Consider the following 56992-nt stretch of genomic DNA (forward strand, 5'->3'; position numbering starts at 1 on the left):
ACCACCACCGATGTTCACGTAGAACACCTGCATGCGCTCCAACTCGTCGATGATGCCCTTGCACTGCTGCGTGCTCAGCTCACGCGGATCGCGGCGACCCGACGACGACAGACAGTGCACACACGACAGGTTGCACGCATAGGTCAGCTCCCAGGTCAGGCAGATCGGGGCATCCAGACCCAGTTCGAACTGGTCAGTGAGGGTGACCGCTGGCGAAAACGTCGTCATGACTGCACCAGCATCTCGGAGTGCGCCAGCGCGGCAAGCGCTTTGGTATAGGGAGCGCAGTCCTGCACCCCGGCCGCGGCCAGGGCGGCCGCGGCACTGGGGTGCTCGGGCAGGGACTGCACCACCTCGACCACCGTGCGGCTCTTCAGGAACGACAGCTTGCGGGTACCGAAGTGGTACAGCAGCGCGCCGAACGGTTCGGGCCGGACGGCGACCTGCGGGTGCAGTCGCCAGGCGCCGTTCGGATCGAACGGCATGTCAGTACACCCCGCACATACCGTCGATGAAGACCTCCTCGACCAAGGTCTCCTCGACCAGCGGCGTTGCCGTCGTGGCGGTTTCGGTGGCGTCATGAGTGGGCATCGGTACCTCCGGGGCTGTGATGGACACCACTCACGCTAAGTCACGCCGATGTCACACAACACTGGCCGGACGGGCAGTTGGGCACCCACCCGATCAGGCGCCGATCGCGCCCAGTTGGTGCGGGCGGACCCGACGCCCTCGCCAATAGCGTTGTACACCATGACCGTTGCCCTTCTGGATCCCGCCGAGGTCGATCCCCTCGCGCCGTCTGCGGTTGGCGTGTGGCAGGCAGACGGGGTGCGGGTGTTGCGCCGCCCGCGGTCGAACGCCCGGCGCGGGGCCCGGTTCACGGCCTCTCGCGACGGCGCCGTGTTGACGGTGCGGCACGACCTCACCCCGCACGAGCTGAACGACGAACTGGCGGTGCTGCTGACCGAGCAGCTGGGCACTTGGTTGCGGGGTCGGCCGGAGTTCGAGCAGGTGTTCACCGGTGTGGTGCGCTCGACGGTGGACGGCGGTATGGCGGCGTGGCTGCGGTTCTACCGCAACTCCGTGGCGGCGCTGGAGGACGGCAGCGCGGCGTTCGCCCCGATCCATCGGCGGGCCGCCGAACTGGTTGTCGGCGCCCGGTTGATCGACCTGGGGTCCTGCTTCGGCTTCTTTCCGCTCCGCATGCGGCGCGTCGGTGTCGACGTCCTGGCCACCGACCTGAGCGGACCGACGATGGACCTGCTGGACGCGGTGAGCCATCGGCTACAGCGCCCGGTGCGCACCCTGCGGTGTGACGCCGGCCGGGTTCCCTTGCCCGACCACGCGGCCGACACCGTCACCGCGTTGCATCTGCTCGAGCATCTGGACGAGCCGACCGGAGACCGGGTGCTCGCCGAGGCGTTGCGGCTGGCCCGGCGCCGGGTGGTGGTGGCGGTGCCATTCGAGGAGCAGCCACAGGCCTGCTACGGGCATATCCGCCGATTCGATATCGCCACATTGCGAACACTCGGTGAACGGCTCTGTGCCGCAGACCCATCCAGGCACGTGACCGTCTTCGAACACCACGGCGGCTGGCTGGTGCTCGACCGGCGCTAGCGGCTAGCGCAGGACCGGATCGCCCCCGAGGCAGAACCGCTCCACGTCGGCCAGCGTCGGGCTGGATTCCCAGTCACCCGGGGTCATGCACAGTATCGCCCCGCACGCGTTGGCACGCCGCAGCCGCTGGGCCACCGACAGTCCGTGCAGCCACCCGCTGAGATAGCCGGCAACAAAGGCATCGCCGGCGCCGACGGTGTCAACCACGTCGACGGGGATCCCGGCGCCGTGGATCTGTTCACCGGGCAGGTGCACCGTGGCGCCGTCGGCGCCCTGTTTGCGCACCACCTCGCTACGACCGGAGCGGACCAGGCGTGCGGCCGCCTCGGCCGGGTCGGAGTCGGGGAACAGCACGTGCAGTTCCTCCGGGCCGCCGAACACGATGTCGGCCTGTTCGGCGAACTTGCGCAGCAACGGACCGGCCACGTCGGCGGGCGCCAGGGCGGACCGGTAGTTGATGTCGAAGCTGATCCGCACCCCCGCACCGCGGGCGCGGTCGAGCGCCGATTGCATGCAGTCGCGTGCGCTGTCGGACAACAGCGCCGTGATGCCCGAGACGTGCAGTACCGACACGTGTTCGATCCAGCCCGTGGGCACGTCGTCGGGTCGCAGCCGAGATCCCGCCGACCCGCCGCGGTAGTACAGCACGGCGGTGGAGCGAGTGGTCGGGCGCTCCTTGATCATCAACCCGGTGGGGGCGTCGGGGTCGATGACACCGTGGACATCCACGCCTTCGGCCCGGATCTCCCGGGTGACCCGCTCCCCCAGCGGGTCGTCGCCCACCCGGCCCAGCCAGCGGCTGTCGATTCCCAAGCGCTGCAGCCCGATTGCCACATTGCTCTCGGCGCCGCCGATGCCCAGGATCAGATCGGACACATGCCGCAGGGAACCGATATCCCTGGTGCGCATCAGGGCCATGGTCTCGCCGAGCGTGGCGACCCGCGCCGTCATGGCGCGTCCCGCCGGCACGCGGCGACGAAGGCCGCTGCCCGCTGCCGGAGTTCGCCGAGATCACCGCCGCGTACGGCGTCACCCAGCAGCGGGCCGCCCACGCTGACGGCCGCCGCCCCGGCGGCCAACCACGGCCCGACCTCGTCCAGGCCGATACCGCCGGAAGGGACGACAGAGATTCCGGGGAAGGGTCCGCGCAGATCCTTGACGTACCCGGCGCCCACCTGGTTGGCGGGGAAGATCTTCACCGCCGCCGCCCCGGCCCGCCACGCCGAGAACAGTTCCGTCGGCGTCAGTCCGCCGGGAACGATCGGCATACCGGCCCGGTGCGCGTCCTCCACGAGGCCGACATCGGTGATCGGGGTGACCACGTAGTGGGCGCCGGCATCGACGGCGGCCATCAGCTGCCCGGCATCGGTCACCGTGCCCACTCCGATGTCCGCGGCGGCACCGTAGACCGCCAGCAACCGCGGCAGGCGCTCCAGGGTGCCGGGTGTCGTCAGGGTCAGCTCGACGCTGGCCACGCCACCCTCGACGAGGGTCTCCAGGATGCGGTCGTAATCGGTGGCGTGCTGGGCGCGCACCACCACGATCAGCTTGGCCTCGGCGGTGCGGGCCGGAATCGCCAAGCGGCTCAGGGTGTCACCAGTCATGGACCGTTCCGTCCTGCAATCGATTCACCGGGAGGTAGGCGGCCGTATAGGTGAAGGCGGCCGCCGCATCCTCGTCCAGTTCGACGCCGAGGCCCGGCGTGTCACCGGGGTGCAGGAAGCCGCGCTCGAAGGTGAACGACGTCCGGAACACACCCAGCGTGGTGTCGCTGTGCGGCATGTACTCCTGGATACCGAAGTTGTGAATCGCCAGGTCCAGGTGCAGGGCCGCGGCCATCCCGACCGGGGAGATATCGGTCGGTCCGTGCATCCCCGACCGGATCCCGTAGATGCCGGCGAAGTCCAGCAGTTTGCGCATCGCCGTCACGCCGCCGGTGTGGGTGACCGCGGACCGCACGTAGTCGATGAGCCGTTCGGTGATCAGGGTTTGATAGTCGTACACCGAGTTGAACACCTCGCCGATGGCCAGCGGCGTGGTGGAATGGCTGCGCACCAACCGCAACGCGGCCTGGTCCTCGGCCGGCGTGCAGTCTTCCAACCAGAACAGGTCATAGGGTTCAACGTCTTTGGCGAATCTGGCCGCCTCGATCGGAGTCATCCGATGGTGCCCGTCGTGCAGGATCCGTAACTGGCTGCCGAAGTCCTCACGGATCTTGGCGAAGATGCCGGGCATGTGGGTGAGATAGGCCCGGGTGTCCCAGGTTTCCTCGATCGGCGCGGTCGCGCCGCTTCCGTCGGCCGCGCGGTGCGCCGGCTCGTAGTCATAGCGCGCGCCCGGCTTGTTGGTGGCCACACCGTAGATCTGCCCGAGGCCGGGCACACCGGTTTGCACCCGCACCGCGGTGTACCCGGCCTCCACGTACCCCGCGATGGCGTCCTTGAGGGCGGGATAGTCGGGGCCGGACGCGTGCCCGTAGACGCGGATGCGGTCCCGGCTGGCCCCACCGAGCAACTGGTACAGCGGCACGCCGGCCTTCTTGGCCTTGATATCCCACAGGGCCATGTCGACGGCGGCGATGGCGGCCATGGTGACCGGTCCGCGCCGCCAGTAGGCGCCGCGGTAGAGGTACTGCCAGGTGTCCTCGATGCGATCCTCGTCGCGGCCGATCAGCATGGAGGCCAGGTGTTCGGAAAGGTAGGCGGCGACCGCCAATTCGCGTCCGTTCAGCGTGGCGTCACCCCAGCCGACGATCCCGTCGTCGGTGACGATCTTGAGGGTGACGAAGTTGCGTCCCGGGCTGCAGACGTTGACGTCGATCTTGTCGATGCTCATTGCGTACTTTCGTGGCTTCGGTTCGTATTCGGTTCGGTCACATCGCGGCGCGCGGGTCGGTCAGGTCGCGACCGGTCCAATCCTTGGCCCACACGGCCACGATCAGTGCCGACAACGAGTACAGGCCCATCATCACCATGATCGGGATCGGACTGCCGGTGGCGGCGGCCACCCAGGCGGCCGCGACGACCGGGCCGATACCGGTCGCGATGACGGCGGCGATTTCGCGGACGACAGCGGTGAGCGTGTATCGGTTACGGGCGCCGAAGATCTCCGGGATGGACACGTTCTCCAGGGATGCCGGGCTGAGCACCGCCACGTTGTGCAGCACCACGTAGCCGACGAACACCCACAGCAGGTTCTTGGAGTCGATGGCCAGCATGGTCGGTACGATCACCACCAGGGCGGCCGACATCACGATGATGTACATGCGGCGGCGGCCGAATCGGTCGCCCAGCCAGCCGATCGTCGGAATGGTGAGAAAGCCGACGATGGACGACACGATGACGGCGTTGGCGCTGACGCTCTTCTGCAGGGCGAGAGTCAGTGTCATGAACGAGATGAGGTAGGTCTGGATGAGACCGGAGTTGCCCGCCTGCCCGAACCGCAGGAAGAAGGACACCAGCAGCGCCTTCACCGGCTTGCGCTCGATGGCCTCCAGCGTGCGGGTGTCGGCGCCGCGGGTGGCCCGGTCGACGATCTCGGCGCGCGAGAGGGCGCGACCGTCGATGACGTCCTCGCGCTCCTCGAATACCGGGCTCTCCTTGAGGTTCAGTCGAATCCACACCGCGAACACCATCACCACGGCGCTGGCGATGAACGGGATGCGCCAACCCCAGGCGATGACATCGCTTTCCACCAGCACGCCGAGCAGGATGGCCCAGATCGCCGAGGCGAACAACGTGCCGCAGTTGGTTCCCAGCCCGACCAGGGAGGCCACGAACCCGCGCCGCTGCGCGGGAGCGTATTCGGCGAGCATGACTCCGGCACCACTGATTTCGGCGCCGGCGCCGAAGCCCTGCAGCAGTCGCAGGGCCACCAGCAGGATGGGCGCGAGCATGCCGACCTGGTGGTAGGTCGGCAGCACACCGATGAGGGTGGTGGCCGCACCCATCAGGGCGATGGTGTAGAACAACACCTTCCGCCGGCCGATCCGGTCACCCAGCCGTCCGAAGAAGACCGCTCCGAGCGGCCGGGCGATATAGCCGACACCGTAGGTCGCCATCGACAGGACGACCGCCATTCCCGGGCTCTCGCCGGAGAAGAACAGCTGGCTGAATACCAGCGCGGCGGCCAGCGAGTAGAGCTGGAAATCCATGAATTCCAGTGCCGTGCCGAGCCATCCGGACACGGCGGCGCGCACCAGGTCCGCCATGCTGCGCTGGGAGGTGGCGGGCTCGGCGGGAGCCTGCGGTTCGTGGGCGGTCGTCATCGTCATTCCTCGTGGGGTCGGGTTCGGATTGCGATCAGAACTGCAGGAGCACCTTGGCCGAGGCCGAGGCGTCGCGGGCCAAGGTGAATGCGTCCACGGCTTGCGATGCCGGGACGGCATGGGAGATGACCGCGTCGAGGTGATCGTCGGCGGCGAGAATGGCCACCGCCTCATCGATTTCGTCGGCGAAGCGGAAGGCGCCGACCAGGGTGAGTTCCTTGCCCAGCATCGGTGCCAGGTTCACCGCGATCTCGGTGTTCGGCAGGGTGCCGACCTGCACGACGATGCCGGCCCGCCGGGCGGCGCGTACCGCCTGGGTGAGTGACACCCCCACCCCGGAGCATTCGAAGACGACATCGTAGGACTCGTCGGCGATGCCGTCCCGGCCGACCAGAACGGTGTCGACGGCGCCCAGCGCACGCGCCCTGGCCAGTGGCTCGGGCCGAAGGTCGCTGACCCCGATCTCGGTCGCGCCGGCGTGCCGGGCGGCGGCCACCGCGAGCAGGCCGATCGGACCGGCGCCGATCACCAGAACCCGACGGCCGGAGAGGTTTCCGGCCAGCGCGACGGCGTGCAGCGCCACCGCCAACGGTTCGGCCAGGGCCGCGCGGCGCAACGGCAGTCCGGCCGGCAACGTGCGGAGCATGTGGTCCTCGACGACCAGCAGTTCGGCAGCGCCGCCCTGCCGGTGGGGGAACGTGGCCGCGCTGCCGAGATAGTCGCCACCCGGGTGCAGATGTGGACGGTCGGCCAGACCGGGCACCGGCTGCCCGTACCGGGCGGGGTGCACCGTCACCGGTGTACCGGCCGGGTGGCGCCCGGACGGGTCGAGGTCGACCACGGCCGACAGCTCGTGACCGGGTGTGAACGGCTCGCGCACGACGTTCTCGCCATTGGCGCCGTGAAAGTAGTAGTGCAGATCGGAACCGCAGATGCCGACGTAGCTGACCCGCAGCCGAACCTGCCCCGCGGCCGGGACGGGTTCGCTGCGGTCTTCCCAGCGGATGTCTTCTTTGCCGTGGATGGCAAGGGCTTTCATCGCAGCGTCGTCCTGTCCTCGGTTGCGGAGGTGGCCTCTCGTGCGGCCGCCGTTATCCCGCCGCGGGCGATCGTCTCCACCAGCTGTGCCACCCGCTCGCCGAATGCCGGCTGCGCGGTCAGCTCATCGGGCAGAAAACCGTTGTCCAGCACCGCGAGTGCGTGCTCGCGGGGCCCGGTCGTGCCGCGGGTCGCCGCTGCGAGTCGGTGCCGCGCGGGTTCGCGGATCTCACCGGCGTACGGACCGGGATCGAAACCGGGCGGTGGCGCAACAGCGCAGATCCAGCCGGCGACCGTGAGTGCGAGCAGGTGCGGCACCCGCCCGGCCCGCAGTGCGAACAGAGCCGGCTCGGGAATGCGCTGCAGCAGTTTCACCGAACCGTCGGTGCCGACTTGCGAGGTGCGGTGCCCCAGCGCGGCATTGGCCCAGCGGTGTGACAGCGACTCCAGATAGCCGTCCGTGTCGAATCCGCGCGGCAAGGTGATGCTCGGTAGATAGTCAGCAGCGATGCAGGCGCGCACCGCATCCTTGACGAAGTCCTGCGCCCAGGCCTCGGCGATGGTGGCCCGACCGTCGAGCAGGCCGAGATACGCGATCAGCGAATGTGATCCGTTGAGCAGTCGCAACTTGACGAGCTCGTAGGCGTGGACCTCGTCGCTGAGCACCGCACCCGCCCGTTCCCAGGCCGGCCTGCCGGCTGCGAACGTGTCCTCCAATACCCACATGGTGAAGTCCTCGGCCGGCACCGGACAGCGATCGTCCACCCCGAGTACCTCGGCCACCGCCACCCTCGTCTGGTCCGTGGTCGCCGGCACGATGCGGTCCACCATGGAGTTCGGGAAGCTGACGTGTTCGGCCACGAACGCCAGCACGTCCTCGGATGCCGAACTGGCGTGCAGGAATTCGGTCACCACGGCACGGGTCGCCTGCCCGTTGGACTGCAGGTTGTCACAGGACAGGACGGTGATCGGCGCTCCGCTGGCGGCACGCATCGCCAGTCCCCGGGCGATCAGCCCGATGGTGCTGCGGGGATGGGCGGGGTCGGCGATATCGCGGCGAACGTCGTCGAGACCGACGTCCAGGGCGCCGGTCCGCGGCGACCGGCAGTAGCCCACCTCGCTGACGGTGAGGGTGAGGATCCGGTGGCGGGGGTCCGCGACGGCCGCCACGAACGACTCCGGTTCGGCGGCCAGCACCCCGAGACCGCGGTGCACGTCGACGACACCCGCGCGCCGGCCGTGGTCGGAGTGTTCGAGCACGGCGTATCGGCCGTCTTGGGCACGCATCGCCGCGACCACCTCCGATGAGCGGTTGGCGAATCCGTAGATGCCCCAGTCGCCGGTCTCGGCTGCCAGCGCCTGGGCGGTGTACACCGCGGCGTGTGCCCGGTGGAAGTTGCCCAATCCCAGGTGCACCATGCCCGTGCCGGGGTTCGCCGAAGCCCCGATCACGGCACCGTCCGGGGTGCTCGAGCGGGTCAGCCGACGCATCGTTGCGCTCTCCCAGATGTCTCACACCAAGCCGGTGCGTTCCGTATTATGAACCGTACGTATCGCATTGCGAAACTACGGTGACATGTGGGCCATGCTGTGTCAAGGGTCACCACGGCAACTGTGCCAAGCTCTGGGATACGGCGACTCAGAAGGGAGACGCAGCATGGACGGCAAGGGTGCGGCCCCGGTCGGCAGTGTCGACAAGGCACTCGCGCTCATCGAACTGCTCGCCGCCGCCGGGCCCGACGGGCTGGCGCTGCGGGAGGTCGTCGAGGCCAGTGGCCTGAACAAAGCCTCCGCCCACCGCACCCTGCAGGCGCTGCAGCACCGGGGCTTCGCGGAGCAGGACGCACACCAGCGCTACCGGCTCGGGTCCCGGCCGGCAATGTTGGTCGAGCAGTTTCTCCGTGAGGAGAACCTGCCCGCGCTCTTTCGCCCCACGCTGCTGGCCATCTGCCAACAGGCCCAGGAATTGGTGCACCTGGGCATCCTGGACGGACACAACGTGCTCTACCTGGACAAGGTGGAACCGGACCGCACCATCCGGGTGTGGTCACGGGTGGGACGGCAGGTCAGCGTCGTGACCACGGCGCTCGGGCGGGCCATGATCGCCGCCGAAGGCGGCGGTGACACCCTGCTGGCCGCCTACACCAGCGATGTCGATCCCGTTGTCGCCGAACGCTTCACCCACTCGGTCGCCGAAGCCAGGGTGGCCGGCTATGCCACCGAGCGCGAAGAGAACGAGGCCGGAATCTGCTGTGTGGGTGTGGCTTTGCGACGCCCCACGGGCCGGCCGGTGGCCGTCAGCGTCACCGGCCCCAGCCATCGCATGGGTGCCGACCGCCTCAAGGCGCTGGGCAACCAACTGCGCGACGTGTTGAGCGTTTCGGCACCGCCGGGATTCGCACTGGCCCCGCGCGATGCCGCCGCTAGCGTGCCGGGATCGTGAACGTGAACGTGCTGCCACGGCCGGCGCCGGCACTGGCAGCCACGATACGACCACCCTGTGCCTCGACGAACGCCCTGGCGATCGCCAGACCGATACCGGCACCGCCGTGCCCACGGTCCCGGGCGGTGTCGACGCGGTAGAAGCGCTCGAAGACCCGGTCCAGGTGTTCGGCCGGGATGCCATCGCCGGTATCGGAGACCGAGACCTCGACGGCAGCACCCGCCGACCGTGCGCCGATCCGGACACGATCACCACTGTGCGTGTGCCGCAAGGCATTGTTGAGCAGATTGGTCAGTACCTGCCCGATGCGTTCGGGATCGCCGACGACGGACGGAAGCCGGGGGTCGATATCGGAGTCCAGCCCGACACCCTTGGCGCGATACTGCGGTTCGAACGAGGCCACCGCGTTGGTGACCAACTCCGCGACCTCGACCGGGCGCGCCTCGACCGCATCCGGGCGCTGCTCCGCGCTGAACAAGGCGCCGACATCGGCGCTGAACCGGGTGAGCCGGCGTGTCTGGTCGCGCAGCACGCCGATCGTCTCCGCGTCCAGGGTCTGTACGCCGTCCTCCAGCGCCTCGAAATAGGCCTCCAGGACCGCCACCGGGGTGCGGATCTCGTGGGCCAGGTCCGCCAGCATCTGCCGCCGGGTCCGGTCGACGTCACCGAGCCGCTGCGCCATCGTGGTGAACGCCGCGGCGATCTCGTCGAACTCCTTGCCGAGCCCGGCGGGTGAGACCCGGACGTCGTAGTGACCGTCGGCGATTGCCGTTGCCGCGCTGGCCAGTTCGGAGGTTGATCGGTAAACCCGGCGACTCAGGTACCAGCTGAGCACCAGCGCCGTCACCGCCGACACCGCCAGTGCGGTCCCCACCGACATCGCCGTCGCGCGCGTGAAGGCCCGTTGGTAGGGACGATCGGTGGCACGGCCCGGCTGCACGGCCGCATCCATCAGCCGCTGGAACATCGGTGGACCCACCAGCATGGCGACCACGATCGTCGTGGCGATACTGGTGACGACGACAACGGAATTGGCCGCGATCAGCCGGGTACGGATTCCGAACCGGGCGGTGTCGCCGGCCATCACTATCCCCTGCCCATCCGGTAGCCGACCCCGCGCACGGTGGTGACGTAGCGGGGCTGCGTGGGATCGTCACCGAGCTTGCGGCGCAGATGCCCGATGTGCACGTCGACGATATTGTCGTTGCCCACCCAGTTGTCCCCCCAGACCGCCTCGATCAGCTGACGCCGTCCCAGTACCTGACCGGGGCGCGCCGACAGCGCGGCGAGGATATCGAATTCCGTTCTGGTCAAGCGGATTTCCTGCTCGTCGAGATGCACCTCGCGGGCGCCCATGTCGACCCGCAACGCGCCGATGGAGCGCGGCGGCTGTGGCGCACCGGGATCGTGGGCGCGGGTGTCGCGGCGCGGCCTGCGCAGCATCGCGTGGATCCGGGCCACCAGTTCGCGCGGGCTGAACGGCTTGGTGACATAGTCGTCGGCGCCGACCGACAATCCGACCACCGTGTCCACCTCGGTGTCCCGGGCGGTGAGCATCACCAGATAGGCGTCCGAGAACATCCGCAGCTGGCGGCACACCTCGAAGCCGTCCATGCCCGGAAGCCCGACGTCGAGCACCACCACGTCGGGGTCGACGGTGCGGGCCTGCGCCAGCCCGGCGGGACCGTCGTGGGCGGTGTGCACCTCGAAACCATTCTTGACCAGGTAACTGGCCACCACCGTCGTCAACGGCACCTCGTCGTCGACGATCAATGCGCGCAGCGTCGTCACGCCCGCAGTATCCGGCATTTCTCCATGATGCCCGGGCCGGTGCCACCGGCCAGGACCTACATCAAATCTTCAGAATCCGATCAATCAATCATCGCCAAGGCCCGGCAAGGTCAGGTCATCAACCCAACCAACCAGGAGATTCCCGTGCTCATCACCGCCATCACCCGCGCGGTGGCCTGTGCGCTGGCCGCCGGGGCCGGCATCGCGATCGCCCTGGCACCCGTCGCCGCCGCCGATCCCAACCCGGTGCTGCCGTACGGCACCAACCCCCAGGTGCCCAGCCTCGTCGGCCCGCACACCGCGAATCATGACGAGCTGGACACCACCAACGGCCGGCTCGATCTGCCTTTCTGAGTACATCGGAGGACGAGCACGCGAGGAGAAGGCAATCTGGACAGCATGAGCCATGACAACCAGCGGGGCTTCGGCCTCAATCGCCGCGACGCCCTGGTCGGGCTGGCCGCCGTCACCGGCGTGGTGGCGGTCGGCGCCGGCGGGCTCGCCGTCGCTTCGGACTGGCTGGGTCCGCCCCGGCTGACGGCCGCACGATTCACCGACCGGTTCGAACAGCTCTACGGCCGCCACGACGGTTTCCGCCGCAACCACGCCAAGGGTGTCGCCGCTTCCGGCACCTTCACCAGCACCGGTGCGGCGACGGAAGTCTCGAAGGCATCCGTGTTCCGCGGCGGCACCGTGCCGGTGATCGCCCGTTTCTCACTGTCGGGCACCCTGCCCGACCAGAAGGACCAGCCCGCGACGGTGCGGGGATTGGGGGTGCTCTTCCAGACCCCGGACGGTCAGCAGTGGCGCACCGCCATGGTCAACATCCCGGTGTTCCCGGACAGCACACCCCAAGGGTTCTACGACCGGATGCTGGCCTCCAAGCCGGATCCCAAGACAGGCAAGCCCGATCCGGCGGCGATGGCGGCGTTCCTGGCCGCCCATCCGGAGACCGCAGCGGCCATGAAGGTGATCAAGGCGGCACCGCCGAGCCCCGGCTTCGCCGACAGCACGTTCTGGGGACTGAACGCGTTCCTGGCCACCGCCGAGAACGGGCACACCACACCCATCCGGTGGTCGCTCGTCCCGGCACAGCAGGCCAGCACCACAGCACAGGGCGACGATTTCCTGTTCGACGCCCTCATCGAGCAGGTACAGCGCGGCCCGGTCTCCTAGCGGCTGGTTCTGACGTTGGGCCAGCCCGGCGATCCCACCCACGACGCCACCCTCGGGTGGCCCGCCGACCGCCGGACGGTGGAGGCCGGTGTGCTCACCATCGACCGGCTGGCCACCGAGGCACCCGGCAACGCCCGCGACATCAACTTCGATCCGCTGGTGCTACCGGACGGGCTGGCCGCATCCGACGACCCACTTCCGAGGGCACGCTCGGCGGTATACGCCCAGTCGTTCAACCGGCGGGCCCGAGAACCCAAGTCGCCCAGCGAAGTCGACGTCGAAAAGGTGATCCATGACGAGCACTGACTCCCCGCCCGCCACGATGCCCAAGTTCACCCTGCTGTCCCGGCTGCTGCACTGGGCAATGGCGGTCATGGTGATCGGCCAGTTCTTCCTCGGCGTCACCATGGTCGCCGCACTCACGTATTACCCCCTGCTGCTGGCGATTCACCGGCCGCTGGGGATCGCCATCCTGGTGTTCGCCGTCGTCCGCCTGATCAACCGGCTCACCCACCGGCCACCGCCGTTCCTGGCGACCATGGGTAAGGCCGAACGCAAGATCGCCACCTATTCGGAGTACCTGCTCTACGCGCTGCTGCTGGCACAGCCGCTGGTGGGCTGGGCCATGCTCTCGGCCGCGGATTCACCCGTCACGATGTTCGCCGGGCTGCACCTGCCCGGCATCGCACCGCACGGAATCGCCTTGTACGCGGCACTGCGGACCACCCACACCGTGCTCGCCTACTTGCTGTTCGCCGCGTTCACCGCCCACATCTGTGCCGTCACCTTCCACACCGTGGGGTTGCGGGACGGGTTACTGAAACGGATGTCCTTGTGGCCCAGCAAGTGGCCGAGCAAGTCTCGATGAGCGCTTTCGACGCCACCCTGGATCCGGAACGTGTTCAGCTGGAGGCGTTCATCGAGGACTACCGCACGGCGATCGAACGGACGCTGGACGGTCTGACCGAGGAACAGGCACGCCGGCGGCTCGTCCCGTCGGCGACAACGTTGCTCGGCCTGCTCAAGCACGTGACGTGGATGCAGCGGGTGTGGTTCGAGCAGTGCGTCGGCGGCACGCCGCGCAGCGCGTTCGGTGTGCAGAGCGTGGACGAGTCATTCCACCTCGGCGAGGATGACACCATTGCCACCGTTCTCGCGGCGCATCAGCAGGCTTGCGCGACAGCCCGATCCATCGTCGCCGACCTGCCCCTGGACACCGTGGCGACGGGCCACGCCGCGGGCCCGCGCACCCTGCGCTGGGTGTACCTGCAAGTGCTGCGTGAGCTGGCACATCATTGCGGGCACGCCGATATTCTGCGCGAGCAGATCCTCGCGGATTAGATCTCCAGGGCGTGGCGGATGGCCGCCAGTCGTCGAGCGTGCACCCAGATCGGCCGATTCCACGTATCCATGAGCTGCGTGCACACTCGGCGTCAGATCAGGCCGCGCTTGCTGGCCGCGTACACCGCCTCGGCCCGGCGGCTGACCTGCAGCTTGCGCATGATGTTGCTGACGTGGAATTTCGCGGTGGTCGCCGAGATGAACAGCTTCTCACCGATCTTGTTGTTGGACAGTCCCGTTGCCAGCAGGCGCAGCACTTCGATCTCCCGGTCGGTGAGCTGCTCCCGCGGTTCGGTGCGGCCGCTCAGCGAGCGCACCACCGCGGCGGCGCTGCGCGAGTCGAATGCGCTCTCACCGATCGAGATGGCCCGAATGGCGCGGACCAGTTCGGTGGTGTCGACGTCCTTGACGACGTAGCCTCGGGCACCAGCGTGCACGGCCCGCACCACCAGGTCCTCGTCCAGGAATGTGGTGAGCACCAGCAGGCCGACCTGCGGGTGCGCGGCGGACAGCTTGGCGCACAGGGATAATCCCTCGAAGTCGGAGCCGGCCGACAATTTCAGGTCGAGCAGCACGACGTCCGGACGTACCGCCGCAACCATGGCCGCCGCCTCGTTCTCGCTGGATGCCTCGCCGACCACCACGAGGTCGTCCTCGCGCTCGAGCACCGACCGCAGCCCCTGCCGCAGGATCGGGTGATCATCGACCAGGGCCAGCCGGATGGCCGTCCCCGGCTGGCCGGGCACGGCGTCGGCCGTGCTGCTGCGGACGTGCACCGTCATGATGGAATCCCCTTCCTGGGTATGGTCGCGACGACGCGGACCCCGCCGATGCGGGAGCGCTGGACCGCGAAGGTGCCGCCGTGTTCCCGGCAGCGGGCCAGCATGTTGGCCAGCCCACGGTGATGTCCGTCGACGTCGGTGGCCTGGGCCATCCGCAACATCAGGCGCAGCTTGTCCGGGTCGCCGGTGCCGTCGTCGGAAACCGACAGCGTCACCGCGGCCGGCCGGTACCGCAACCGCACGATCGCCCGGGTCGCGCGGCCGTGCATGGCGGTGTTGAACAGTGCCTCCCCCGCCACCCGCAGCAGTGCGTGCTCGACCTCACCGGGCAACTCCGCAACGACCCCTTCGACTTTCAGGCAGACACGCAGGTCTTCGGGCATGTGCACGGTGGCCAGCTGCTCCATCAGCTCGGGCAGCGTGGACCGGCCGGCGTCACCGGGCTGGTTGAGGGTGTAGATCGCCGAGCGCAGCTGTTCGGTGGCCGACCGGGTGAGTGTCTTGGCCGTGTGCAGCCGGTCGAGCAGGTCGGAGGATCCGGCCAGCTCCCCGGCCCGAGCTTGAATCTCGCTGCGGCACACCTCGATCTGCATGCCTGCCGACAGCACCGTCTGGGCGACGCTGTCGTGCAGTTCGCGGGCGATCCGGTGGCGCTCCGAATCGAGCACTTGATGTTGCTGAGCCGCACCGAGTTCGCGCTGGGTGGCCAGCAACTCGGCGTTACGCGCCTCCGACTGGGCCAGCAACGTCTGGGCACGCTGGAACAGCTCGCAGTTGTGCAGCGCGACGGCGGTCTGGCTGGACAGGATCCGCATGACGGTTTCGTCGGTGCCGTCCAGCATGCGATCGGTCGGCGTCCAGGCCGCGAACGCGCCGATCACCCCACCGTCGAGTTCGATCGGCACGTGCGCGTGGTGTGGTTCGATGACCGGCAACCGGAACTGGGCGAGCTGTCCACGCAGGATGTCGTTGAGCCGATTGAGCACGGCGTCGGGCAGGTGCGGCACGGGATGCTTTGCGCCGGAAAGGCCTTCGAACGAATAGGCGTGCCCCTCGGCATCCAGGATGAGGTGGCGCGGGCGGGCCTCCGGCAGGGCACCGTCGGCGAGAGCGATGAGCACCCACTGGGCGCCGAGATGGGTGCGGGCCGCCTCGGCCACGGCCCGAACCAGGTTCTCCGGCCCGTTGACCGTCTGCACCAGCGCCCGCGAGATGGCGTCCAGCGCAGCGATGACCCGTTCCGTGCGCAGCGCCGCCACCCGGAACTCCGGGTAGAACGTGCCCTTACCGGAGCGCACCCCGGTGAGCCGCTCCAGGTCCGGCTCCGGGCGCCGCAACGAACCGGAACTCACAACGCGGCCCGGAACAAGGCCCGCAACTGCGCCTCGTCGGCGGCCCGCGGATTGGTGGTGATACACGCGTCGGCCATGGCGTTGTGCGCCAGCACCGGCACGTCCTCTTCGCGCACCCCGAGTTCGGCCAGGCCGCGGGGCACCCCCACCTGCCGCGCCAGCTCCTGCAGCCGATCGGCCAGCGCCAGTGCCGATTCCAGCTGGGGTGCCCGCTGGTCGGCGATGCCGAGGCAGGCCGCGATGGTAGCGAACGGCGCCGGATCGGCCTCGGCGTTGAACCGCACCACATGCGGCAGCAGCACGCCGTTGATGACGCCGTGCGGAAGATCGAGCAGTCCGCCGACCTGATGGCTCATCGCGTGCGCGGCCCCCAGGATGGCGTTGGTGAACGCCAGGCCGGCCTCCAGCGCCGCCTGCGCCATCAGCACCCGGGCCGACATGTCCTGCGGCCGTTCGATGGTGGTGACCAGGTTCTCGGTCACCATCACCACCGAGCGCAGCGCGTGATGGTCGGTGAGCTGATTGTGCCCGAGCGAGACGAACGCCTCGATACCGTGCGTCAGGGCATCCAAACCCGTTGCCGCGTTGAGCCATTCGGGCATGGTGGTGAGCAGCCGCGGGTCGATGACGGTGATATCGGGCACCAGGGCCCGGCCCAGGATGGTGATCTTGGTGTTGCGGGTGGTGTCGGTGACGATGCAGAACTGCGACACGTCGGCCCCGGTGCCCGACGTCGACGGCAACACCACCAGCGGCGGGATCGGCATGGTCGCCTTGTCCACACCCGCATAGTCCAGGATGTCGCCGCCGTTGGCGGACAGGATGGCGATGCCCTTGGCGGCGTCGATCACCGAACCACCGCCGAGGGCGATCAGCACGTCGCACCCGTGGGTTCGATAGAACTCATGGCCCGCGGTGATCTCGTGGTCTTTCGGGTTGGGTGTCAGCGCACTCCACACCTTGACCGCGACGCCCTGGTCCCGCAGGTGCCTGACGAGTTCGTCGACCCAGCCGGCTTCGATCAGCCCCGGATCGGTGACCAGCAGCGGCCGCAGCCCGCCCAGGCGCAGCGCGGCGTGGGCGGCCTCGGCCATCGAGTCGAGCCCGAACACGATCTCCGGAGCGTGGAATTTCAGCAGTCGACTCGGCAGGCCGTCGCCCCGGGTCGTCGGCACCGAGAGGGGTGCCACCTCCGCTTGCGCTATCACCTCGCCCGCCCACTCCCTGCTGTGTGATCCACGTAACACACCCACCCTACGTCGGTGGATGGGTCTGACCAACGTGCAGGTGGACAGGGTGGGCACCTGCCCGATCGGGTAGGTCCTCGGGTGAGCGCTAAGAAAGAGCGTGGGCCAGTTCGGCGGCGCGGGCCAGCAGCGCGTCGGCGTCACCGGCCACCACGACCTTGTCGCACACCTGGGCGTAGTCGGGCATCGCGCAGGTGGCCTGGCGCCAGTAGCGGTGCGGCTCGGGAGTCACCCAGGCCAGCCGGTGCACGCGCCGGCGCAGCGCCCGCAGCCGCTCCACGCCGGGCGGCAGCCCGCCGCTGCGGCCGTCTCCGACGATCAGCACGGCGGTGCGGGAATCCAGCGCATCGGCCTGGCCGCGCAGCATCTCGCCGAACACCTGCCCGTAATCGCTGCTGGCCTGCAGGTCCAGCTGACCCTCGGCCAGCACGGCGGCCAGCGCGTCGTCACCGCCGGCACGCAACAGGATCTCGGTGACGTCGACGGGCCGGTCGACGAAGGCCATCACCCGGCAACGGTGGGCGCGGCGGTGCAGGGCCTGGGCCAGCCGCAGCGTGAACGCGGTCACCGGGCGCACCGACAGCGACACGTCGGCGATGACCAGCAACCGGATCCGGTCCGGCAGCGGCGTGCGCATGACCAGATGGAACGGCACCCCGTCGGTGCGCAGGCCGGCGCGGCTGGTGCGGCGCATGTCGAGGCGCCCCCTGCCGCGTTCGCGAGGGCGCGGTCGCGGTGCGCCCCGCATCCGGCGCAACACCTCATGGCAGGCCAGGTCGATATCGGCGGCCAGGCCGGTGTCGGCGGCGGTGTCCGGTGTGTCGGCCGCGGCGGTGAGCCCGGCGCGTTCGGCCAGCGCCGCGACGAATCCCTCGACCGCCTGTGTCAGCTGGCTCAACTGTTCGGCGGTCAACGGCTCACCGGCCTCGCCGCCGTAGGTGCGGCTCGGGTCGTAGGCGTCCAGCCAGGCCAGGATGGCGTCGGGATCGTCGAAGCTCAGCGACCCGGCCACCACCGGGGCGACCGAGTCGGCGAGATCCCCGGCGACCGCGGCGGCGGCCCGATCCACCTCCACGGTGTAGCGCACCCCGCGCCGGCCCTCATCGGCTTCGGCCGACACGGTCAGCTGGTCGTCGGCCGCCGTCACGCTGTAGTCGTCGTCGTCCTTGTGCGGGTTGAACCCCTTGTCGGCCTCCGGAGTGTCGAAGTGCTCGCCGACCTCGGCGGCCCGCTCGTTGTACTCGGCGTACCGGCCGACCTCGGCATCCTCGTCGATATCGAGGTGGTCGGGCAGGCCCGAGCCGGTGTGGGCACGGCTCGGGCCTGCCTCGTGCTCGTGGTGAGCCCGCGGCGTATCGCCGAACATGGCGTCGAACGCCCGGTCGAAACCTCGTTGTTCGCGACCGTATTTCGCGCAGGTGGCCCGTAATGCGGCGCGCAGCGCCCCGCGGTCGGCCGCACCGAGCAGGCCCAGCACCCGGCGCACCTCGATCACCTCGGCCGGTGAGGTGGCCACCCCGGCGCGGCGCAGCAACTGGCCGAACGCCGCGGCGACGGCGTCGAGCAGCTGCGACGGTGTCATCGCCGGCCACCCCGCGCGCGGAAGGCCGCGGTGGTGGTGTTCGCCGGCCGCGATGCCACGGTGACCCGTTCGTCCGGCTCGGCGGGTACGGGCTGCTCGGGTGTGGAGGCCAAGTGCCGCAACGCGATATCGCGGTCGCTGCTGAATTTCACCAGCGCGGAGAGCAGCACCCCGTCATCGGTGGCACCCAGGATGGCCGCCGCCCGAGCCGCGTCGATCACCTCGGAGATCGACGGGCTCTTGCGCAGCGGCAGCTCGCGCAGCGTGCGGGCCAGTTCCACCACGCCGGCCACCACCGCCGGTTCGACATGGGGGGCGCGAACCCCGACGATCGCCCGCTCCCGTTGCGGGGTGGGGAAATCCAGGTGGTAGTGCAGGCAACGGCGTTTCAGCGCCGCGGACAGTTCCCGGGTGTCGTTGGACGTCAGCACGACCCACGGGACCGACCGCGCGACGAAGGTTCCGATCTCGGGGATGGTGACCTGCCGCTCGGCGAGCACCTCGAGCAGCAGGGCCTCCATCGCCTCCTCGGTACGGTCGACCTCGTCGACGAGCAGCACCACCGGTTGTTCGGACAGCACCGATTCCAGCAGCGGCCGCACCGAGAGGAAGGCTTCCGAGTAGAGCCCGAAGTCGCGCTCGGCCAGATACCGCGAGGCCTCTTCGATATCGTCGATGCCCGCGGTGGCCGCGGTGATCCGGTCCCGCAGCAGCTGCACGTGCAGCAGTTGCTTGGCGTAGTCCCATTCGTAGAGCACGCGGTTGTCGTCCAGACCCTCGTAGCACTGCAGGCGGATCAATCGCCTGCCGCCGGCCGCGGCCAGCGCCTTGGCCAGTTCGGTCTTGCCCACCCCGGCCGGTCCCTCCAACAGCAGCGGGCGGTCCAGCGCGGTCGCCAGGTGCACGACGGTGGCCAAGTCGTCATCGGCGATGTAGTCCTGCTCGCGCAGCGCGGCGGAAAGATCGGCCGCGTTGTCGAAGGTGACGGGGTGGTCCAGCGTGCGGACCGTCTCAGCGGTCATCTCGATCTCCTGTTGTGTGGACAGGGCCCGTTCAGCGGCTCGTGCTGCCGCTGAACGGGTCCGCATCAGTGCCTAGTAGGACTCGTTGATGGCGTGCCCCACAACGGGAATCATCGACTCGACGGTGACCTCGCGGGGATTGCCGGGCGTGCACCAGTCGTCCTGGATGTGCTCGGAGATGGCCAGCACGGTCTTGTCGTCGCCGGTGATGACATCGCCCCGGCCGGCGTACTTCCCGGTGTTCATCCGGTTCTTCGCGTACGAGTCGGTGCGCACCTGGGAGAAGTTGTCCGGGATGCCGACGTCCTGGGACAACCGGATGGCGGCCTCGACCGCGGCGTCGGCGGCCTGCACGGTGGTCATGTTGCGGGTGTCCACCCCCATGGCGGTGGCCAACTGCGCGTAGCGCTCGTAACGCGACGGCAGGTTGTACTCCCACACCCGCGGCAGCGCGATGGCGTTGTTCAGTCCGTGGTGGCTGTCGAAGAACGCCGAGACGGCGTGGCTGATCGAGTGCACGATGCCCAGGCCACCGGAGTTGAACGCCTGCCCGGCGATGTACTGCGCGTTCATCATCCCTTCGCGGGCCTTGAGGTTGCGTGGCTCGAACACCGCCTCACGCAGGTGCTTGGCCACCAATTCCACCGAGTACAAAGCGTTTCCGAGCGACGGAGCGAAATCCAGGCGGGACACGTACGGCTCGCTGCCGTGGGCCAGCACATCGAATCCGCAGTAGGCGGTGAAATGCTGCGGGCAGGTGTAGTACAGCAGCGGGTCGTCGATCGCCAGGGTGACGATGGTGGCCTCGTCGAAACCCACCCACTTGTGCGGGTGCTCCATATCGGAGGTGTCGGTGATGACATAGGCCCAGGACGTCTCCGAACCCGTCCCGGCCGTGGTGGATACCGCGATGTGCGGCGGGTTCTGCTTGTTGGTCGACTTGGCGAAGCCCTCGAATTCGTTGATGTTGCGGCCGTCGTGGGCGATGACGACGCGGGCACCCTTGGCGGCGTCATGGCTGGAGCCGCCGCCGATGGAGATAATGCTGTCGCATTTCTCCTGCTGGTACAGCGCGGCCGCCTCCATGACGTTGTAGTCCTTGGGGTTGGACTCCACCTTGTCGTAGAGCACCACCTCGACGCCCTGGTATTCGATCTTGCCGGTGAGCTCCTCGATGATGCCCGAGCCGCGCAGGCCGGTGGTCATCAGCAAGGTGCGCTTGAAGCCGAGGTTCTTGGCCTCCACACCGATGATGTCGTGCGCGCCGACACCGAGCAGCGCGCGGGGAAACGGATGGAACTCCTTGATCGGGAAGTCCCAAATCTGGTTCAGCTCAATGGCCATCAGCGTGCTCTTCCGTGGTCGATGAATGCTTGCACCGACCACGGTGAGCCCCTGTGGCGCCAGTCACAATGGGTTCGGCGATCAACCGACCGACCGGGCGCCCGAAACCGTCCACTCGGGCAGGTGCCGGCGGCCCGGCGCCCTGACCGCTGAGACGGGGTAGCGCCTCAGTCGACGCCGGCGTCCATCGGATACGGATGGTCGGCGTCGGTCTCGTAGCAGATCGCGAACGGCTTGTTGGTGATGAACAAGAAGGTGACATCGTTGTCGGCGGTGGCACCGTGTTCCATCCACCCACCCTCGGGAAACCACACGAAGCTGCCGGGCCCGTACTGGCCTTTGTGGGTGTTGAGCACCCCGTCGAGCACGTACATGCCGTGGCCGTGCGGGTGGGTGTGCCACACATTCGTGAAGCCGGCCGCGTACCGGAGCAGGAACACCTGCATGCCCGTCTCCGGATCGGAGAACAGCTCCTTGGACGGTATCTCCGCACCGATCTGAGGCACCACGAAGGTGTCCCACGGCATCCGACTGGAGTCGGCGACGGTCAGTTCGATCTGGTTCGACGGCGTCTTCAACGGGAAATCCTCTCGTCAGGCCACGCGTGGCGCGTGGCTACCGAAAGGACGGTAGGAGGTCAGCGTTTCCCGTTGGTATCCAATGGATTACACCGCGATTCAGCAGGTAATGGCGATGTAAAACATCTCGGGTCAGAAGTTGACGGTGACCCGGAACAGTTTCGACGGCTCAGCGGCGCGCAGCCGGATGGGGCCGTCGTCGGCGGCCACCCATGCCGCGGTGCCGCGTGCCAAGGTCACCGTCTCCGATTTCGCGAACACCTCCACCGAGCCCTGCGTGCACAGCAGGATCTGCGGACCATCGTGCTCGGCGGGAGCATCGACCTCGTGACCGAGGTACTCGCCCTCGACCGACAGCACCGAGACCGCGAACTCCGGTGCCGGGGTGTCGTATACCCATTCGAGGCCGTCCCGGACGGCGCGCGGGACGATCTTGGCGTCCCCCGTCGGGGTGAAATCCAGTACCCGCAGCAACTCCGGCACATCGACGTGCTTGGGGGTCAGACCGCCGCGTAACACGTTGTCGGAGTTGGCCATCACCTCGAACCCGACACCGTGCAGGTAGGCGTGCAGGTTTCCGGCCGACAGGTAGACCGCCTCCCCCGCCTGCAGGGTGATCCGGTTGAGCAGCATCGCCGCCAGCACACCGGCATCCCCCGGGTAGCGCTCCCCGAGTTCCAGCAAGGTCTTGGCCTCGGCCTGGAAATCCGTCTCACCGGAGCGCAGGTAGCCGACCGCTCCGTCGAGCACGGCGGGCACCAGGATGTCGAGGTCCGGCTGCGGCGCGGTGATCCAGGTGGTGAACAACGCCCGCAGACCGTCGGCATCGGGCTGGTCCTTGAGCAGGGTGATGAACGGGTCGAGGTCGGCGGCGGGGTTGGCCTGCGCCAGCGCCCGCATGAACTCGACGGTGCGCGCCGCGGAGCGGAATCCGGTGAGCGCCTCGAACGGCCCGAGTGCGACGATCAGTTCCGGCTTGTGGCTGCGATCGCGATAGTTGCGGTTGGGCGCCGAAACCGGAATGCCAAGCCGCTCTTCCCGCTCGAAGCCCTGCTCGGCCTGGCGGGCGCTCGGGTGCGCCTGTAGCGACAGCGGCTCGTCGGCGGCCAGCACCTTGGCCAGGAACGGCAACGCGTTGCCGAACCTGGCCCTGATCGGTTCGCCGAGCTGGCCTTCGGGGTCGGCATTGATCATCTCCAGCAGCGAACGCCCGCCGTCGGCGGTCTCGCATTGCGCCGGATCCCCCGGATGCGCTCCCAGCCACAGTTCCGCCTCGGGATGCACTGTGGGACTGGGCCGTCCGGTGAACTCGGCGATCGCGGTCCGCGATCCCCAGGCATACTTGCGCACCGCGCCGTGCAGCAGATTCACGATCTCACCCTCGCGCCAGTCTCAGGTACACGGCCGTCATCTCCAGCCGTACGGCCAACATGGCCAATTGTTGTTCGGGTCGTCCGGCCGCTCGCGGTGTCGCCATGTCGGGCACGTCGTCGGCGCTGAGCACCATGACGTCGGCCAGGCTCTCGGTTCGCGTGACCACCGCCTGCCGTTGTTCGTCGGAGGCCAGTACCACCACGCGGACCCGCGCCGGCAGCGGCCCGTCGATCTCCTCGTCGTGGAACAGCGCCGTCTCGTAATCGGCCGGCCCCGAATTCATTTCGCCCGCCGCGACCAACGCGTCGGCGAGACCGGCGGCGGCGACCACCTGGTGGCCGATGCGCAGCAGCACCGCGGTTGCATGGTGGGCCAGCGCGACGGAGGCGCTGGTGTCACCGGCGAACACCACGTCCCGCCCCGTCAATTGTTCGGCGATCGTCTTGGCGGGATTGGTGAACAGTTCGCGGGAAGCGCTGTTGCGCAACGCCTCGGCATCCAACTCGTCGGCCAGCGCGCCGACATCGACGCGCATGCCCGCATCCAGGGCGGCCAGCACCGCCGCACCGGCGGCCAGGTAACGGCACAGCCCGAACTCCTCGGGCACCGGCAAGCGCGGCGGCAACAGCGCCGCGCGACCGGCCGTGACGTCACGCAGCGGGCCCTCGTGCGGCGCGACGACGATCACCCTCGCGCCCCGGCGCACCCCGGTGGCGGCGGCCGTCACCAGGGCCGGGTCGCCGGCGTCGGCCCCGGCCACCACCAACACGTCCAGCGCGCCGATCCACGGCGGCACCTCGGCGGCCGACACCATCGGCACCGATGTCGAGGCGCCCAGCGCCGTCGACAACATCGTTCCTGCCGTCACGGCCGGGCCGCCGGTGGCAACCCAGATCAGGGTGCGGGGCGGCAGGTCGGAGCGCACCGGGTCGAGGGCACCCTCGTCGACAGCGGCCGCGACGGCCCGCACCTGGGCTCCGGCCATCGCAGCGGCGCGCAACAGACCCTCCCGGTCGGCGGCGAGTAAACCCTCGACGTCGTCCAGATCGATCGTGGCGGCCCGCGACGTCACGGCACCGACTCGCTTGCCCCGGCAATGAGTTCGCCCACTTCGCGGACGATCTCGTCGACCTCTTCGCCGGTGCGTGCCTCCACGTTGAGCCGCAGCAGTGGCTCGGTGTTGGAGCTGCGCAGGTTGAACCACCGACCGTCACCGAGATCGACGGTCACGCCGTCGAGGTGGTCGATGGAATGGATCCGGGTGCCGAAAGCGGTGAGCACCGAGTCGACGACCGCAGGCGCGTCGCCGACCGTGAAGTTGATCTCGCCGGAGGCCTCGTAGCGTTGGTAGTCGGCCATCAGCTCGGACAGCGGGCGCTGCTGCTCCCCCAGGGCGGCCAGCACGTGCAGGGCCGCCAGCATGCCGGAGTCGGCACCCCAGAAATCGCGGAAGTAATAGTGCGCCGAATGCTCACCGCCGAAAATCGCGCCGCTGTCGGCCATCAGCGCCTTGATATAGGAGTGGCCCACCCGGGAGCGCACCGCGGTACCGCCCCGTTCGACGACCAGCTCCGGCACGGCGCGGGAGGTGATCAGGTTGTAGATGATCGTGGCCCCGATCTCGCGTCCCAACTCCCGGCCGGCCACCAGCGCGGTGACGGCGGAAGGCGAGACCGGAACGCCCTTCTCGTCGACGACGAAACACCGGTCGGCGTCGCCGTCGAAGGCCAGGCCGATATCGGCCCCGGTGGCGATGACGTGTGCCTGCAGATCGACCAGATTGGCCGGATCCAGCGGATTGGCCTCGTGGTTGGGGAAGGTGCCGTCGAGTTCGAAATACAACGGCAGGATGGTGAGTCCGGGAATCTCGCCCAACACGGCGGGCGTGGTGTGCCCGCCCATCCCGTTACCGGCGTCGACGGCCACCCGCAGCGGGCGCAGGCCGGCCAGGTCGACGAGTGAACGCAGGAAGGCGCCGTAGTCGGCGAGCACATCGCGGTCCTGCACGCCGCCGGGCGTGCCGTCATATGCGGGCACGCCGGCGATGACCTCTTCGGTGACCGTCGCCAAGCCTGTCTCGCGACCGACCGGCTTGGCGCCGGCCCGGCACAGTTTGATGCCGTTGTAGGCGGCCGGGTTGTGGCTGGCGGTGAACATCGCACCCGGGCAATCCAGCAATCCCGAGGCGAAGTACAGCTGGTCGGTCGAGGCCAGTCCGATCCGCACCACGTCCAGCCCCTGCGCGGTGACGCCCTCGGCGAACGCCTCGGACAGCGCGGGCGAACTGCTGCGCATGTCGTGGCCGATGACCACCTGGGTCGCCGCGCGGGAGGGCTCGTCGCGCACCAGCCGGGCGAAGGCGGCGCCGACATCGCGCACGAATGCCTCGTCGATCTGCTCTCCGACCAGACCGCGCACGTCGTAGGCCTTGATCACAGCATTCACTGCGGCGGCGGGCCGAGGCATGGCTGTCCTCGCTCTCTGGATCGACCGGGCTGGGGAATGGTGACTTGGCAGCCAGCCTAGTGGCTCCGGTATTCCGCCGCGGTAGGTCCCGCCGCTGCGCTACTCGCCGCCGGTCTCCGGCGGGTCCGGCAGCACCCGCAGGTGACCGCGGCGGCGTCCGTTGGTTTCCGGGCGGCGGATCGGCGGCGCGATCAACGCGCCCCCGGGAACGCCGGTCGACGGATCGGAGAAGCCCGCGGTCACGCCGTTCACCATCGAGGGCAGGCCGTCATTGCGTTCCCGCACGGCGTCGGCGAGCGCGACCAGATCATCCTCGTCGGGGTGCGCGGGCAACGGCCCGGCATGGCGCACCAACTCCCAGCCCCGCGGCGCGGTGATCCGTCCCGCATGGACGACGCAGAGATCCCACGAGTGCGGCTCGGACACGGTCGCCAAGGGTCCGACGACGGCTGTCGAGTCCGAATAGACGAAGGTCAGCGTCGCCACGGCGTAGTGCGGGCACCCGGGCCGGCAGCAGCGACGGGGAACATTCACGCTGCGAAGATTATCGTGCGGAAACGTCGCGGGCACACGGACACGCGCAGTGCGACAAGCGCCGATCTCCAACCGTTACCATCTCATCCGTGGCGCAGCGCAACCATCGCGGATCACGCCGCGGCCGCGACATGCGCGGGCCGCTACTGCCGCCGACCGTGCCGGGCTGGCGCAGCCGGGCCGAACGTTTCGACATGGCGGTGCTGGAAGCCTACGAGCCGATCGAGCGCCGCTGGCATGACCGGGTGGCCACCCTCGACGTCGCCGTCGACGAGATCCCGCGGATCGCCCCCAAGGATCCCGACAGCGTGCAATGGCCACCGGAGGTGGTCGCCGACGGTCCGATCGCCCTGGCACGGCTGATCCCGGCCGGCGTGGATGTCCGCGGGAATTCCACCCGCGCGCGAATTGTGTTGTTCCGCAAACCGATCGAACGCCGCGCCAAGGACACCGACGATCTTTCGGATCTACTGCACGAAGTACTGGTGGCACAGGTGGCCACGTATCTGGGCGTCGAGCCGTCTGTCATCGACCCGTCGATCGAAGACGATTAGCCACCTACGCAGAACGGCTCAGCCGGGAGGCCGAGCCGTTCGCTTCAGATGATGCCGCGCTTGAGTCGGCGTCTCTCCCTCTCGGACAACCCACCCCAGATACCGAACCGCTCATCGTTGGCCAGCGCGTACTCCAGGCAGCGATCACGAACCTCGCAGCCCTGGCAGATGCGCTTGGCCTCGCGAGTGGAGCCGCCCTTTTCGGGGAAGAAGGCCTCAGGGTCGGTCTGCGCGCACAGGGCACGCTCCTGCCACTGATCGTCTTCTTCGTCGGCCGCGACCGCGTCGAAGTCCATGCGTTCCGGTACCAAACTCAATTGCGGGCGTCCGGTCACCTCGAACGGCACCGAACCGGTAGTGGTGTGCGGTTCGTTGTCCACTGAACCGAGCTGCCGGTCGTCGAACCGGAGCACGCGGTCGAAATTGACCTGCTCAAAAGACATGTTCCGCCTCCTCACCTGATTAATAGTCCCCATTTTGGAGCTCTACGGAGCTCCACTCCCGCCATCACTATTGTGGTGTAAGGCCATCCCCGATACGCTCACTGTCGAAGACCTTCGAACAAGTGATCGAATCTCGGTCTGCGACACCGGAACCGGGGTGCAACCGCGAAATGACACTGATGTGATTAGACACTTGTTAGCTGCCAGGGTCAAGCGGTGGAAGTGATTTTCATACCATCTCGTGACATAGATCCGGCGTGTCCCTGTACCGGCGTGTTCGCCACACCCGCCGCGATGTCGGCCACACAGGGGTGCTGGCCTAGGGTCTGAAGGCGTGAAGGTCACCGTTTTGGTCGGCGGCGTGGGTGGCGCCCGGTTCCTGCTCGGCGTGCAGCATCTGCTGGGGTTGGGCCGGTTTGCCAGCCACGGCGGCCCGTCCTCGTCCGGCCTCGAGACGCCTGAGCATGAGCTGACCGCCGTGGTCAATGTCGGCGACGACGCATGGATGTTCGGCGTGCGCATCTGCCCGGACCTGGACACCTGCATGTACACCTTGGGTGGCGGCATCGACCCCGAACGCGGCTGGGGCCACCGCGACGAAACCTGGCACGCCAAGGAGGAACTCGCCGCCTACGGGGTACAGCCCGACTGGTTCGGCCTCGGCGACCGCGATCTGGCCACCCATCTGGTGCGCACCCAGATGCTGCGCGCCGGCTACCCGCTGTCCCAGGTGACCGAGGCGTTGTGCGACCGGTGGCAGCCCGGCGCCCGACTGCTGCCCGTCACCGACGACCGCAGCGAAACGCATGTCGTGGTCACCGATCCGGACGGCGAACGCCGGGCCATCCACTTCCAGGAGTGGTGGGTGCGTTATCGCGCGCAGATCCACACTCACAGCTTCGCCTTCGTCGGGTCCGACAAGGCAACCGCCGCACCGGGTGTGCTCGACGCGATAGCCGGGGCAGATGTCGTGCTGCTGGCCCCGTCCAACCCGGTGGTGAGCATCGGGACCATCCTGGCCGTCCCCGGAATCCGGGGCGCGCTGCGGTCCACGGCGGCCCCGGTGATCGGGTACTCCCCCATCGTGGCCGGAAAACCGTTGCGCGGGATGGCCGACGAATGCCTGCGGGTGATCGGGGTCGAATCGTCTTCACAGGGCGTCGGGGAACACTTCGGCGCCCGGACCGGCACCGGAATCCTGGACGGCTGGCTGATCGACCAGGGCGACACCGCCGACATCGACGGCGTACAGGTGCAGCAGGCGCCACTGTTGATGACCGACCCGGCCGCCACCGCGGAGATGGTGCGCGCCGGCATCCGTTTGGCAGGCGTGACGCTGTGACTTCGCACCCCGACCACGGCACTTCGGCGGCGATCGAGATCATTCCCGTCCACGGGCTCGGTGAATTCAGGCCAGGGGACGATGTCGCGGCGGCCATCGCCGCTGCCGCGGACTGGCTGCGCGACGACGACGTCGTCGTGGTCACCAGCAAGGTGCTGTCCAAGGCCGAGGGGCGCATCGTCGCCGCACCCTCGGACCCCGAGCAGCGGGACGCGTTGCGCCGCAAACTCATCGACGACGAGGCGGTCCGCGTCCTGGCCCGCAAGGGCCGCACCCTGATCACCGAGAACGCTTTCGGGCTCATCCAGGCCGCCGCCGGCGTGGACGGATCCAATGTCGACGCCGCCGAACTCGCGCTGCTGCCGGTGGATCCGGACCGCAGCGCGGCCGCGGTGCGTGACGGCCTGGCGCGCCGACTCGGGGTCCGGGTCGGTGTGGTGGTCACCGACACCATGGGCCGGGCCTGGCGCAACGGCCAGACCGATGTCGCGATCGGCGCGGCCGGCCTGACGGTGCTGCACGGCTACGGCGGCTCGCACGACGGTTTCGGCAACGAACTGATCGTCACCGAGATCGCGGTCGCCGACGAACTGGCCGCCGCCGCGGATCTGGTGAAGGGCAAGCTGACCGGCATCCCGGTGGCCGTGGTGCGCGGCCTGACCCTGCACGACGACGGCTCCGGTGGCCGCACCCTGGTGCGCAACGGCGAGGACGATCTGTTCTGGCTGGGCACCGCCGAGGCGATCGCGTTGGGCCGCAGCCAAGCCCAGCTGCTGCGCCGCTCCATCCGCAGCTTCGCCCCCGACCCCGTCGATCCGGCACTGATCGAGGCGGCGGTGGCCGAGGCGCTCACCGCGCCCGCACCCCACCACACGCGACCGGTGCGGTTCGTCTGGCTGCGTGAACCGGCAACCCGCACAAGACTTTTGGACGCGATGAAGCGCCGCTGGGAGACCGATCTCACCGGCGACGGACGCCCGCCCGACGACATCGCCCGGCGGGTGCGCCGGGGCCAGATCCTCTACGACGCCCCCGAAGTCGTCATCCCGTTCATGGTTCCCGACGGTGCGCACAGCTATCCGGACCCGGCCCGCACGGCGGCCGAACACACCATGTTCACCGTGGCCGCCGGCGCCGCGGTGCAAGGCCTGTTGGTGGCCCTGGCCACCCGGGAGGTGGGCAGCTGCTGGATCGGGTCGACCATCTTCGCCGCCGACACCGTCCGCCGGGAGCTGGAGTTGCCGGGCGACTGGGAACCCTTGGGCGCCATAGCGATCGGCCACCCACTCGAACCGCCGGCGCCCCGCGAGCCGGCGGACACCGACGGTCTGCTGGTGTTGCGATGACCCTGCACGACTCCGTCGTCGACGTGCTGACCCGTTGGGACGCACCCGATCCCGAGCAGGACGCCCTGCGGCAGGCGGTGCTGGCCTTCGTGCTGGCCCGCCCGGACGCCTGCCGGCGGGCGTGCGAACCCGGCCACATCACGGCATCGGCATTGGTACTCGACGACACCGGCACCCGGGCACTGCTGACCCTGCACCCGCGGATCGGGCGCTGGCTGCAGCTGGGCGGGCATTGCGAGGACGAGGACGTCGACATCACCGCGGCCGCGCTGCGCGAGGCAGCGGAGGAATCCGGGATCGCCGGGCTGCGCCTGGATCCCGCGCTGGCCCGAGTGCACGTGCACCCACTGACCTGCTCGCTGGGCCTGCCCACCCGGCATCTGGATCTGCAGTTCGTCGTCCGCGCACCGGCCGGCGCGGCCATCGTGCGCAGCGAGGAATCACTCGATCTGCGTTGGTGGCCGCTGGACGCGCTACCCGACGGCGACCCGGCCCTGGCCGCCCTCGGCGCCGCGGCGCGGCACCGTCAGACGTCGGTGGAGTAGCGGATCCCGCCGTCGGGGATGGTCACCCCGGGCCACACCCGGGCGCCGCGCAGCAGTTCGCAGCGCGCGCCGATATCCGCGCCGTCGCCGATCACGCCGTCCCGGATCAGCGCACGCGGCCCGATCCTGGCGCCGAACCCGATGATGGAGCGTTCGATCACCGCACCGGCGGCCACCCGGACCCCGTCGAAGATCACCGCACCGTCCAGCCGCGCGCCGGCACCGATCTCGGCGCCGCGGCCCACCACGGTCCCGCCGATCAGCAGCGCGCCGGGCGCGACCGCGGCCCCGTCGTGCACCAGCCGCTCACCGCCCTGGCCGTTGAGCGCCGGCGACGGTGCGATCCCGCGCACCAGGTCGGCCGAGCCGCGCACGAAATCGTCGGGCGTGCCCATATCCCGCCAATAGCTGTTGTCGACATATCCGCACACCTTGCGGCCCTGTGCCAGCAGCGCGGGAAACACCTCGCGCTCCACCGAGAGGGCCCGGCCCTTGGGCAGTTCGTCGATGAGCTCACGCCGGAACACGTAGCAACCCGCGTTGATCTGGTCGGTCGGCGGATCCTCGGTCTTCTCCAGGAATGCGGTGACCCGCCCGTCGGCGTCGGTGGGCACACAGCCGAACGCCCTGGGGTCACTGACCCGGACCAGGTGCAGCGTCACATCGGCCTGGTGTTCTTCATGGCAGGCCAGCAGGGCACCCAGGTCGGCTCCGGAGAGCACGTCACCGTTGAACACCAGCACGGTGTCGTGCCGCAGTTTCGGTGCGACGTTGGCGATCCCGCCGCCGGTGCCGAGCGCCTGCTCCTCCACCACGTACTCGATGTGCAGGCCCAGCTTGGAGCCGTCGCCGAACTCCGCCTCGAACACCTCGGCCTTGTAGGACGTGCCCAGCACGACGTGTTCGATCCCGGCCGCGGCGATGCGGGAGAGCATGTGCGTCAGGAACGGCAGCCCGGCCGTCGGCAACATCGGCTTGGGCGCCGACAGGGTCAGCGGGCGCAACCTGGTGCCCTGCCCACCGACCAGGATGACGGCATCGACTTTCGACGGATCGACCATGCCTAGAGCCGTCCTTTCGCCTGTCTGCGCCGGGAGTTACCGACGACGAGTCCAGCCCGGGCAGCCAGGGCCCCCCTAATAGTCCACCGCAACGGTGCCCGCCACCAGCCGGGATGCCGATCGGCGAGGAAAGTGTAGGTGCTGCGATGATGCGCGGCCAAGTTCTTCGCGGGATCGCGGCCGGCCGCGTGACCCTTGTCGTGCACGATCTCGGCGGACGGCACATAGACGTTCTGCCACCCGGCGGCGGTCAGCCGATCCCCCAGGTCGACATCCTCCATGTACATGAAATAACGCTCGTCGAAACCGCCGATCTGGTCGAACGCCGCGCGCCGCAGCAACAGACACGACCCGGACAGCCAGCCCACCGGCCGCTCGCTCGGTGCCAGCCGCTCCTGCCGGTAGGCCGCCGTCCACGGGTTGTTCTTCCACACCGGGCCGACCACCGCGTGCATACCGCCGCGGATCAGGCTGGGCTGGTGCCGCGCCGAGGGGTACACGGTGCCGTCCGGATCCCGGATCAGCGGCCCCAGCGAGCCGGCGGCCGGCCACCGCTGCGCGGCGGCCAACATCTCGTCGATGCTGTCGGGTCCCCACTGCACATCGGGATTGGCCACCACCAGCCAGTCACCGTCGGTGACGAACTCGGCCACCGCGCGGTTGACCGCGGTGCCGTACCCGAGATTCGACCCCGTGTGGAACAACCGGGTGTTCGGATACCGGCGCACGGCTTCCTCAGGGGCACCGTCGGTGGACCCGTTGTCGGCCATCACGACCGTCACCGGTCGCTCGGTGGCATGCGCCAGCGAAGCCAGGAAACGGTCCAGATGCGGGCCCGGCGAGTACGTCACCGTCACGATGAAGAGGTGGTCACTCACGGTCGTAGAGGGTAGCGGCGTGCCACGCTGTGTCCTGCACCTCACCGGCGCCGCGACACGAAACGCTTAACGGGCAAGCACTCCGGCGGTGTACTTCGGCTGCCAATCCGAGGTCAGCAGCGCGCCGAAGTTCGCCTCCCGGTCGTTGCGGTTGGCGGTGTCCAGATCGCGCACCGCGTGGATGAACGCCGGACCGGTCCAGCCCACCGCGGCGGCCGCGGCCAGCACGTCGGTGATCTGCTTGGCCTGCTCTTGCTGGCTCACGCCGTCGCCGGGGATGTCACTGGTGGACGCGCCCAGCTCGGTCAGCCAGATCTTCTTGCCGCCGTCACCGTGGGCGTTCATCACGTCCCGCATGCGCAGCACATCCGACCAGCCGTGGTTGCTGTCGGCGGCCAGACCGCCGGGGAAGACGTACGGGTGCGCGGCGGCGGCGTCGAAGAAGCCACCGGCACCGGCGTCGTAGAGCTGCTGCAGGAATCCGGGCGGTGAGTCCGGTCCGTCGAGCGGGCTCAGCCCGGCCGCGATCACGGTAGCCCCCGGCTGCACCGACTTGATGGCGCCGTATGCCGACTTCAGCATGTCGGTGTAGCGGCCCGCCTTGTTGTCGGCGAAGCCCATGAACAGCGGCAGGTTCGGCTCGTTCCAGACCTCCCACGCGTTGATCCGGCCGGCGTAGCGCTTGGCCGCGGCCGCGGCGAAGGCTCCGTAATCGGATGGATTGCGCGGCGGCGACGACGGGAAGAGCAGCTGCGCGCCCTCCAGCCGGGCCCACAGCGGGGTGTTGGAGATGATGCCCATCACCCGCAGGTTGTTCGCGCCCGCCGAGTTCACCAGGTTGTCCAGGTAGCCCCAGTTGTACTGGCCCCGGCTGCCCTCGATGACACCCCAGTCGACCGGCACCCGCACCCAGGAGGCGCCGGTCTTACCGACGGCGGCGATCTCTCGGCTGGCATCGGCCTGGCTGCCGGTGGCCCAGGTGTAGCCCTGGGCGAACCCGTAGCCGTCGGCGGGCGCGACCACGGCGGCGTGCGCCGTCACCGGTGATATCGACACCATCGACGCGACCAACACGACCAACATCACGAACCGGCCGACAACCCTGCTCAGAGGCGTGTGCATGCCCGCCAATGTACCGGACCTGCGCAGATGGCCGGACCTGCGGATCTGCTGAGCGTTCGGGCGGCGCGGTGCGGGCTGGCACGCCGGTGCGCGCTCCCGCAACTTCGACGGCAGCGCCAGTAGCCTGAGCCAATGCAGAAACCGGGCCGGGAGGCGGAGCACGCGTGAAGGTGACCCGGACCATCGCCGTCATCGCCGCTGCCGCCATCGTGGTGTGCACCGGCGTGGCCTGGAGCACCGTGCGCTCGTTCGAGGACGGCATCAACCACGTCAACTCGGCGGCGCTCGGCGGCGGCGGTGACGACGGCGCCATCGACATCCTGTTGGTCGGGCTGGACAGCCGCACCGATGCGCACGGCAACCCACTGTCCGCCGAGGAACTGGCCACGCTGCGCGCCGGTGACGACGTGTCGACCAACACCGACACCATCATCCTGGTCCGCATCCCCAACAACGGGCGCTCGGCGACGGCCATCTCGATCCCCCGCGACTCCTATGTGGATGCCCCCGGGCTGGGCAAGATGAAGATCAACGGCGTCTTCGGCGAGGTGAAGCTCGACAAGATGAAGCAGTTGGTCGAGGTTCAGGGCGAGGACCCCGCCACGGCCGAGCCCAAGGCGACCGAGGCCGGGCGCGAAGCGCTGATCAAGACCGTCGCCAAACTCACCGGGGTGACCGTCGACCATTACGCCGAGATCGGGCTGCTCGGGTTCTCGCTCATCACCGATGCGCTCGGCGGCGTCAACGTGTGCCTGAAAAACGCGGTGTACGAACCCCTTTCGGGTGCCGACTTCCCGGCCGGCTGGCAGAAGCTGAACGGGCCGCAGGCGTTGAGCTTCGTCCGGCAGCGCCACGACCTGCCCCGCGGCGACCTGGACCGGGTGACCCGCCAGCAGTCGGTGATGGCCTCCCTGGCGCACGAGGTCATCTCCAGCAAGACCCTGTCCAGCCCGTCCACTCTGAACCGGCTGCAGGATGCGGTCCAGCGTTCGGTGGTGCTCTCCGACGGCTGGGACATCATGGATTTCATCCAGCAGCTGCAGAAGCTGGCCGCCGGGTCGGTGGCGTTCGCGACCATCCCGATCCTGCAGGAGGACGGCTGGAGCGACGACGGGATGCAGAGCGTCGTGCGGGTCGACCCGACGCAGGTGCACGACTGGGTGGAGAGCCTGCTCAACGACCAGGCCGCGGGCAAGACCGAGCAGCTCAGTTATTCGCCGGAGAAGACCACCGCCGACGTGGTCAACGACACCGATATCAACGGGCTGGCGGCATCGGTGTCGCAGGTGCTGACCGGCAAGGGTTTCACCGCGGGCGCGGTGGGCAACAACGAGGGCGGGCACGTCACCAACAGCCAGGTGCAGGCCGCGAAATCCGACGACCTTGGGGCGCAAGCGATTTCGAAGGAACTCGGCAACCTGCCGGTCGTCGAGGACGCCACGCTGGCGCCCGGCACGGTGCGCGTGGTGCTGTCCTCGGACTACACCGGGCCCGGCTCGGGCCTGGACGGCCCCACCGGGCTGTCCGGTGATTCCGCCGTCATCGAGCAGAGTTCGGGCGGTACCGGCGATTCGGCCGAGCCGCCCCCGCCGCCGTCGCCGATCCTCACCGCGGGTTCCGACGACCCGGCGTGCGTGAACTGACATGGCGACGATCAGCGCGGCGCTGCTGGATCCGCTGATGCGGCGCGACCCCGTCGGGCCGCGGATCACCTACTACGACGACGCCACCGGTGAGCGCATCGAGCTGTCGACGGTGACGCTGGCCAACTGGGCCGCCAAGACCGCGAACCTGTTGCGCGACGAACTCGGCGCTGGCCCGGGCAGCCGGGTGGCGGTGTTGTTGCCCGCGCATTGGCAGACCGCGGCGGTGCTGCTGGGCATCTGGTGGATCGGCGCGGAAGCGGTGTTCGGACCGGAGCCGGCCTCAGAAACAGCCTTAGAAACAGCCCCCTCCGATATCGCGCTGTGCACCGCGGACCGGCTCGACGAGGCCGACGCCGCCGCGGCGGCCGGCGAGGTGGTGGTGCTGTCGCTGGACCCGTTCGGGAAACCGGCGCCCGGCCTGCCCGTCGGTGTCACCGACTACGCCACCGCGGTGCGGGTGCACGGCGACCAGATCATCCCCGAGCGCGTGCCGGGCCCCGCCCTCAACGGCCGGACCGTCGGCGAGGTGCTGGCCGCCGCCGCGGACGCGGCCGGCGCGCGCGGCCTCACCGACAGCGACCGGGTGCTGTCCACCGCGGGCTGGGACACCGCCGAAGACCTGATCGCCGAGCTGCTGGCCGTGCTGTCGGCGGGCGCCTCGCTGGTCCTCGTGGCAAACTCGGACAGCGGCGCACTGGAGCGCAGGCGCGCGATGGAGAAGGTCACCACGGGCTGAGCAGGGCGGTTGCGCTCGCACCAAATATCCTTTGCGTCAATAATGTGATGCTATATGCCAGATGGGTGCCTCATGAGTACCCTGTGACAGGTGGGAAGCATCGCGATGAAATTCGCTGCATATCGGCACTTCGGGCATCGACGTGTGCAGGGCTATACGGAGTCGGCGGCCATCGGGTTGCTGCAGGCCGTTGACGAGCAGCAGCGGGCGGCCGGTATCCGTGGGCCGATCGCCGAGATCGGCGTCCATCACGGCCAGCTCTTCATCGCCATGAAGTTGCTCCAGCAACCGGGCGAGCAGGCCATCGCGATCGACCTGTTCGAGAACCAGGCGGCTAACATCGACAAGTCCGGCGAAGGCGACCGCAGTGAGTTCCTGCGCAACCTGGACCGCTGGGCCGACCGCACCGACCTCGTCGTGCACCAAGGGGATTCCACCCAGATCGTGCCCGGTGACATCCCGGCGCTGTCGGGGGTGCGGCTGTTCTCGGTCGACGGCGGCCATACCGAGGAGATCGTGCTCAGCGATATGCGGCTGGCCGAGAAGAGCCTGATCGACGGCGGGGTCGTGATCGCCGACGACGTGTTCAACCAGCAGTGGCCCGGGGTGTGCGTCGGCACCGTGCACTACCTGGAGCAGGGTGGCGCCCTGGTGCCGTTCTACATCGGCTACAACAAGGTGCTGTTCACCCAGCCCGAGCACGCCGACCGGTACCGCCACGCGCTGGACCGGGCCTACGCCGACCGCACCATGACCGCGGTGTTCGAGTCGGTGTTCGTCAACCACCCGGTGAGCGTGCTGGTGCCGGTGCCCAAGCACCCGGCCCATATCGCCCGCCGCAGCGAGACCGCCCGCGCCGCCTACCGCAAGGTCGCGTCACTCTGGAGCTGACGCGACCCCGCGACCGCGCGTTCAGCGCAGCAGCTGGCGGGACATCACCAGGCGCTGAATCTGGTTGGTGCCCTCGTAGATCTGGGTGATCTTGGCGTCGCGCATGAACCGCTCCACCGGGAAGTCCACGGTGTAGCCGTAGCCGCCGAACAGCTGCACGGCGTTCGTGGTGACCTCCATGGCCACATCGGAGGCGAAGCACTTCGACGCCGAGGCCAGGAACTGCAGGTTCGGCTCACCGCGCTCGGCGCGGGCAGCGGCGGTGTAGACCATCAGCCGGGCGGCCTCGATCTTCATCGCCATATCGGCCAGCATGAACTGGGTGTTCTGGAAATCGGCGATCGAGCGGCCGAACTGCTTGCGCTCCTTGGTGTAGGCGATCGCGGCGTCCAGCGCGCCTTGGGCGATGCCCACGGCCTGCGCACCGATGGTCGGGCGGGTGTGGTCCAGGGTGGCCAGCGCGGTCTTGAACCCGGTGCCCGGCTCACCGATGATCCGGTCACCGGGAATGCGGCAGTTCTCGAAGTACAGCTCGGTGGTGGGCGACCCCTTGATGCCCATCTTGTGTTCCTTGGGGCCGGCCGAGAAACCCTCGTCGTCCTTGTGCACGATGAACGCCGAGATGCCGTTGGCACCCTTGTCCGGGTCGGTCACCGCCATGACGGTGTACCAGGTGGACTTGCCGCCGTTGGAGATCCAGCACTTGGTGCCGTTGAGGATCCAGTCGTCGCCGTCGGCCACGGCCTTGGTGCGCATGGCGCCCGCGTCGCTACCGGCCTCGCGCTCCGACAGTGCATACGACGCGGTGGCCTCGCCCGCGGCGATCGAGGGCAGCACCTTCTGCTTGAGTTCCTCGGAGCCACGCATCAGCAGACCCGTGGTGCCCAGCTTGTTGCAGATCGGGATCAGCGAGGACGATGCGCACACCCGCGCCACCTCCTCGATGACGATGCACGCCGCGACGGCGTCGGCACCCTGGCCGCCGTACTGCTCGGGGATGAACACCGCCGAGAAACCCGAGCCGTCCAGCGCCGCCAGCGCCTCGTCGGTGTAGCGCGCCTGCGCGTCGACCTCGGCGGCGTACGGCGCGATCTCCTTCTCGCACAGGGCGCGCAGCACGGTGCGCAGCTCGTTGTGCTCGTCGGACAGCTGGAACAGGTCAAAGGACGGGTTGGCAACCATCGGATCTCCTCGCTACTCGCCAGTAACCATAGCCGGTTAATCCCGATTCACTCAATCGCCGAGCAGTCGGCTGCGCAACGCCGCGTCTTTCTCCAGCACCATCTGCTCCAGACCCGCCTGGAAGTCCTCCATTCGGGAGCGCAGTGCGGCGTCGCTCGCGCCGAGAATCCGCACCGCCAGCAGGCCCGCGTTGCGCGCCCCGCCGATCGACACCGTCGCCACCGGCACCCCGGCCGGCATCTGCACGATCGACAGCAGCGAGTCCAGCCCGTCCAGGCGCGCCAGCGGCACCGGCACACCGATCACCGGCAGCGGGGTGGCCGCCGCGACCATGCCCGGCAGGTGCGCCGCCCCGCCGGCGCCGGCGATGATGACCTCGATGCCCCGGCCCGCCGCGGTCTGGGCGTAGTCCAGCATCCGGCCCGGAGTGCGATGCGCGGACACCACCCCGATCTCGAACGGGATGTCGAACTCGGCCAGCGCGGTGACCGCGGCCTCCATCACCGACCAGTCGCTGTCGCTGCCCATGATGACCCCGACGCGGGGGCTGCGCTTGTCACTCACTGTCTAATGCCCGTCCCATCCATCGGTCCACTCGGCGTGCGACAACCAGTGCGCCGCCCGCTGCGCTCGTTCCCTCAGTGCCGCAACGTATTCCGAGTCATCGCTGGACCCCTGGCCCCCGCCGCCGACGATGTTGACGTGGCCGATCTTGCGGCCCGGCCGCTCTCCCTTGCCGTACAGGTGCACCTTCGCGTCGGGCATCCGGCCCATCAGGTGGTGCACCCGCTCGTCCATCGACATCTGCGGGGTCTGCGCCGCGCCCAGCACATTGCCCATCACCGTCACCGGGGCCAGCGCCGCGGTGTCACCGAGCGGGTAGTCCAGCACCGCGCGCAGATGCTGCTCGAACTGACTGGTGCGGGCGCCGTCCATGGTCCAGTGCCCGGAATTGTGGGGGCGCATGGCCAATTCGTTGACCAGGATCGCGCCGTCGGTGGTCTCGAACAGCTCCACGGCCAGCACCCCGACCACACCGAGCTCGTCGGCCAGTCGCAGGCCCAGCGCCTCCGCCTCGGCGGCAACCTCCCCGGGCAGGCCCGGCGCGGGCGCGATGACCTCCACGCAGATCCCGTCGCGCTGCACGGTCTGCACCACCGGCCACGCCGCGCCCTGCCCGAACGGCGAGCGCGCCACCAGGGCGGACAGCTCCCGGCGCATGGCGACGCGCTCCTCCAACAGCACCTCGACACCGTCGGCCAGATAGCCGGCGACCGCCTCCCTGGCATGCGCCAGGTCGCGGGCAAGCACCACACCGCGGCCGTCGTAACCGCCGCGGATGGTCTTGATCACCACCGGACCGCCGATCCGGGCGGCGAACACGTCGACGTCGTCGACGCTCGCCACCGCCGAGAACCGCGGGATCGGCGCACCGAGCGCCTCCAGCCTGCGCCGCATCACCAGTTTGTCCTGGGCATGGATCAGCGCCTGCGGCGGCGGCGCCACGTTGACCCCCTCGGCGACCAACCGCTCCAGATGGGCGGTCGGCACATGCTCGTGGTCGAAGGTCAGGGCGTCGGCTCCGGCGGCCGCCCGGCGCAGCGCCTCCAGGTCGGTGTGCGCGCCGAGCACCACGTCGGGACTGACCTGAGCGGCGGGCTCGTCGGCGGCCGCCGCCAGCACCCGCAGCGTCTGACCGAGGGCGATGGCCGCTTGGTGGGTCATCCTGGCCAGCTGTCCGCCACCGATCATGGCGACGACGGGCGCGGCGGAGCTCTTGGGAGTACGTGGCACGGCACCATGTTTTCATGGCGGTTCCCATGGCGTACCGGGGCCGCCCACACCCACCGCGACCTGCGCAGGTTCACGTTGGCCAGTGAGTTTCCGTAGACTGTCTCTTCGTGTCCTTTGCTGATGCCACGATCGCGCGGCTGCCTCGCCCGATCCGGCCGTTCGCCGAGCGGCACCATGAACTGATCAAATTCGCACTGGTCGGTGCCACCACCTTCGTCATCGACTCGGCGATCTTCTACACCCTCAAGCTCACCGTGCTGGAACCCAAGCCGGTGACCGCCAAGATCATCGCCGGCATCGTCGCGGTGATCGCCTCCTACATCCTGAACCGGGAGTGGAGCTTCAAGGACCGCGGCGGCCGCGAACGCCACCACGAGGCGCTGCTGTTCTTCGTGGTCAGCGGCGTCGGGGTGCTGCTGAGCATGGCCCCGCTGTGGGTGTCCAGCTACATGCTGGGGCTGCGCGTGCCCGAGGTGTCACTCACGGTCGAGAACATCGCCGACTTCGTCTCGGCGTACGTCATCGGCAACCTGCTGCAGATGGCCTTCCGATTCTGGGCGTTCCGCCGCTTCGTCTTCCCCGACGAGTTCGCGCGCAACCCCGACAAGGCGCTGGAATCCACGCTCACCGCCGGCGGTATCGCCGAGGCGTTCGAGGACCATCACGAGCAGGCCAGCGGCACCGTCACCCCGTTGCGGCGGTCCCGCCGCGCGGCTCAGCTGGGTGATTCCTCGGAACCCAGGGTGTCGAAGACTTCGTGATACAGCAGGGAGTGCACCTGCTCCACCCGCGGGATGTCGTGGAATTCCAGGGGATCCTGCGCCGCTGATTCGATGACCAGCGTTCCGGTGCGCAGCATGCGGTCCAGCAGGCCGTGCCGGAATTCCACACTGTTGATCCGGGCCAGCGGGATATCGATCCCACTGCGGGTGAGCAGCCCGTGGCGGAACATCACCCGGCGGTCGGTGATGACGAAATGCGTTGTCCACCAATTCAGGAACGGCCACACCGTCAGCCACCCCACCAGGATCAGCCAGATCACGCCGATGACCGCGAACAGGATCCGTTTGGCGTTGCCGTCCCAATCGGTCTGGTTCACCCAGCCCGCGCCGAAGGCCGCCAGCGCGGTGGCGACCAGCAGCACCAGTACCGCGCCGATCAACCGCTTCCAGTGCGGATGCCGGTGCAGCACCACCCGCTCATCCTTGGCCAGCACGTTCTCCGGGTAGCCCACGGTGTGACTTTACTCAACCGCCCCGTCGCCCGCGGGCCGCAAATGCACAATATCGGCCGCCGAAACCACTTCACTGCCGCTCTCGGTACCGATGCGCAGCCGGCCCTGCCCGTCGATGGCCTCGGCCATGCCGACGATGTCCCGGCCTCCCGGCAACTGGGCACGCACCCGGGCCCCCAACGTCGCGCTGCGGGCGCGGTAATCGTCGAGCAGCGCGTCGGTGTCACCGGTCCGCCATTGCCCGATCCGCTCCCCCAGCCGCGCCAACAACGTCCGCACGATATCGGTGCGATCCGCCTCGACCCCGAGCTGATACACCGAGGTGGCCTGCGGCTGGCCGATCTCCTCGGGCCGGACGGCGACGTTGAGCCCGATCCCCAGCACGATGACGGGTTTCGGGGAGGCCACCTCGGCCAGGATCCCGGCGATCTTGGCGGTGCCGATGAGCACGTCGTTGGGCCACTTGAGCCCGGCGTCGATGCCCGACGCGGACAGCGTGTCGACGACCGCGACGCCGGCCAGCAGCGGCACCAGACCCCAGCGCTGCTCGTCGACGCCGTCGGTGGCGATACCCACCGACATGATGATCTGCCCATGCCGGACACCCGCCCAGGACCGCCCGCCGCGCCCACGACCGGCGGTCTGATGCTCGGCCAGCAGCACCGCCCCGGCTATGTCGTCACCGTCGCGGGAGCGTGCGATGAGGTCGGCGTTGGTGGATCCGGTGACCTCGACGATGTCCAGGCGGCGCCACGGTCGCGCCGCGGTGTCCTCCGTGTCGAGTGCGGCGCGCAGCGCCGCGGCGTCCAGGGCCCGCGGTTCAGCAGTCATCGCGCACCGGCTGGTCGGCGAAACGTTTTGCCATCCAATCCAATTGGGAAGCCAGGTCCACGTCTCCATGCCCCTTCCCCGGTTCGAACTGCACCGTCACCGTTCCTCCCATGGCGCATGCCTTCGCGATCGCTGCGGCCGTCCAGGCCGAGTCGACCAGCGTATCGGCCCCGCCGTACCAGACCGACAGCGGCGCCGACAGCGGACGCTGCGGCAGCGCCCAGTCACGCAGCAGCCGGCGCAGCCGGTCGGCCGCGGCGGCGTCGCGGGGCGCCACGAATTCGGGGCGCAGCTGCGCGCCGGCGTCGCCGCGCTGATAGATCTCCGGCGCCTGGCAGGCGGTGAGCACCTGCCAGTACTTGGTGGCCGCACCGGACCGGTAGTCGTCGCGGTTGAGGTCGGGATGCCTGCGGGCCAGCGACTCCACGATGACCGGCATGGCCAGCAGCTGGTCGGGGGTCAGGGTGTGCGCCAGCGCCTTGTCCACGAACCCGGACACGTCGGCGGCCGGTGCGGCGGCCACCGCCCCCATCAGGGTCAGGTCGGCCGCGTACCGGCCGGCCTGCTCGTCGGCGGCCCAGGTCGCCGCGCCGCCCTGCGAATGGCCGAACGCCATCCAGACCGGAGACACGTCACCGAAGGTGTGCCGCAACGCCCGTACGCTGTCGATGATGTTCAGGCCTGCGGTGCGGGCATCGAGATACGGGTGGTTTCCCTTGCTGCCCAAGCCTTCATAGTCGGCGACCGCGACGGCGAAACCGCGGCCGGTGAACGCGGTGACGAACGGCAGCAGGCCCATCATGTTGTCGGACAACGACGGTGCGCAGGGCCCGTCGATGCCGAGCGTGCCGTGCCCGACCGCGACCACCCGCCAACCACCGGGCGGCGGGGTTCCCGTCGGGACGAACACCGACCCCGACACGACGGTCTGCTCGCCGGTGTCCCCGTTGGTGGACCGGTACAACACCCGCGCGGCCCGCAGCCCCCGCGCCTCGATCCTGCGGGTCACCCCGGGCATCGTGGTGGCCGACACCAGCGTCCCGGGGCCGGAACCGCTGCGGTCGGCGCTCTGGATGGGGGCCGGCGCGCCGCCGGAGGACGGGAAGAGGTTGAGATAGGCCAGCCCGACCGGGACCGCGAACGGCAGAAGTGCCACGGCCGCCGCGATTTCGGCGACGACGACGGCGATCAGTGCGACGGCGACGATTGCGCGCCTGATGCGGCGCGGCCGCCGCGTGTCGGAGGGGATTCCAGGGGTTTCAGACACGGACCGCGGCACGAATCCACGCTACCGAAGCCGCGACGGCGGCCCTGGTCAGTACGCGCCCACCCCGCCCAGCACGGTCCGCACGGTCTTGAAGGCGATGACGAGGTCACCGCTGATGGACCAGTTCTCCACGTAGGACAGGTCCAGGCGGACCGAGTCGTCCCAGGACAAGTCCGACCGACCGCTGACCTGCCAGAGGCCGGTGATACCGGGCAGCACCAGCAGCCGGCGGCGCACCTGATCGGTGTAGGAGTCGGCCTCGCTCGGCAGCGGCGGGCGCGGGCCCACCACGCTCATCTCCTTCTTCAGCACGTTGATGAACTGGGGCAGCTCGTCGACGCTGTAGCGGCGCAGGATCCGGCCGATCGGGGTGACCCGGGGGTCCTGCCGGATCTTGAACAGCACGCCGCCGTCCATCTCGTTCTTGTCGGCCAGGCTGGCGACCATCTTGTCGGCGTCGGCAACCATGGTGCGCAGCTTGATCATCCGGAAGGGCTTGCCGTCCAGGCCGATCCGCTCCGACAGGTAGAACACCGGGCCGCGGCTGGTGAGCTTGATGGCCAGCGCGCTGGCGAGCAGCAGCGGGAAGGCCATCAGCAGCACGGTCACCGCCACGCACACGTCGAAGGCCCGCTTCTGCAGCTTCTTGGTGCCGCTGTACTGCGGCTTCTCCACGTGGATCAACGGCAGGCCGGCCACCGGGCGCATGGTCAGGCGGGGGCCCGCGACGTCCACCATGCCGGGCGAGACGACGAGATCCACGCCGAGGCGGTCCAGTTCCCAGGACAGCTCACGCACGCCGTCGGGTCCCAGGTGTTCGGTGGCGGTCAGCGCGACGGTGTCGGCGCCGACCTGGGCGATGGCCTCCTCGACCTGACCTTCGTCACCGAGCACCGGCAGCGCGCCCACGCCGGGCACCTCCAGGGTGCCGCCGCCGGGCCGGCCGGTCAGGCACACACCGACCACCGAGTAGCCGTACCACCAGGTCCGGTCCAGCGACTGGACCAGGCTCTTGACGGCCACCGGGTTACCGACAGCCAGCACCGAGGTGACGCACCGTCCGCGGCGCCGGTAGAAGTTCAGCACGCGGCGGCAGCCGCTGCGCCCGAGCATCAGGAACACCAGGCCGAGCGGGAAGGCCAGCGCGAGATAGCCGCGCGCGTACTCGGGCCGGAAGATCATCAGCGTGACCGCGACGACGCCGATCGTGGACAGGGTGGCCGACAGGACGCGGCGGTATTCCTCCATGCCGGCGCCCACGACTCGTGGCGACCGGGACCGGTACGCCGTCAGCAAACCAAGCCACATAAAACCGAAGATGACCGAGAGCAGGCCGAAGTACTTGGTCAGCGGATCGAAATCGGTAACTGGCCGGCCGAGCCGGACCATTTGGGCGCACGCCATCGCGGCACCGACCACGAAGACGTCGGTGATGGTCAGGGCCAGAACGTAACGACGCTGCCAGTGCAACCCACCGATACGAGCAACGGCAGGTTCGGCACGTTCTACGGCGACTGGCGCTGCCGTCTCTCTCACAAGAGTCACCTGGAGGTCCACCTTCTTTGCTGCGCCAGTCGAGCGTTGTTGCTCGCAGACTATCGCGGCTCGCCTAAACTATCGCTTTCTTTCGCGTAAGTTGCAACATCCAGCGCGTATTTTTCGCTGTGTGAGCGATGTCGCACCCACCCTTTTCCGACCGTTGCCCGCCGTCGAGAACGACTTTGCGCGCCGGCCAACCAAGGGGTTGGTTCCGCGCCGTGCGAACAGTGCGATCTAACCACGAACCACGCCCGGGGGCCGGATAAACCGAGGACAATATTTACGTTGCCGTCGAATCCTGTCAACTGTGGTGACGACGTTTGCGTTGTACCAACTCTTGTTGATATCGCAAACGCGATGCCGGGCGTACCCCACGATGCAGCTAACGGGCAGCTATCGGGGCACCTCGTGGGCACTGACCTGCGGCTCAGGCCGCCGCCGGAGGCTCAGGCACAGCCGCCGGAGACTCAGGCACAGCCGCCGGAGGCGGGGGTGCCGTGCATCCGGTCGAGCAGCCAGCCGAACTGCTCTCCGACGTCCAGGTCGCCGTGGCCGTGCTCGGGCTGGAATTCGGAGATCAGCTGCGTGCCCATGGCGCAGGCGGCCTCGATCGCGTGGGCGGTCCACGCCGGGTCGATGTACTCGTCCTCGCCGCCGTAGGTCACCGACAGCGGGCCGGTGGCGCGCTGCTGGGGCAGCGCCCACGCACGCAGGTGGTCACGCAGCCGGTCGGCCGCCGCCGCGTCGTGCGGGGCGACGTCGCCGGGCCGGATCTTGTCGATGACGGCCTCGCGGTCGCGCACCGCATCACCGGCGCATGCGATGAGCACGTCCCATTTGTCCGCGACGATGCCGCGCCGGTAGTCGTCGCGGTTGATCGCCGGGTCCAGCCGCGCAATCGACTCGATGACCAGGACCAGGGCCGCCGACTGTTCCTTGCTCAGGGTGCCGTCGACGGCCTTGTCGACCAGGCCGGCCACGTCGGCGGCCGGCGCCAGCGCCACCGTCGCGATCAGGTTCAGGTCCGGGGCGTAGCCGCCGGCCAGCTCACTGGCGGCCCACACCGCCCCACCGCCCTGCGAACCGCCCCAGGCCGCCCATCGGTCGGACACGTTCGGAAAGGTCTTGCGCAGGGCGCGCACCGAATCGATGATGTTGCGGCCCGCCGTCCGCGAATCCAGGTACGGGTGCACCCCGGGCGCGCCCAGGCCCTGGAAGTCCGCCAGCGTGACCGCATAGCCGGAGGCGATGAACTTGTCGACCACCTCGGCCATGCTCAGCAGCGAGGCCGACAGCGACGGCGCGCAGGGCTCGTCGATGCCGACGGTGCCGTGGCCGAGCGCGATGACCGGCCACCCACCGGCCGGCGCGTCGCCCGGCGGCACGAACACCGACGCCGACACCTCGGTGGGCGCGCCGGTGTCGCCCTCGGTGGAGTGGTAGACCACCCGGGCCGCGTTGATCGCCGCGCCCTGCGCCCGCTTGTTGAACTCGGGCATGGTGCTGGCGCTGACCAGCGCACCCGGATCCTGTCCGCCCAGCTGGGCGCCCGCCACGGGCTGCGCCCCCGTCTCGGCGCCCTGACCCACCGGCTTGGCGTCGTCGCGCCGGATCACCAGCACGATGCCGATCACGACCACCACGACGACGGCCAGGGCCGAACCGCCCCACCACAGCTTGTGGCGCATCAACTCTTCCGGAATCGCTTGACCAGGCCCAGGCCGGGTTTCTCGACCAGATAGTAGGTGGCGGTGGAGAGCAAGATGGTCACCGCCGCCACGACGGCGATATTGCGGAACATGCCACCCCAGGTGTCCCCGGCGGCCAGCCCGTAGCGGCCCAGCAGCAGCAGGATCGGGTAGTGCCACAGGTACACCGACAGCGAGATGACGCCGACGAAGTGGAACGGCTTGTAATCCAGGAAGCTGGCCAGTTTCGAATTCCCGCCCCACGCCAGCGGCAGCACGATCAGGATGATGAAAACGGCTGAGACGAAACCGATTCCGGCCGTCGCGAAGGCGCTTCCGGTCATGGTGATCGCCAGCGCGGCCACCATCGCGACGAACAGTCCGGGGATGGACAGCAGCCAGATCCGCTTGGCGGCGCGGGGGCCGACGACGCCCTGCTCGATGGCGACGAACAGGATGGCGGCGAACATGCCGTACGCGAACAGATCGGCATTGGTCAAGAAGCTGCGCATGAACACCGCGGCCCAGTTCGGACCCCAGTTCTGCATGGCCACGCTGGTCTCCCCGGTGGCCTGGAACACCAGCGGCGCGAACAACCGGCCGATGACGCCGAGCACCAGCAGGATGGCCGGGGCCAGGCAGGCCAGCGTCAGCGGCGCGACACCGGTGCGCTTACGCAGTCCGAACAACAGCATGCCGAGCAGCGGCAGCGACGCGTAGAACGCGATCTCCAGCGTCAACGACCAGGACGGGCTGATGCCGGTCTGCACGTACTCCGGGACGTAGGTCTGGGTGAGCGTCAGGTTGGCCAGCAGCTCCCACGGATCGGTGATCATGCCGGTGCCCTGATCGGTGCCCAGCTGCTGGGTCGCCGAGTTCTGGATGTAGGCCACCTGCAGCACGAAGTTGCAGATCAAGAAGATGACCAGATAGCCGGGGAACACCCGGAACACGCGGTGCAGCGCGTACTGCCGCGTGTCGGGCATGGTGGCCTTGTCCGCCGGCTTGGTCAGCTTGCGGATATAGGGCAGGAACAGCAGGAATCCGCTGAGAACGAAGAACAGGATGAGCGCCAGGCCCAGGATGTCCAACTTCGCCTTGTGATGCACGATCGGCGAATACGCGATCCCGACGTGACCGGCGACCACGGCCAGGCAGCCCAGCCCGCGCACCCCGTCCAGGCCGATGATGCGCCGGTGCGTCGGCGACGTCGCCAGCACCTGCGATTCGATGACGGGCTGGGCGTCCTCGCGGGCGGCGTTGGTATCTGTCATGGCGTTCTCCGGGTCGTCGCGTCCGGGTCAGGTGGTCTTCAGGATCGAGGGTCCACCTTCGACGGTGCACGTGTTGTCGGCCGGGGCGTCGGCGAACCGCTTCTGCACCCAGTCCAGCGCCACGATGGGGTCGAAATCGCCGTGATGGCGGCCGGCCGCGATGAACGACGCCAGGGTGTCCCCGAGATCGCAGGCCCGCTTGACGGCCTCCTCGGTCCACTGCACCGGAACCGTCTCGTCGGCGTCACCGTGCACGATCAGCATCGGCGCGCTGGCCTGGAACCGCGGCAGCCCGCTCATCCGGTTCAGGTAGCCGCGCAGTTCGTCGGTGGCCTGCGGGGTGGCCGGGCGCAGGTCGTCGGGCTGCACCTGGTTGGCGATCTCCAGGCGCTTCTGCGCGTCGACATCCGAACAACCGGTCAGCAGATCCCAGTTCTCCTTGACCAGTCCCCGGCGGAAATCGTCCAGATTCAGGTCGGGGACCTGGTTCTTCAGCGCGCGCAGGAACAGCGCCAGCGCGACGGCCTGCTGCGGTGTCAGCCTGCCCTCGGCGGCGACGTCGGCCAGACCCGTCACGTCGGCGGCCGGCGAAACGCTCACCGAGCCGACCAGCCGGGTATCCCCTGCGCCGTAGGTGTTCACCAATTCGTTTGCGGCCCAAGAGGCTTGGCCGCCCTGGGAGACGCCGAAGGCCACCCACTTGTCCGACGTGTCGGGGACCAGTTTGCGGACCGCACGGGCCGCGTCGATCATGTTGTGCCCGACGGTCGCGGCGTCCAGGTACGGGTGATAGGTGTCGTGGGTGCCCAGGCCCTGGTAATCCGGCACCACCATGACATAGCCGAGCTGGATGAGCGCGCGGACCGCGTCGGAGAACCCGAACAGGGTCGGCGACAGCGAGGGCGCACAGTCTGGCTCGACGCCGGTGGTGCCGTGCCCGAAGACGATGACGGGCCAGCCACCGTCCGGCGGTGCACCGTTGGGCGCGAACACGCTGCCGGAGACCACCTGCGGGCTGCCGTCGATCCCCGAGGTGGACGTGTAGGTGAACCGGGCCGCGACCGAGGACACCCGCAGCATGCGGCGGTCGATGGTGTCGAACTTGGTGGCGCTGATCAGCGTGCCCGGCCCGGAACCCGAGTAGTCGGCCGGCAGCTGGATCGACGGCTCCCCCGAGCCCGCCGGCGGTTGCGCGGGCTTGGCCTGCGAGCAGCCCGCTATCAGGCCGGAGGCCAGCGCCACCGAAGCCAGGACCGCCGCCGCGGACTTCCAACGTCGCATCCGCAACTCTCTCCTACGCGTTACCGGACATCGCCTGCTTGGCGATGTGATTCAGCTGTGCCGGGGTCAGCACCTTGTCCCGGGTGATGCCCACCGCGAGCACCAGGATCAGGCTGAGTGCGAAACCCACGCCTGCGCCCACCGCGACACCCTTGAGCATCGGCGCGGGCACCCTGGTGGCCGTCGTCGCGGCGTCCACCGGCACCAGTTCGGCGATCGGGCCGGTGTACTGGATCGGGTCGGTGGGCTGGGACTGGGTCCATTCCAGCTCCCGCGAGATGGCCATCAGGTTGGCCGCCACCGCATTGACCAATCCGACCGCGCGGCGCGGATCCGGATCGGTGACCTTCACCCGCAGCAGGGCCGAGTTGGGCCGGCCGAACCGGTTCACCCCGCCGGGCTCCCAGGTGGCCGAGGTCTCGGCGATCAACTGTTCCGGCGTCATCCCCAGACCCGGGACCTGATCGATGGTGCGCCGGGCCACCAGATCCGACTGCGCCAGCCCCACATAGGTGGCGATGCGGGCGTTGGCGCCCATCCCGCCCGCGTAGGCCGAGAAGGTGGCCGGGTCACCGGCCACCTGCGCCATCAGCAACACCGACGCCTCGTAGTCGCGGTCGCGCAGCAGCTGTTGCGCCCCGTACGCCGCACCCGCCGAGGCCAGCGTGGCGAGCAGGATGACCAGCCACCCGCCGGCGATGATCTTCAGGTAGTCGCGGAACCGCGGGACGTCGACCGGGGCTCTCAACTTCGGCCCGCGCAGTCATCCGGCGGTGGGGCGATACCGGCCAGCCGGTCCATCAGCCAGGGCAGGGTGTACCCGCTGTCCAGATCGGCGTGCCCCTTCCCCGGCCCCTTCCTGATCTCCATCGGGCTGCCCATCGCACAGGCGCGGTCCAGGGCCCGTTCGAACCATTTCTCGTTGACCAAGGTGTCCTGCGTGCCGTAGCCGACGATGATCGGCGTCTCGATGCGCGCCTGCGGCACGGCCAATTCCTGCAGCCGATCCCGCAGCCACACCACGTCCTCGTAGGTGGCCGGTTTCAGATCGGCGTTGGTCATCAGCGAGCGCACCCGCGCGATGTCGTCGAAATTGGGGGGAATGCAGTCCAGCAGCTCGTCCCAGTTCTCCGCGGTGGCACCGCGCCGGTAGGCGTCCAGGTCCATCTCCGGGTGGAACCACTTGAGCGACTGCAGCGCGAACACCATGGTGATCCGCTGGTCCGGGGTGAGCGTCTCGTTCCAGGCGGCGTCGGCCAGTCCGGACATGTCCGCGGCCGGCGCCATGGACACCGTGCCGAGCAGGTTCATGCCCTTGCCGTAGCTGGGCGCCTGTTCGGCGGCCGCCCAGACCGCCAAGCCGCCGGCGGAGTGCCCGTAGGCCAGCCACTTGTCGCTGAGGTCCGCGCCGACCCGGCGTGCCGCGCGTACCGAGTCGATCACGTTGTAGCCGTAGGTTTTTGCGTCCAGGAACGGATGCTGGAAGCCCTCCACCCCGGCGCCCTGGAAATCGGTGACGGCGACGGCGAAACCGGCCTGCACGAACACCGACATGGTCCACTGGTTCAGCGGCAGGCTGCCGTACAGACTGCTGGCGCATTTGTTGAGCACACCCTTGGTGCCCTGACCGAACGCCAGGATGGGCCAGCCGCCCTTGGGCGGGTTGCCCGGCGGGATGGCGATCGCACCGGACACCTGGGTCGGCGAGCCGTCGACCCCGGACGTGGACCGGTAGACCACCCGCATGTAGGTGGCGTCGTCCTGGTCGAGCAGGTCGGCGCCCTTGAGCGGTTCCACCGAGATCAGCGAGCCGGGACCGTCATCGGTCATATCCGGCGGGGACAGTCGCGGCTTGCCGTTGAACAGCGGCGTCAGCGTCTTGATGGCCGGCGTCTCGTCCGGCGGTGGCGGCGCCGGCGCCGGCGCACACGCCGACACCAGGAACACCACCGATGCGGCGGTCGCCAGCAGGGCGGCCGTCCGCGATACCAGCGTGGACACCGGACTCAACCCGTGGTCTGCGACCTGGCGAGGTGGCGTGCGCCGTCCTCGTCCGGACCGTCCTGTGACGCACCCTGGTCACCGGCGGCGTTCTGCTGCTTGCGGTGTCCGCTCAGTTCCCGGCGATGACCCGGTTCGCAGGTCGCCACCACGCCGAGCACTCCCGCGTGCGCGGTCTCCAGCACCTTGAGGGCCTTGCGCAGCGCCGAGGACTTGGTGTGGCCGATCCGGCCGAGCACCAGGGCGCCGTCGCCGAGCGCCGCGGCCACCGCGCCGTCGGAGTACTTGGTCAGCGGCGGGGTGTCGATGATGACGTAGTCGAAATGCCTGCGCAGCACCTCGAGCACCCGCGGCACCGCCTCGTCGCCCCACAGCTCACCGCGCACCGTCGGCACCGGTCCGGCCGCCAGCAGCGAGAAGCCGCGATCGGCGACGTCGATGACGGTCTCGGAGATGTCGTGCTGGCCGGCCACCAGGGTGGTGAAGCCGTTGGTTGCGGCACGAGCGGTGTCCTCGGGTGCCAGTTTCAGCAGTGCCGGCAGCGACGGGTTCACCAGATCCCCGTCGACCAGCAGCACCGAGTGACCGGATTCGGCGAACGCCGCGGCGAGGTCGATCGCGGTGGAGGACCGGCCGTCCTGCGGGGACGGGCTGGTGACCGCGATGACGCGGGGCTGCTGGCCGCCCGCGGTGCGGGCGAACTGCACGTTGGTGCGCAGTTCCCGCAACCGTTCGACGGCGGGCCCGCCGGCGGCGATGTCGGTCACACTGTCGCGGCTGTCGTCCTCGATCAGGGTGCCCAGCAGCGCCACGCCGGACACTTCCTCGACGCGTTCCCGGCGGCGCAGCTTGGTGTCCGACGCCCCGACGGCCAGGGCGATGAGCACACCGACCAGCAAACCGCCCACGGCACCGGCGGCGATCCGGGTGGGCAGGCCCATGGACGGCACCAGGGTGCCATAGCTGGCCTCGTCGACGATCACCGCGCCGGCTGCGGCCTCGCCGCCGCGCCGCGACGTCTCCAGCTCGGCGGTCACCTTGACCAGCTGATCGGCGACGGCGTTGGCGTACCGCTGCGCCGCGGCCGGGTCGGCGTCCTTGACCGTGACGTCGAGCAGCACGGTCTGCGGCATGGGCACCGCGGTGATCTTCGCCCGCAGTTCGTCGGTGGTGATGGGCGCCTTCAGCTGGTCGAGGGCGCGCACGGCCACCTGCTCGCTGGTGGCCAGGCCGGCGTAGGAGAAGACGCGTTCTTGCGAGAACAAGTTGTTCTGGTAGGCGTCACCGACCGAGGTCCCGCTCTGGGTCGTGACGAACAGTCGGACGGTCGATGCGTATTGCGGTGTGGCAAACAACGTGGTCAGGTACCCGACCACGGCTCCGAGCGCCAGCGCCCCCACGACCACCCACCACAGCCTGCGGAAAATGCGCAGGTAATCACCGATGGCCAAGAAGGACTCCCATTCGCTCTCAGTCGAGACAACAGTGCAACGATAGCGTCCACGACAAGGTTGCACACCGGATGCCGGTCGCACCCTGGTGGCACGTCCAGCGAAACCAATGCAAGGATAGTTAAATGCGTGGCGGGTGCAACAATGCAGTGGACATCATTGCCGGATGAGGGCGGGTCCGAAATGAATCTGGGCGCGATATCCCGGCGCGATGTGCTCATCGGCGCCGTAATCATTGTGATGGCCGCCGTCGTGGGTGCCGCCGCCGCGGTCGGCGGGAAAATCGCGATCTTGGGCGTCGCAGCGCTGCTGGCGGTCGCCGTCGGCGTGTACATCGGGCTGCGTCATCCGCTGTGGCTCTACTGGGGCATGGCGATTGCCATCGGCGCGCTGCCGTTCGGTTACTTCCCCGGTGTGCACGTGCCGCTGTATCTGCCGTTCGCCGCGGGCGCTTTGCTCGCCGCGTGGGTGCACCCCACCGCGACCAAGCGCTGGCCGACGCTGGCCAAGGCGGTCCTGATCCTGGTCATCGTGTCCGGCATCGCGATGGTGTGCACGTACACCTCGATCGTGAATGTCATGGACTACACGAAATGGGCGATTGCCACATCCGCGTTCTTCGCCCTGCTGGCCCTGCCGGCCGAACATCTCGCCAAATTCGGCCGCATCTTCGTCTACGCGGCGACATTCAATGCCGCATTCGGTATCGCGTCGGTGGCAATTGGTTCCAATCAGATGCTGCTGCAGCCATTTCGGCTGTTCGGCTATGCGGTGGCCAACACCGAGCGGTTCTATTTCACCGGCGGTGTCTCGAATCTGCCGCGCACGGACCGGTTCGCCGTCGGTGCCGGCAGTCAGAGCTTCACCCGCCTCGGCGGCCTGTGGCTGGATCCCAATGCCGCCGGCATCGGTCTGGTGATCGCCTTCGTCATCGCGATGATCCTGCTGGTGGGCTGGCAGCGGGCGGTCGCGGTGACCATCCTGGGCCTGGCCATCGCCCTGACCCTGAGCCGGTCGGCGATCGTCACCACCCTGGTCGGCGTGGCCCTGGTGTTCCTGTTCCACAAGATGCGCTCGCGGGACCGTCAGCTGCTGGTGGGTGCGCTCATCGTGGCGTTCACGACGGCCATGCTGGTGCCGTCGGTGCGCACCCGACTATTGGGCACTTTGGGCTCGAATGACGCCGGCGCCACCGACCGCATGGACTCGATCCGGGAATTCCCCGGCCGAATGAGCGGGCATTGGTTGTTCGGCTGGGGTTGGTCGCAGCGCGAATTCAAAGACGGCGCCTACGCATTTATCCAGAATTTCGTCTCCAACGCTCCACTGATCGCCATCCACCGCGCCGGCATCTTTGTCGGCATCGCGTTCATCGCGGTGGTGATCATCGGCTGCGTGATCGGATTCCGACTGCTGCGAGCAAACTCGTTACCCCGCGCTCTGTATGGCGGTGTCTTTATCGGTTTCTCGGTTGTCGCGTTGAATCTGGATCACCCCGTGGTGGTCATCCCGCAGATCGTGTTCCTGTACACGATCTTCCTCACCTTCCTGGCGTACGCCGACGAACTCCGGCAAACCGCACAGGTGGTCGAAACCGCGCCGGCCGCGGCGCGGATACCGGCCGCCGCAGTCCCGGCGCGCGCTCCCGGTTAGCCGACCGAGGCCGGTGCCGCCCCGGACAACAGGCCCTCGACCGCCCCGTGCGGGCGCCGCTCCTGCCAATATTGACGATTGCGTTGGTAAATCCGGTCGCCGGCGTCCGCGGCGGCGCCGGCGTCGAGTAGGTAGCGACGGCATTCGGCGATGAACGCGTCGTCGTCGTCGTGGACCCGCAGATCCAGCAGCGAACCGAGTGACCCGACCGCCGGGGTGCTCCCGACGACCGGTAGTCCCATCCTGGCGGCGTCCAGGATCTTGACCCGCACGCCACCCCCGGTGCGGATCGGCGCGATCATCGACCGGCAGGTGGCCAGGAACGCCGGCAGATCGTCCACGAACCCCAGATCGCGAACTCCGCTGGGGTAGTGGGGATCCGGCGCCGTGGAGTGTTTCGCGCCGATCACACACAGCTCGGCGCCCGGGATGCCGTCACAGATCCGCGGCCACAGCCGCAGGGCTTCCAGGAAAGCCTCCTGGTTCGGCGGCCAGTCCCGGGTGCCCATCAGCACCAGCCGGGGCGGCGTCGCGGCCACGTCGACCTGATCCAGCGGTGGCAGCGTCAGGTCCAGCCAGCGGGCGTCGCGCACCCCGTGCCTGCGGTAGAAGGCGGCCTCCTCGGCATCGAAGGTGCCGACCGCGTCGGCGGCGCGGGCCACCCGCAGCTCGTCGCGCAGCAACTGACCGACCTGCAGCCGGCCCAGCAGGCCGCGGCTCGCGCGCCATACCAGTGACTCGCTGACATGGGTGTTCACCACGAACCGGGCGGAGCCGGAATGCCGGCTGCGCAAGAAGGATTCGGCCATGTAGCTGTGCTCGGCGACGAAGATGTCGGCCGACGACGCGTCGATGGCAGCGACCAGTTCGTCGTTGTCGAACCGGACGTGGACCAGGCTGCGCCGGGTGCGGGCGGCATCGATCAGCAGGCGCGCCGGCCGCACGCCCGACTTGGGCACCCGGGTCAGCGGCAGGCCGCCGGGCAGGATATCGGTGTCCAACGCACCCGGCGGCTGATGCGACAGGCAGATCGCCGACACCGCATACGAATCCGCCGCCAGGCCCATCACCAGCCGGGACAACTCCAGATCGCCGCCGTGTTCGGCAACGGGATCCTTGGACAGCAGGAACGTGACTTTGGTGGCGGGACTGGTTGGGGGTTCGGTCACCGATCAACTTTCCGGTAGAGCACGCGGGCGTAGATGGCCAGCAGGATGGCGTCGGTGATGACGGTGGCGATGGCCGCGCCCACCGCGCCCGCACCGACCAGCAGCGCGACCAAGCCCAACTTCACCGGGACCAGGCCGAGGTTGGCGGCCAGCCGGATCCCGTCGCGGCGCTGGTTGTAGAGCACCGCCTGGAACACCGAGCTGATGGTGCGCATGGCGCAGAACAGCGACATGACCATCATCGCCACCGCCAACTGCGCGGGGGCCGGTGAGATGAGCAGCCCGATCCCGGCGAGCAGGATCAACAATCCCGCCGCCGCACCGAGGATCAGCGTGCTCTTCAGCGGCGGGCCGGCCGACAGGTCGCCCTCCCCCGCGCGCAGCGTGTGGTTGTAGGACATCCCGAAGGACTGCCCGACGGCGACCACGGCGATGGTGGCGGTGGTGGTGATGGCGTAATAGCCGACGATGGTGTCGTTGGTGAGCCAGCCCAGCAACAGCACATCGCCCTGCAGATAGGCGGCCAACCCGAGGGTCTCGCCGACCAGGATGGCCATCAGTTTCGGCGAGCCCGGCAGTCCCGGGCGGTGCCGCGGCACGACGAAGGCGATGCCCACCGCGGCGACGGCGTACGGCGACACCAACCACAGGCTGGCCGCCTGCAGCGTCGGATCGTCGGCGATGAAGAGGTAGCCGGCGGCCATCACCACACTGGCCACCTGACGGAAGGTGTCGATCTGCGCGACGCGTTGCGGCTGGCCGTCCCTGGCGGCCTGGCTCTGCCAGGATTTCAGCGCGATCTCGCCGCCGGCCACGAACAACCCGAACCAGGCGATGTAGTTGACCTCGACCAGCGCGGCACCGACCACCATCAGCGCCACCCCGAGCAGATAGCGGGTGGTGCGTTCGGCCAGGAAGCGTTCCTGCGACTCGCGCACCGAGCGCACCGCGAAGGGGTTGTCCAGCGGCGGTCCGATCAGCGAGAAGCACGCATAGGCCATGCCGTAGCGGCCGTAGTCGGCGACGCCGAGGTGGCCGATCAGCAGGACGGTCCACAGCAGCCCGACGCCGCGGCCGCCGTACAACCAGAACACCGCCCACAGGGTCTGGATCAGGTGCCGCGAGGTGGAGGCGTCCTCCTCCGCCCCGCGGGAGACCTGCTCGGGCACCGGCTCAGGCATCTTCCGGCTGCCCGGCCAGCGTGCGCGACCACAACTGCACGAACGCCTCGGCGGTTCGCGCGGCCGATCGGGCGTGCCGGGCATCGTCGGCGTTGCGCCCCAGTTCGGTGAGTCGGCCGCGGTCGTTCAGCAGCCCGGTGATCTCGCGGGCCAGGCCGGCGGCCACCTCACCCTCGACGGGCGGCACGGTGACCACCCCGTCCGCGGTGCCGAGTTCGGCCAGCGAACCGTAACCGGTGCACACCACGGGGGTGCTGTAGGCCATGGAGTGCGCGACCACGCCGGAAGCCGGGTACGTCTCGGCGTAGAAGTGTCGCTTGCCGTACGGCAGCGCGATGGCCCGTACCGAGGCGAAGAAGGCGTCCTCGGCGGGGCCGTCCACCCCGCCGAGGATCTCGATACCGTCGGCGCGCGGCAGCGACTCGGTGCCGCGGCCGGCCACCCGGATCGCGATGTCGTCGGGCAGCTCCGCGCGGATGCGGGCAATCTCCTCGAATCCCTTTCCGCGGTAGACGAATCCGAAGAATCCGACCGCCTTGGGACGGTCCTGCGCCGGCGTGATGGCCGGCCGGTCGCGCACCAGGTGCGGGATGAACGCGGTGCGGGTGCGCGGGTAGGTGCGCTCGATGGACTGCCGGCCGGTCTCGGTGAGCGCGACCAGGGTCCGCTCGCCGTGCAACACGCCCTCGATGGCGCGCGACACCGGCCGCAGCGGGTAGTGGATGCCGTGGGTGAGCAGCCGGGACTTGGCGACGAAACGGGTGCGGCCCAAGAACCACAGGCCCTGCGGCGGGTCGTGCACGGTCGCGGTCACCGGAACACCGTCGATACCGGCCACCGACCAGAACGTCGGCAGCACCCCGGTGGACAGTTCGGCGTGCACCAGCGTCCGGCCCGGCGGGCCCTCGGCGATCAGCCGGCGCACCTGC

At 69.0% G+C, this 56992-nt stretch carries 56 protein-coding genes and 1 pseudogene (1 of these 57 cut by a window edge); 15 read left to right on the plus strand and 42 right to left on the minus strand.

Annotated features, from left to right (window positions below; all coding sequences use genetic code 11):
• The 3 genes from AWB94_RS07430 to mftA form a co-directional block, all read right to left on the minus strand.
• On the minus strand, positions 1 to 228 hold a 228-nt coding region (locus AWB94_RS07430), incomplete at its 3' end, for a radical SAM protein (protein WP_337349839.1).
• Complete coding sequence (gene mftB / locus AWB94_RS07435) at positions 225 to 485, minus strand: mycofactocin biosynthesis chaperone MftB (protein ID WP_062659687.1); 261 nt, start codon at positions 483 to 485, stop codon at positions 225 to 227. The genes mftB and AWB94_RS07430, both read right to left, overlap by 4 nt.
• A gap of 1 nt (position 486) precedes the next feature.
• A complete protein-coding gene (mftA, locus tag AWB94_RS07440; RefSeq protein ID WP_109762638.1) occupies positions 487 to 591 on the minus strand; it encodes a mycofactocin precursor MftA in 105 nt (34 codons plus the stop codon).
• Positions 592 to 750: 159 nt separating this feature from the next.
• Here mftA and mftM point away from each other — a divergent pair, with 159 nt between their 5' ends.
• On the plus strand, positions 751 to 1617 hold the full coding sequence (gene mftM / locus AWB94_RS07445; RefSeq protein WP_062659942.1) for a mycofactocin oligosaccharide methyltransferase MftM: 867 nt from the start codon (positions 751 to 753) through the stop codon (positions 1615 to 1617).
• Positions 1618 to 1620: 3 nt separating this feature from the next.
• Here the strand turns inward: mftM and AWB94_RS07450 are convergent, their stop codons facing one another.
• Genes AWB94_RS07450 through AWB94_RS07475 form a run of 6 tightly spaced genes read right to left on the minus strand, consistent with a single transcriptional unit; the run spans position 1621 to position 8413 of the window.
• Entirely contained in the window at positions 1621 to 2568 is a 948-nt protein-coding gene (locus AWB94_RS07450; protein ID WP_062659943.1) for a sugar kinase, read from the minus strand.
• A complete protein-coding gene (locus AWB94_RS07455; RefSeq protein ID WP_062659688.1) occupies positions 2565 to 3221 on the minus strand; it encodes a bifunctional 4-hydroxy-2-oxoglutarate aldolase/2-dehydro-3-deoxy-phosphogluconate aldolase in 657 nt (218 codons plus the stop codon). Before AWB94_RS07455 ends, AWB94_RS07450 begins: the two co-directional genes overlap by 4 nt.
• Positions 3211 to 4452 carry a D-mannonate dehydratase ManD gene (gene manD / locus AWB94_RS07460; protein ID WP_062659689.1) on the minus strand — a complete coding sequence of 414 codons (1242 nt, stop codon included), beginning with the start codon at positions 4450 to 4452 and terminating at the stop codon, positions 3211 to 3213. The genes AWB94_RS07455 and manD overlap by 11 nt, the downstream gene beginning before the upstream one ends.
• Positions 4453 to 4489: 37 nt before the next feature.
• Positions 4490 to 5884, minus strand: a complete 1395-nt coding sequence (locus AWB94_RS07465; protein WP_062659944.1) for an MFS transporter — start codon at positions 5882 to 5884, stop codon at positions 4490 to 4492.
• A gap of 34 nt (positions 5885 to 5918) precedes the next feature.
• The gene (locus tag AWB94_RS07470; protein WP_062659690.1) at positions 5919 to 6923 is read right to left on the minus strand and encodes a zinc-binding dehydrogenase; all 1005 of its coding nucleotides are present in this window, start codon (positions 6921 to 6923) and stop codon (positions 5919 to 5921) included.
• Positions 6920 to 8413, minus strand: a complete 1494-nt coding sequence (locus AWB94_RS07475; RefSeq protein WP_062659691.1) for a mannitol dehydrogenase family protein — start codon at positions 8411 to 8413, stop codon at positions 6920 to 6922. The genes AWB94_RS07470 and AWB94_RS07475 overlap by 4 nt, the downstream gene beginning before the upstream one ends.
• A 166-nt stretch (positions 8414 to 8579) precedes the next feature.
• On the opposite strand from AWB94_RS07475, the gene AWB94_RS07480 reads away from it, so the two are divergent.
• Complete coding sequence (locus AWB94_RS07480) at positions 8580 to 9365, plus strand: IclR family transcriptional regulator (RefSeq protein ID WP_064961412.1); 786 nt, start codon at positions 8580 to 8582, stop codon at positions 9363 to 9365.
• Here AWB94_RS07480 and AWB94_RS07485 read toward each other — a convergent pair.
• A complete protein-coding gene (locus tag AWB94_RS07485) occupies positions 9346 to 10449 on the minus strand; it encodes a sensor histidine kinase (RefSeq protein WP_062659692.1) in 1104 nt (367 codons plus the stop codon). The genes AWB94_RS07480 and AWB94_RS07485 overlap by 20 nt on opposite strands.
• A gap of 2 nt (positions 10450 to 10451) precedes the next feature.
• The gene (locus AWB94_RS07490; protein WP_062659693.1) at positions 10452 to 11174 is read right to left on the minus strand and encodes a response regulator transcription factor; all 723 of its coding nucleotides are present in this window, start codon (positions 11172 to 11174) and stop codon (positions 10452 to 10454) included.
• 6 nt (positions 11175 to 11180) lie between these two features.
• Between AWB94_RS07490 and AWB94_RS35725 the strand changes: the two genes are divergently transcribed.
• The 4 genes and pseudogenes from AWB94_RS35725 to AWB94_RS07510 all read left to right on the plus strand — a co-directional run bounded on the left by AWB94_RS35725 (position 11181) and on the right by AWB94_RS07510 (position 13673).
• Positions 11181 to 11510, plus strand: a complete 330-nt coding sequence (locus AWB94_RS35725; protein ID WP_234811653.1) for a hypothetical protein — start codon at positions 11181 to 11183, stop codon at positions 11508 to 11510.
• A 45-nt stretch (positions 11511 to 11555) separates the two neighbouring features.
• A pseudogene (locus tag AWB94_RS07500) lies at positions 11556 to 12638 on the plus strand (catalase family peroxidase).
• On the plus strand, positions 12625 to 13200 hold the full coding sequence (locus AWB94_RS07505; protein ID WP_062659694.1) for a cytochrome b: 576 nt from the start codon (positions 12625 to 12627) through the stop codon (positions 13198 to 13200). The pseudogene AWB94_RS07500 and the gene AWB94_RS07505 overlap by 14 nt, the downstream one beginning before the upstream one ends.
• Entirely contained in the window at positions 13197 to 13673 is a 477-nt protein-coding gene (locus AWB94_RS07510) for a DinB family protein (protein ID WP_062659946.1), read from the plus strand. Before AWB94_RS07505 ends, AWB94_RS07510 begins: the two co-directional genes overlap by 4 nt.
• A gap of 92 nt (positions 13674 to 13765) precedes the next feature.
• On the opposite strand, the gene mnoR is transcribed toward AWB94_RS07510, so the two are convergent.
• The 11 genes from mnoR to AWB94_RS07565 form a co-directional block, all read right to left on the minus strand.
• Complete coding sequence (gene mnoR, locus AWB94_RS07515) at positions 13766 to 14455, minus strand: two-component system response regulator MnoR (protein WP_062659695.1); 690 nt, start codon at positions 14453 to 14455, stop codon at positions 13766 to 13768.
• Complete coding sequence (locus AWB94_RS07520) at positions 14452 to 15807, minus strand: MadS family sensor histidine kinase (RefSeq protein ID WP_409365995.1); 1356 nt, start codon at positions 15805 to 15807, stop codon at positions 14452 to 14454. Before AWB94_RS07520 ends, mnoR begins: the two co-directional genes overlap by 4 nt.
• A complete protein-coding gene (locus AWB94_RS07525; protein ID WP_234811654.1) occupies positions 15804 to 16982 on the minus strand; it encodes an iron-containing alcohol dehydrogenase in 1179 nt (392 codons plus the stop codon). Before AWB94_RS07525 ends, AWB94_RS07520 begins: the two co-directional genes overlap by 4 nt.
• A 160-nt stretch (positions 16983 to 17142) precedes the next feature.
• Positions 17143 to 18636, minus strand: a complete 1494-nt coding sequence (gene madC, locus AWB94_RS07530; RefSeq protein WP_062659696.1) for a MadC family VWA domain-containing protein — start codon at positions 18634 to 18636, stop codon at positions 17143 to 17145.
• Positions 18633 to 19658, minus strand: coding sequence for a MadB family AAA-type ATPase (locus AWB94_RS07535; RefSeq protein ID WP_062659697.1), 1026 nt, complete (start codon positions 19656 to 19658; stop codon positions 18633 to 18635). Before AWB94_RS07535 ends, madC begins: the two co-directional genes overlap by 4 nt.
• A 72-nt stretch (positions 19659 to 19730) precedes the next feature.
• Positions 19731 to 21002, minus strand: a complete 1272-nt coding sequence (gene mdo / locus AWB94_RS07540) for an NDMA-dependent methanol dehydrogenase (protein WP_062659698.1) — start codon at positions 21000 to 21002, stop codon at positions 19731 to 19733.
• 167 nt (positions 21003 to 21169) lie between these two features.
• A complete protein-coding gene (locus AWB94_RS07545) occupies positions 21170 to 21580 on the minus strand; it encodes a cupin domain-containing protein (protein WP_201029628.1) in 411 nt (136 codons plus the stop codon).
• A 132-nt stretch (positions 21581 to 21712) separates the two neighbouring features.
• A complete protein-coding gene (gene manA / locus AWB94_RS07550) occupies positions 21713 to 22951 on the minus strand; it encodes a mannose-6-phosphate isomerase, class I (RefSeq protein ID WP_062659699.1) in 1239 nt (412 codons plus the stop codon).
• Between the two features lie 4 nt (positions 22952 to 22955).
• Positions 22956 to 24026 carry a hypothetical protein gene (locus tag AWB94_RS07555; RefSeq protein ID WP_062659700.1) on the minus strand — a complete coding sequence of 357 codons (1071 nt, stop codon included), beginning with the start codon at positions 24024 to 24026 and terminating at the stop codon, positions 22956 to 22958.
• Entirely contained in the window at positions 24023 to 25420 is a 1398-nt protein-coding gene (locus AWB94_RS07560; RefSeq protein WP_062659701.1) for a phosphomannomutase/phosphoglucomutase, read from the minus strand. The genes AWB94_RS07555 and AWB94_RS07560 overlap by 4 nt, the downstream gene beginning before the upstream one ends.
• 99 nt (positions 25421 to 25519) lie before the next feature.
• Complete coding sequence (locus AWB94_RS07565; RefSeq protein WP_062659702.1) at positions 25520 to 25954, minus strand: DUF3499 domain-containing protein; 435 nt, start codon at positions 25952 to 25954, stop codon at positions 25520 to 25522.
• Between the two features lie 131 nt (positions 25955 to 26085).
• Here AWB94_RS07565 and AWB94_RS07570 point away from each other — a divergent pair, with 131 nt between their 5' ends.
• A complete protein-coding gene (locus AWB94_RS07570; protein ID WP_062659950.1) occupies positions 26086 to 26508 on the plus strand; it encodes a metallopeptidase family protein in 423 nt (140 codons plus the stop codon).
• A gap of 44 nt (positions 26509 to 26552) precedes the next feature.
• Here AWB94_RS07570 and AWB94_RS35505 read toward each other — a convergent pair whose 3' ends face one another.
• Positions 26553 to 26804: a WhiB family transcriptional regulator gene (locus AWB94_RS35505; RefSeq protein WP_191262512.1), complete on the minus strand. Its 252-nt coding sequence runs from the start codon at positions 26802 to 26804 to the stop codon at positions 26553 to 26555.
• Positions 26805 to 27285: 481 nt separating this feature from the next.
• Here AWB94_RS35505 and cofD point away from each other — a divergent pair, with 481 nt between their 5' ends.
• Genes cofD through AWB94_RS07590 form a run of 3 tightly spaced genes read left to right on the plus strand, consistent with a single transcriptional unit; the run spans position 27286 to position 30184 of the window.
• The gene (cofD, locus tag AWB94_RS07580; protein ID WP_062659703.1) at positions 27286 to 28293 is read left to right on the plus strand and encodes a 2-phospho-L-lactate transferase; all 1008 of its coding nucleotides are present in this window, start codon (positions 27286 to 27288) and stop codon (positions 28291 to 28293) included.
• The gene (locus AWB94_RS07585; RefSeq protein ID WP_062659704.1) at positions 28290 to 29639 is read left to right on the plus strand and encodes a coenzyme F420-0:L-glutamate ligase; all 1350 of its coding nucleotides are present in this window, start codon (positions 28290 to 28292) and stop codon (positions 29637 to 29639) included. Before cofD ends, AWB94_RS07585 begins: the two co-directional genes overlap by 4 nt.
• The gene (locus tag AWB94_RS07590) at positions 29636 to 30184 is read left to right on the plus strand and encodes an NUDIX domain-containing protein (RefSeq protein ID WP_062659705.1); all 549 of its coding nucleotides are present in this window, start codon (positions 29636 to 29638) and stop codon (positions 30182 to 30184) included. The genes AWB94_RS07585 and AWB94_RS07590 overlap by 4 nt, the downstream gene beginning before the upstream one ends.
• Here the strand turns inward: AWB94_RS07590 and manB are convergent.
• The 3 genes from manB to AWB94_RS07605 form a co-directional block, all read right to left on the minus strand.
• A complete protein-coding gene (manB, locus tag AWB94_RS07595; protein WP_062659706.1) occupies positions 30166 to 31245 on the minus strand; it encodes a mannose-1-phosphate guanylyltransferase ManB in 1080 nt (359 codons plus the stop codon). The two genes, AWB94_RS07590 and manB, sit on opposite strands and share 19 nt — an antisense overlap.
• A 2-nt stretch (positions 31246 to 31247) precedes the next feature.
• Entirely contained in the window at positions 31248 to 32123 is an 876-nt protein-coding gene (locus AWB94_RS07600; protein WP_062659707.1) for a glycosyltransferase family 2 protein, read from the minus strand.
• Between the two features lie 66 nt (positions 32124 to 32189).
• Entirely contained in the window at positions 32190 to 33245 is a 1056-nt protein-coding gene (locus AWB94_RS07605; RefSeq protein WP_036402114.1) for a cellulase family glycosylhydrolase, read from the minus strand.
• Positions 33246 to 33415: 170 nt separating this feature from the next.
• Here AWB94_RS07605 and AWB94_RS07610 point away from each other — a divergent pair, with 170 nt between their 5' ends.
• The 3 genes from AWB94_RS07610 to AWB94_RS07620 all read left to right on the plus strand — a co-directional run bounded on the left by AWB94_RS07610 (position 33416) and on the right by AWB94_RS07620 (position 36518).
• Entirely contained in the window at positions 33416 to 34888 is a 1473-nt protein-coding gene (locus AWB94_RS07610; protein ID WP_046873118.1) for an LCP family protein, read from the plus strand.
• 1 nt (position 34889) lies between these two features.
• Positions 34890 to 35627 (plus strand): TIGR03089 family protein, encoded by a 738-nt coding sequence (locus tag AWB94_RS07615; protein WP_036402111.1) that lies wholly within the window; start codon positions 34890 to 34892, stop codon positions 35625 to 35627.
• 90 nt (positions 35628 to 35717) lie between these two features.
• Positions 35718 to 36518, plus strand: a complete 801-nt coding sequence (locus tag AWB94_RS07620) for a class I SAM-dependent methyltransferase (RefSeq protein WP_234709663.1) — start codon at positions 35718 to 35720, stop codon at positions 36516 to 36518.
• Positions 36519 to 36539: 21 nt separating this feature from the next.
• Here AWB94_RS07620 and AWB94_RS07625 read toward each other — a convergent pair whose 3' ends face one another.
• The 3 genes from AWB94_RS07625 to AWB94_RS07635 are packed head-to-tail and all read right to left on the minus strand — an operon-like array spanning position 36540 to position 39494.
• Positions 36540 to 37700, minus strand: a complete 1161-nt coding sequence (locus AWB94_RS07625) for an acyl-CoA dehydrogenase (RefSeq protein ID WP_024454787.1) — start codon at positions 37698 to 37700, stop codon at positions 36540 to 36542.
• Between the two features lie 51 nt (positions 37701 to 37751).
• Positions 37752 to 38264, minus strand: a complete 513-nt coding sequence (gene purE, locus AWB94_RS07630) for a 5-(carboxyamino)imidazole ribonucleotide mutase (protein ID WP_264021010.1) — start codon at positions 38262 to 38264, stop codon at positions 37752 to 37754.
• A gap of 3 nt (positions 38265 to 38267) precedes the next feature.
• Entirely contained in the window at positions 38268 to 39494 is a 1227-nt protein-coding gene (locus AWB94_RS07635) for a 5-(carboxyamino)imidazole ribonucleotide synthase (protein ID WP_264021009.1), read from the minus strand.
• A gap of 107 nt (positions 39495 to 39601) precedes the next feature.
• Here AWB94_RS07635 and AWB94_RS07640 point away from each other — a divergent pair, with 107 nt between their 5' ends.
• Positions 39602 to 40255, plus strand: coding sequence for a GtrA family protein (locus AWB94_RS07640; protein ID WP_024454784.1), 654 nt, complete (start codon positions 39602 to 39604; stop codon positions 40253 to 40255).
• Here AWB94_RS07640 and AWB94_RS07645 read toward each other — a convergent pair.
• From AWB94_RS07645 to AWB94_RS07690, 10 genes are all read right to left on the minus strand, one after another.
• Complete coding sequence (locus AWB94_RS07645) at positions 40210 to 40728, minus strand: PH domain-containing protein (RefSeq protein WP_024454783.1); 519 nt, start codon at positions 40726 to 40728, stop codon at positions 40210 to 40212. The two genes, AWB94_RS07640 and AWB94_RS07645, sit on opposite strands and share 46 nt — an antisense overlap.
• 9 nt (positions 40729 to 40737) lie before the next feature.
• Complete coding sequence (locus AWB94_RS07650) at positions 40738 to 41559, minus strand: biotin--[acetyl-CoA-carboxylase] ligase (RefSeq protein ID WP_062659709.1); 822 nt, start codon at positions 41557 to 41559, stop codon at positions 40738 to 40740.
• On the minus strand, positions 41549 to 42838 hold the full coding sequence (locus AWB94_RS07655; RefSeq protein ID WP_234811655.1) for a lipase family protein: 1290 nt from the start codon (positions 42836 to 42838) through the stop codon (positions 41549 to 41551). Before AWB94_RS07655 ends, AWB94_RS07650 begins: the two co-directional genes overlap by 11 nt.
• A gap of 36 nt (positions 42839 to 42874) precedes the next feature.
• The gene (locus AWB94_RS07660; protein WP_084395526.1) at positions 42875 to 44371 is read right to left on the minus strand and encodes a sugar transferase; all 1497 of its coding nucleotides are present in this window, start codon (positions 44369 to 44371) and stop codon (positions 42875 to 42877) included.
• Positions 44372 to 44832: 461 nt separating this feature from the next.
• On the minus strand, positions 44833 to 46053 hold the full coding sequence (locus AWB94_RS07665) for a lipase family protein (protein WP_024454779.1): 1221 nt from the start codon (positions 46051 to 46053) through the stop codon (positions 44833 to 44835).
• The gene (locus tag AWB94_RS07670; protein ID WP_024454778.1) at positions 46053 to 47327 is read right to left on the minus strand and encodes an acyltransferase family protein; all 1275 of its coding nucleotides are present in this window, start codon (positions 47325 to 47327) and stop codon (positions 46053 to 46055) included. Before AWB94_RS07670 ends, AWB94_RS07665 begins: the two co-directional genes overlap by 1 nt.
• A 27-nt stretch (positions 47328 to 47354) precedes the next feature.
• On the minus strand, positions 47355 to 48608 hold the full coding sequence (locus tag AWB94_RS07675) for a lipase family protein (protein ID WP_024454777.1): 1254 nt from the start codon (positions 48606 to 48608) through the stop codon (positions 47355 to 47357).
• A 13-nt stretch (positions 48609 to 48621) separates the two neighbouring features.
• Complete coding sequence (locus AWB94_RS07680; RefSeq protein ID WP_062659711.1) at positions 48622 to 49356, minus strand: YveK family protein; 735 nt, start codon at positions 49354 to 49356, stop codon at positions 48622 to 48624.
• Positions 49353 to 50609, minus strand: coding sequence for a lipase family protein (locus AWB94_RS07685; protein WP_062659712.1), 1257 nt, complete (start codon positions 50607 to 50609; stop codon positions 49353 to 49355). The genes AWB94_RS07680 and AWB94_RS07685 overlap by 4 nt, the downstream gene beginning before the upstream one ends.
• Positions 50610 to 50614: 5 nt before the next feature.
• Entirely contained in the window at positions 50615 to 52060 is a 1446-nt protein-coding gene (locus AWB94_RS07690) for a tyrosine-protein kinase domain-containing protein (RefSeq protein WP_062659713.1), read from the minus strand.
• A gap of 129 nt (positions 52061 to 52189) precedes the next feature.
• Between AWB94_RS07690 and AWB94_RS07695 the strand changes: the two genes are divergently transcribed.
• Positions 52190 to 53713 (plus strand): O-antigen ligase family protein, encoded by a 1524-nt coding sequence (locus AWB94_RS07695; protein ID WP_131805442.1) that lies wholly within the window; start codon positions 52190 to 52192, stop codon positions 53711 to 53713.
• On the opposite strand, the gene AWB94_RS07700 is transcribed toward AWB94_RS07695, so the two are convergent.
• The 3 genes in view from AWB94_RS07700 to AWB94_RS07710 are tightly spaced (each overlapping or abutting the next) and all read right to left on the minus strand, a layout consistent with a single transcriptional unit that may run on beyond the window.
• Positions 53710 to 54882, minus strand: a complete 1173-nt coding sequence (locus tag AWB94_RS07700; protein ID WP_062659715.1) for a glycosyltransferase — start codon at positions 54880 to 54882, stop codon at positions 53710 to 53712. The genes AWB94_RS07695 and AWB94_RS07700 overlap by 4 nt on opposite strands.
• Positions 54879 to 56063: a polysaccharide biosynthesis protein gene (locus tag AWB94_RS07705; RefSeq protein ID WP_062659716.1), complete on the minus strand. Its 1185-nt coding sequence runs from the start codon at positions 56061 to 56063 to the stop codon at positions 54879 to 54881. The genes AWB94_RS07700 and AWB94_RS07705 overlap by 4 nt, the downstream gene beginning before the upstream one ends.
• Positions 56056 to 56992 carry the 3' portion of a glycosyltransferase gene (locus AWB94_RS07710; RefSeq protein WP_062659717.1) on the minus strand. The gene runs 179 nt beyond the window's last position, so the window shows 937 of its 1116 coding nt (coding positions 180-1116); its start codon lies beyond the right edge, outside the window — the gene reads right to left on this strand; the stop codon is at positions 56056 to 56058. Before AWB94_RS07710 ends, AWB94_RS07705 begins: the two co-directional genes overlap by 8 nt.

The organism is Mycolicibacterium canariasense (assembly GCF_002101555.1).
Lineage (GTDB): Bacteria > Actinomycetota > Actinomycetes > Mycobacteriales > Mycobacteriaceae > Mycobacterium > Mycobacterium canariasense.

Bases quoted from the DNA above. Each gene is read 5' to 3' on its own strand.
- mftM (WP_062659942.1), top strand. From the start codon at position 751: ATGACCGTTGCCCTTCTGGATCCCGCCGAGGTCGATCCCCTCGCGCCG.
- AWB94_RS07485 (WP_062659692.1), bottom strand. From the start codon at position 10,449: ATGGCCGGCGACACCGCCCGGTTCGGAATCCGTACCCGGCTGATCGCG.
- AWB94_RS07450 (WP_062659943.1), bottom strand. From the start codon at position 2,568: ATGACGGCGCGGGTCGCCACGCTCGGCGAGACCATGGCCCTGATGCGC.
- AWB94_RS07615 (WP_036402111.1), top strand. From the start codon at position 34,890: ATGGCGACGATCAGCGCGGCGCTGCTGGATCCGCTGATGCGGCGCGAC.
- AWB94_RS07505 (WP_062659694.1), top strand. From the start codon at position 12,625: ATGACGAGCACTGACTCCCCGCCCGCCACGATGCCCAAGTTCACCCTG.
- AWB94_RS07475 (WP_062659691.1), bottom strand. From the start codon at position 8,413: ATGCGTCGGCTGACCCGCTCGAGCACCCCGGACGGTGCCGTGATCGGG.
- AWB94_RS07455 (WP_062659688.1), bottom strand. From the start codon at position 3,221: ATGACTGGTGACACCCTGAGCCGCTTGGCGATTCCGGCCCGCACCGCC.
- manD (WP_062659689.1), bottom strand. From the start codon at position 4,452: ATGAGCATCGACAAGATCGACGTCAACGTCTGCAGCCCGGGACGCAAC.
- AWB94_RS07470 (WP_062659690.1), bottom strand. From the start codon at position 6,923: ATGAAAGCCCTTGCCATCCACGGCAAAGAAGACATCCGCTGGGAAGAC.
- AWB94_RS35725 (WP_234811653.1), top strand. From the start codon at position 11,181: ATGATGCCCGGGCCGGTGCCACCGGCCAGGACCTACATCAAATCTTCA.
- AWB94_RS07625 (WP_024454787.1), bottom strand. From the start codon at position 37,700: ATGGTTGCCAACCCGTCCTTTGACCTGTTCCAGCTGTCCGACGAGCAC.
- AWB94_RS07480 (WP_064961412.1), top strand. From the start codon at position 8,580: ATGGACGGCAAGGGTGCGGCCCCGGTCGGCAGTGTCGACAAGGCACTC.
- AWB94_RS07570 (WP_062659950.1), top strand. From the start codon at position 26,086: ATGCGCGGGCCGCTACTGCCGCCGACCGTGCCGGGCTGGCGCAGCCGG.
- AWB94_RS07665 (WP_024454779.1), bottom strand. From the start codon at position 46,053: ATGCGCCACAAGCTGTGGTGGGGCGGTTCGGCCCTGGCCGTCGTCGTG.
- madC (WP_062659696.1), bottom strand. From the start codon at position 18,636: ATGACACCGTCGCAGCTGCTCGACGCCGTCGCCGCGGCGTTCGGCCAG.
- AWB94_RS07675 (WP_024454777.1), bottom strand. From the start codon at position 48,608: ATGCGACGTTGGAAGTCCGCGGCGGCGGTCCTGGCTTCGGTGGCGCTG.
- AWB94_RS07670 (WP_024454778.1), bottom strand. From the start codon at position 47,327: ATGACAGATACCAACGCCGCCCGCGAGGACGCCCAGCCCGTCATCGAA.
- AWB94_RS07590 (WP_062659705.1), top strand. From the start codon at position 29,636: ATGACCCTGCACGACTCCGTCGTCGACGTGCTGACCCGTTGGGACGCA.
- AWB94_RS07605 (WP_036402114.1), bottom strand. From the start codon at position 33,245: ATGCACACGCCTCTGAGCAGGGTTGTCGGCCGGTTCGTGATGTTGGTC.
- AWB94_RS07650 (WP_062659709.1), bottom strand. From the start codon at position 41,559: ATGACTGCTGAACCGCGGGCCCTGGACGCCGCGGCGCTGCGCGCCGCA.
- AWB94_RS07705 (WP_062659716.1), bottom strand. From the start codon at position 56,063: ATGCCTGAGCCGGTGCCCGAGCAGGTCTCCCGCGGGGCGGAGGAGGAC.
- AWB94_RS07510 (WP_062659946.1), top strand. From the start codon at position 13,197: ATGAGCGCTTTCGACGCCACCCTGGATCCGGAACGTGTTCAGCTGGAG.
- mdo (WP_062659698.1), bottom strand. From the start codon at position 21,002: ATGGCCATTGAGCTGAACCAGATTTGGGACTTCCCGATCAAGGAGTTC.
- AWB94_RS07490 (WP_062659693.1), bottom strand. From the start codon at position 11,174: ATGCCGGATACTGCGGGCGTGACGACGCTGCGCGCATTGATCGTCGAC.
- manB (WP_062659706.1), bottom strand. From the start codon at position 31,245: ATGGTCGATCCGTCGAAAGTCGATGCCGTCATCCTGGTCGGTGGGCAG.
- AWB94_RS07465 (WP_062659944.1), bottom strand. From the start codon at position 5,884: ATGACGACCGCCCACGAACCGCAGGCTCCCGCCGAGCCCGCCACCTCC.
- AWB94_RS07560 (WP_062659701.1), bottom strand. From the start codon at position 25,420: ATGCCTCGGCCCGCCGCCGCAGTGAATGCTGTGATCAAGGCCTACGAC.
- mftA (WP_109762638.1), bottom strand. From the start codon at position 591: ATGCCCACTCATGACGCCACCGAAACCGCCACGACGGCAACGCCGCTG.
- mnoR (WP_062659695.1), bottom strand. From the start codon at position 14,455: ATGACGGTGCACGTCCGCAGCAGCACGGCCGACGCCGTGCCCGGCCAG.
- AWB94_RS07535 (WP_062659697.1), bottom strand. From the start codon at position 19,658: ATGACCGCTGAGACGGTCCGCACGCTGGACCACCCCGTCACCTTCGAC.
- mftB (WP_062659687.1), bottom strand. From the start codon at position 485: ATGCCGTTCGATCCGAACGGCGCCTGGCGACTGCACCCGCAGGTCGCC.
- AWB94_RS35505 (WP_191262512.1), bottom strand. From the start codon at position 26,804: ATGGACTTCGACGCGGTCGCGGCCGACGAAGAAGACGATCAGTGGCAG.